Annotated in this window: 54 protein-coding genes (1 of these 54 only partly in view); 30 read left to right on the forward strand and 24 right to left on the reverse strand. The window is 71.9% G+C overall.

Translation table 11 applies throughout. The annotated features are described in order from the left end of the window. Positions 1-146: 146 nt before the first annotated feature. Positions 147-995 carry a MerR family transcriptional regulator gene (locus ACTHMF_RS13970; protein WP_314148384.1) on the reverse strand — a complete coding sequence of 283 codons (849 nt, stop codon included), beginning with the start codon at positions 993-995 and terminating at the stop codon, positions 147-149. Positions 996-1061: 66 nt separating this feature from the next. On the opposite strand from ACTHMF_RS13970, the gene ACTHMF_RS13975 reads away from it, so the two are divergent. Together ACTHMF_RS13975 and ACTHMF_RS13980 are read left to right on the forward strand one after the other, a co-directional pair. Next, entirely contained in the window at positions 1062-1427 is a 366-nt protein-coding gene (locus ACTHMF_RS13975; RefSeq protein ID WP_440318407.1) for a VOC family protein, read from the forward strand. Between the two features lie 5 nt (positions 1428-1432). Then, positions 1433-2296: an SDR family oxidoreductase gene (locus ACTHMF_RS13980; RefSeq protein WP_440318523.1), complete on the forward strand. Its 864-nt coding sequence runs from the start codon at positions 1433-1435 to the stop codon at positions 2294-2296. 57 nt (positions 2297-2353) lie between these two features. On the opposite strand, the gene ACTHMF_RS13985 is transcribed toward ACTHMF_RS13980, so the two are convergent. Genes ACTHMF_RS13985 through ACTHMF_RS13995 form a run of 3 tightly spaced genes read right to left on the reverse strand, consistent with a single transcriptional unit; the run spans position 2354 to position 6495 of the window. Further along, the gene (locus ACTHMF_RS13985; protein WP_440318408.1) at positions 2354-4003 is read right to left on the reverse strand and encodes a phospholipase C; all 1650 of its coding nucleotides are present in this window, start codon (positions 4001-4003) and stop codon (positions 2354-2356) included. A gap of 51 nt (positions 4004-4054) precedes the next feature. Further along, a complete protein-coding gene (gene efeB, locus ACTHMF_RS13990; RefSeq protein WP_440318410.1) occupies positions 4055-5299 on the reverse strand; it encodes an iron uptake transporter deferrochelatase/peroxidase subunit in 1245 nt (414 codons plus the stop codon). Beyond that, on the reverse strand, positions 5296-6495 hold the full coding sequence (locus tag ACTHMF_RS13995) for an imelysin family protein (RefSeq protein ID WP_440318412.1): 1200 nt from the start codon (positions 6493-6495) through the stop codon (positions 5296-5298). The genes efeB and ACTHMF_RS13995 overlap by 4 nt, the downstream gene beginning before the upstream one ends. Before the next feature lie 146 nt (positions 6496-6641). Here ACTHMF_RS13995 and ACTHMF_RS14000 point away from each other — a divergent pair, with 146 nt between their 5' ends. Next, the gene (locus ACTHMF_RS14000) at positions 6642-6947 is read left to right on the forward strand and encodes a hypothetical protein (protein ID WP_314148752.1); all 306 of its coding nucleotides are present in this window, start codon (positions 6642-6644) and stop codon (positions 6945-6947) included. A 96-nt stretch (positions 6948-7043) separates the two neighbouring features. Next, a complete protein-coding gene (locus ACTHMF_RS14005; RefSeq protein ID WP_314148753.1) occupies positions 7044-7451 on the forward strand; it encodes a DUF7144 family membrane protein in 408 nt (135 codons plus the stop codon). A 100-nt stretch (positions 7452-7551) separates the two neighbouring features. Here the strand turns inward: ACTHMF_RS14005 and ACTHMF_RS14010 are convergent, their stop codons facing one another. Further along, a complete protein-coding gene (locus ACTHMF_RS14010; RefSeq protein ID WP_440318415.1) occupies positions 7552-8565 on the reverse strand; it encodes a LacI family DNA-binding transcriptional regulator in 1014 nt (337 codons plus the stop codon). Positions 8566-8735: 170 nt separating this feature from the next. Between ACTHMF_RS14010 and ACTHMF_RS14015 the strand changes: the two genes are divergently transcribed. The 5 genes from ACTHMF_RS14015 to ACTHMF_RS14035 all read left to right on the forward strand — a co-directional run bounded on the left by ACTHMF_RS14015 (position 8736) and on the right by ACTHMF_RS14035 (position 15092). Beyond that, positions 8736-10031, forward strand: coding sequence for an ABC transporter substrate-binding protein (locus ACTHMF_RS14015; protein ID WP_314148755.1), 1296 nt, complete (start codon positions 8736-8738; stop codon positions 10029-10031). A gap of 74 nt (positions 10032-10105) precedes the next feature. Further along, the gene (locus ACTHMF_RS14020) at positions 10106-11029 is read left to right on the forward strand and encodes a carbohydrate ABC transporter permease (RefSeq protein ID WP_314148756.1); all 924 of its coding nucleotides are present in this window, start codon (positions 10106-10108) and stop codon (positions 11027-11029) included. Next, positions 11026-11928 carry a carbohydrate ABC transporter permease gene (locus ACTHMF_RS14025; protein WP_440318417.1) on the forward strand — a complete coding sequence of 301 codons (903 nt, stop codon included), beginning with the start codon at positions 11026-11028 and terminating at the stop codon, positions 11926-11928. The genes ACTHMF_RS14020 and ACTHMF_RS14025 overlap by 4 nt, the downstream gene beginning before the upstream one ends. A 2-nt stretch (positions 11929-11930) precedes the next feature. Beyond that, complete coding sequence (locus tag ACTHMF_RS14030) at positions 11931-13847, forward strand: glycoside hydrolase family 127 protein (protein WP_440318418.1); 1917 nt, start codon at positions 11931-11933, stop codon at positions 13845-13847. 69 nt (positions 13848-13916) lie between these two features. After that, on the forward strand, positions 13917-15092 hold the full coding sequence (locus tag ACTHMF_RS14035) for an alcohol dehydrogenase catalytic domain-containing protein (protein WP_314148758.1): 1176 nt from the start codon (positions 13917-13919) through the stop codon (positions 15090-15092). A 95-nt stretch (positions 15093-15187) separates the two neighbouring features. Here ACTHMF_RS14035 and ACTHMF_RS14040 read toward each other — a convergent pair whose 3' ends face one another. Next, positions 15188-15859 (reverse strand): esterase/lipase family protein, encoded by a 672-nt coding sequence (locus ACTHMF_RS14040; RefSeq protein WP_440318525.1) that lies wholly within the window; start codon positions 15857-15859, stop codon positions 15188-15190. A 66-nt stretch (positions 15860-15925) separates the two neighbouring features. Here ACTHMF_RS14040 and ACTHMF_RS14045 point away from each other — a divergent pair, with 66 nt between their 5' ends. Together ACTHMF_RS14045 and ACTHMF_RS14050 are read left to right on the forward strand one after the other, a co-directional pair. Further along, positions 15926-16099, forward strand: coding sequence for a hypothetical protein (locus ACTHMF_RS14045; RefSeq protein ID WP_440318420.1), 174 nt, complete (start codon positions 15926-15928; stop codon positions 16097-16099). Positions 16100-16129: 30 nt separating this feature from the next. After that, the gene (locus ACTHMF_RS14050) at positions 16130-17143 is read left to right on the forward strand and encodes a LacI family DNA-binding transcriptional regulator (protein WP_440318422.1); all 1014 of its coding nucleotides are present in this window, start codon (positions 16130-16132) and stop codon (positions 17141-17143) included. Between the two features lie 12 nt (positions 17144-17155). Here ACTHMF_RS14050 and ACTHMF_RS14055 read toward each other — a convergent pair whose 3' ends face one another. Genes ACTHMF_RS14055 through ACTHMF_RS14065 form a run of 3 tightly spaced genes read right to left on the reverse strand, consistent with a single transcriptional unit; the run spans position 17156 to position 19337 of the window. Next, positions 17156-17785, reverse strand: a complete 630-nt coding sequence (locus ACTHMF_RS14055) for a response regulator (RefSeq protein ID WP_440318423.1) — start codon at positions 17783-17785, stop codon at positions 17156-17158. Continuing rightward, on the reverse strand, positions 17782-18897 hold the full coding sequence (locus ACTHMF_RS14060; RefSeq protein ID WP_440318425.1) for a sensor histidine kinase: 1116 nt from the start codon (positions 18895-18897) through the stop codon (positions 17782-17784). Before ACTHMF_RS14060 ends, ACTHMF_RS14055 begins: the two co-directional genes overlap by 4 nt. 11 nt (positions 18898-18908) lie before the next feature. After that, positions 18909-19337, reverse strand: a complete 429-nt coding sequence (locus ACTHMF_RS14065) for a hypothetical protein (protein ID WP_440318427.1) — start codon at positions 19335-19337, stop codon at positions 18909-18911. Between the two features lie 193 nt (positions 19338-19530). Here ACTHMF_RS14065 and ACTHMF_RS14070 point away from each other — a divergent pair, with 193 nt between their 5' ends. The 3 genes from ACTHMF_RS14070 to ACTHMF_RS14080 are packed head-to-tail and all read left to right on the forward strand — an operon-like array spanning position 19531 to position 21836. Beyond that, positions 19531-19869: an META domain-containing protein gene (locus ACTHMF_RS14070; RefSeq protein WP_440318429.1), complete on the forward strand. Its 339-nt coding sequence runs from the start codon at positions 19531-19533 to the stop codon at positions 19867-19869. Between the two features lie 42 nt (positions 19870-19911). Continuing rightward, positions 19912-21273 carry a glutamate decarboxylase gene (locus tag ACTHMF_RS14075; protein WP_440318430.1) on the forward strand — a complete coding sequence of 454 codons (1362 nt, stop codon included), beginning with the start codon at positions 19912-19914 and terminating at the stop codon, positions 21271-21273. Beyond that, positions 21270-21836: a hypothetical protein gene (locus ACTHMF_RS14080; RefSeq protein ID WP_440318431.1), complete on the forward strand. Its 567-nt coding sequence runs from the start codon at positions 21270-21272 to the stop codon at positions 21834-21836. The genes ACTHMF_RS14075 and ACTHMF_RS14080 overlap by 4 nt, the downstream gene beginning before the upstream one ends. Here the strand turns inward: ACTHMF_RS14080 and ACTHMF_RS14085 are convergent. Further along, the gene (locus ACTHMF_RS14085; RefSeq protein ID WP_440318433.1) at positions 21809-22714 is read right to left on the reverse strand and encodes an SDR family oxidoreductase; all 906 of its coding nucleotides are present in this window, start codon (positions 22712-22714) and stop codon (positions 21809-21811) included. The genes ACTHMF_RS14080 and ACTHMF_RS14085 overlap by 28 nt on opposite strands. A 50-nt stretch (positions 22715-22764) precedes the next feature. Here ACTHMF_RS14085 and ACTHMF_RS14090 point away from each other — a divergent pair, with 50 nt between their 5' ends. Beyond that, on the forward strand, positions 22765-23367 hold the full coding sequence (locus ACTHMF_RS14090) for a TetR family transcriptional regulator (RefSeq protein ID WP_440318435.1): 603 nt from the start codon (positions 22765-22767) through the stop codon (positions 23365-23367). Here ACTHMF_RS14090 and ACTHMF_RS14095 read toward each other — a convergent pair. Continuing rightward, positions 23364-25889, reverse strand: a complete 2526-nt coding sequence (locus ACTHMF_RS14095; RefSeq protein WP_440318437.1) for an MMPL family transporter — start codon at positions 25887-25889, stop codon at positions 23364-23366. The genes ACTHMF_RS14090 and ACTHMF_RS14095 overlap by 4 nt on opposite strands. An 80-nt stretch (positions 25890-25969) precedes the next feature. On the opposite strand from ACTHMF_RS14095, the gene ACTHMF_RS14100 reads away from it, so the two are divergent. Next, positions 25970-26548 (forward strand): TetR/AcrR family transcriptional regulator, encoded by a 579-nt coding sequence (locus ACTHMF_RS14100; RefSeq protein ID WP_314149535.1) that lies wholly within the window; start codon positions 25970-25972, stop codon positions 26546-26548. Positions 26549-26558: 10 nt separating this feature from the next. On the opposite strand, the gene ACTHMF_RS14105 is transcribed toward ACTHMF_RS14100, so the two are convergent. After that, positions 26559-27509 (reverse strand): aldo/keto reductase, encoded by a 951-nt coding sequence (locus tag ACTHMF_RS14105; RefSeq protein WP_440318527.1) that lies wholly within the window; start codon positions 27507-27509, stop codon positions 26559-26561. Between the two features lie 98 nt (positions 27510-27607). On the opposite strand from ACTHMF_RS14105, the gene ACTHMF_RS14110 reads away from it, so the two are divergent. Next, complete coding sequence (locus ACTHMF_RS14110; RefSeq protein WP_314149536.1) at positions 27608-28543, forward strand: hypothetical protein; 936 nt, start codon at positions 27608-27610, stop codon at positions 28541-28543. A 22-nt stretch (positions 28544-28565) separates the two neighbouring features. On the opposite strand, the gene rimK is transcribed toward ACTHMF_RS14110, so the two are convergent. After that, on the reverse strand, positions 28566-29756 hold the full coding sequence (gene rimK, locus ACTHMF_RS14115) for a 30S ribosomal protein S6--L-glutamate ligase (RefSeq protein WP_314149537.1): 1191 nt from the start codon (positions 29754-29756) through the stop codon (positions 28566-28568). 97 nt (positions 29757-29853) lie between these two features. Between rimK and ACTHMF_RS14120 the strand changes: the two genes are divergently transcribed. Then, positions 29854-30342, forward strand: a complete 489-nt coding sequence (locus ACTHMF_RS14120; RefSeq protein WP_440318438.1) for an ATP-dependent zinc protease family protein — start codon at positions 29854-29856, stop codon at positions 30340-30342. Between the two features lie 235 nt (positions 30343-30577). On the opposite strand, the gene ACTHMF_RS14125 is transcribed toward ACTHMF_RS14120, so the two are convergent. From ACTHMF_RS14125 to ACTHMF_RS14145, 5 genes are all read right to left on the reverse strand, one after another. Then, a complete protein-coding gene (locus ACTHMF_RS14125) occupies positions 30578-32101 on the reverse strand; it encodes an ATP-dependent DNA ligase (protein ID WP_440318440.1) in 1524 nt (507 codons plus the stop codon). A 104-nt stretch (positions 32102-32205) separates the two neighbouring features. After that, a complete protein-coding gene (locus ACTHMF_RS14130; RefSeq protein ID WP_314149388.1) occupies positions 32206-32814 on the reverse strand; it encodes an HdeD family acid-resistance protein in 609 nt (202 codons plus the stop codon). Positions 32815-32890: 76 nt separating this feature from the next. Beyond that, positions 32891-33688, reverse strand: coding sequence for an ATP-binding cassette domain-containing protein (locus tag ACTHMF_RS14135; protein WP_314149389.1), 798 nt, complete (start codon positions 33686-33688; stop codon positions 32891-32893). Continuing rightward, positions 33685-34728 carry an ABC transporter permease gene (locus tag ACTHMF_RS14140; RefSeq protein ID WP_314149391.1) on the reverse strand — a complete coding sequence of 348 codons (1044 nt, stop codon included), beginning with the start codon at positions 34726-34728 and terminating at the stop codon, positions 33685-33687. The genes ACTHMF_RS14135 and ACTHMF_RS14140 overlap by 4 nt, the downstream gene beginning before the upstream one ends. Then, complete coding sequence (locus ACTHMF_RS14145; RefSeq protein WP_440318529.1) at positions 34728-35654, reverse strand: substrate-binding domain-containing protein; 927 nt, start codon at positions 35652-35654, stop codon at positions 34728-34730. The genes ACTHMF_RS14140 and ACTHMF_RS14145 overlap by 1 nt, the downstream gene beginning before the upstream one ends. Before the next feature lie 185 nt (positions 35655-35839). Here ACTHMF_RS14145 and ACTHMF_RS14150 point away from each other — a divergent pair, with 185 nt between their 5' ends. Both ACTHMF_RS14150 and ACTHMF_RS14155 read left to right on the forward strand, forming a co-directional pair. After that, positions 35840-37021, forward strand: a complete 1182-nt coding sequence (locus ACTHMF_RS14150) for a Gfo/Idh/MocA family protein (RefSeq protein ID WP_440318442.1) — start codon at positions 35840-35842, stop codon at positions 37019-37021. 2 nt (positions 37022-37023) lie between these two features. Continuing rightward, positions 37024-37947, forward strand: coding sequence for a Ppx/GppA phosphatase family protein (locus ACTHMF_RS14155; protein ID WP_440318443.1), 924 nt, complete (start codon positions 37024-37026; stop codon positions 37945-37947). A gap of 116 nt (positions 37948-38063) precedes the next feature. Here ACTHMF_RS14155 and ACTHMF_RS14160 read toward each other — a convergent pair whose 3' ends face one another. Further along, a complete protein-coding gene (locus ACTHMF_RS14160; protein ID WP_440318445.1) occupies positions 38064-38960 on the reverse strand; it encodes an SDR family oxidoreductase in 897 nt (298 codons plus the stop codon). Between the two features lie 91 nt (positions 38961-39051). Further along, a complete protein-coding gene (locus ACTHMF_RS14165) occupies positions 39052-39399 on the reverse strand; it encodes a hypothetical protein (protein WP_440318446.1) in 348 nt (115 codons plus the stop codon). Between the two features lie 77 nt (positions 39400-39476). Here ACTHMF_RS14165 and ACTHMF_RS14170 point away from each other — a divergent pair, with 77 nt between their 5' ends. From ACTHMF_RS14170 to ACTHMF_RS14180, 3 genes are all read left to right on the forward strand, one after another. Beyond that, positions 39477-39824, forward strand: coding sequence for a PASTA domain-containing protein (locus ACTHMF_RS14170; protein WP_440318448.1), 348 nt, complete (start codon positions 39477-39479; stop codon positions 39822-39824). A gap of 166 nt (positions 39825-39990) precedes the next feature. After that, positions 39991-41352: an MFS transporter gene (locus ACTHMF_RS14175; RefSeq protein WP_314148689.1), complete on the forward strand. Its 1362-nt coding sequence runs from the start codon at positions 39991-39993 to the stop codon at positions 41350-41352. 40 nt (positions 41353-41392) lie between these two features. Next, the gene (locus ACTHMF_RS14180) at positions 41393-43384 is read left to right on the forward strand and encodes a DUF6807 family protein (protein WP_440318449.1); all 1992 of its coding nucleotides are present in this window, start codon (positions 41393-41395) and stop codon (positions 43382-43384) included. A 9-nt stretch (positions 43385-43393) separates the two neighbouring features. Here the strand turns inward: ACTHMF_RS14180 and ACTHMF_RS14185 are convergent, their stop codons facing one another. Beyond that, on the reverse strand, positions 43394-44413 hold the full coding sequence (locus tag ACTHMF_RS14185; RefSeq protein WP_440318451.1) for a LacI family DNA-binding transcriptional regulator: 1020 nt from the start codon (positions 44411-44413) through the stop codon (positions 43394-43396). Between the two features lie 127 nt (positions 44414-44540). Here ACTHMF_RS14185 and ACTHMF_RS14190 point away from each other — a divergent pair, with 127 nt between their 5' ends. From ACTHMF_RS14190 to rhaS, 4 genes are read left to right on the forward strand one after another with little or no spacing between them, the layout of a single operon-like run. Continuing rightward, a complete protein-coding gene (locus tag ACTHMF_RS14190; RefSeq protein WP_440318453.1) occupies positions 44541-46070 on the forward strand; it encodes a sugar ABC transporter ATP-binding protein in 1530 nt (509 codons plus the stop codon). Beyond that, positions 46067-47116, forward strand: coding sequence for an ABC transporter permease (locus tag ACTHMF_RS14195; RefSeq protein ID WP_314148693.1), 1050 nt, complete (start codon positions 46067-46069; stop codon positions 47114-47116). The genes ACTHMF_RS14190 and ACTHMF_RS14195 overlap by 4 nt, the downstream gene beginning before the upstream one ends. After that, positions 47113-48162 carry an ABC transporter permease gene (locus ACTHMF_RS14200; RefSeq protein WP_314148694.1) on the forward strand — a complete coding sequence of 350 codons (1050 nt, stop codon included), beginning with the start codon at positions 47113-47115 and terminating at the stop codon, positions 48160-48162. The genes ACTHMF_RS14195 and ACTHMF_RS14200 overlap by 4 nt, the downstream gene beginning before the upstream one ends. A gap of 45 nt (positions 48163-48207) precedes the next feature. Continuing rightward, positions 48208-49254, forward strand: a complete 1047-nt coding sequence (gene rhaS, locus ACTHMF_RS14205) for a rhamnose ABC transporter substrate-binding protein (RefSeq protein WP_314148695.1) — start codon at positions 48208-48210, stop codon at positions 49252-49254. Between the two features lie 144 nt (positions 49255-49398). Here rhaS and ACTHMF_RS14210 read toward each other — a convergent pair whose 3' ends face one another. From ACTHMF_RS14210 to ACTHMF_RS14220, 3 genes are all read right to left on the reverse strand, one after another. Next, entirely contained in the window at positions 49399-50388 is a 990-nt protein-coding gene (locus ACTHMF_RS14210; RefSeq protein ID WP_440318455.1) for a LacI family DNA-binding transcriptional regulator, read from the reverse strand. A gap of 78 nt (positions 50389-50466) precedes the next feature. Beyond that, on the reverse strand, positions 50467-51825 hold the full coding sequence (locus ACTHMF_RS14215) for an APC family permease (protein ID WP_440318456.1): 1359 nt from the start codon (positions 51823-51825) through the stop codon (positions 50467-50469). Between the two features lie 200 nt (positions 51826-52025). Further along, on the reverse strand, positions 52026-52790 hold the full coding sequence (locus ACTHMF_RS14220) for an SDR family oxidoreductase (RefSeq protein WP_440318458.1): 765 nt from the start codon (positions 52788-52790) through the stop codon (positions 52026-52028). 256 nt (positions 52791-53046) lie between these two features. On the opposite strand from ACTHMF_RS14220, the gene ACTHMF_RS14225 reads away from it, so the two are divergent. The 3 genes in view from ACTHMF_RS14225 to ACTHMF_RS14235 are tightly spaced (at most 58 nt apart) and all read left to right on the forward strand, a layout consistent with a single transcriptional unit that may run on beyond the window. Next, on the forward strand, positions 53047-54480 hold the full coding sequence (locus ACTHMF_RS14225) for a DHA2 family efflux MFS transporter permease subunit (protein WP_440318460.1): 1434 nt from the start codon (positions 53047-53049) through the stop codon (positions 54478-54480). Between the two features lie 58 nt (positions 54481-54538). Next, on the forward strand, positions 54539-55528 hold the full coding sequence (locus ACTHMF_RS14230; protein ID WP_440318461.1) for an alpha/beta hydrolase: 990 nt from the start codon (positions 54539-54541) through the stop codon (positions 55526-55528). Then, positions 55528-55815, forward strand: the 5' end (the start) of a protein-coding gene (locus ACTHMF_RS14235; RefSeq protein WP_440318463.1) for an alpha/beta fold hydrolase. The gene runs 450 nt beyond the window's last position; 288 of the gene's 738 nt are visible here — the first part of the coding sequence; its start codon is at positions 55528-55530; the stop codon falls past the right edge of the window. The genes ACTHMF_RS14230 and ACTHMF_RS14235 overlap by 1 nt, the downstream gene beginning before the upstream one ends.

The following is a 55815-nucleotide window of genomic DNA, read 5'->3' on the forward strand; positions in this document are numbered from 1 at the left end:
GGCTCTGCGGCCTGCCCGTCGCCGCCCTCTGGGAACTCTGACCCCACCCCACCCCCCCCCGCCCCACCCCCCCAGCCGAGTACGCAGATAATGGGCGTACTCGGCCGTTTCGGGCGGACTTTCTGCGTACTCGGCGGGGGCGCGGGTCAGGCGCGCTCGACGGGGGCCTGGAGCTCGGTGACCCAGTCGGGGGCGGGGGTGTGGCCCGTCGCCTCGAGGTAGACCTCGCGGGAGGGGCCGGCGACGCGGTAGCCGTCGGCGACCAGCTGCTCGGTGAGCGCCATCCACGAGTCGCCGATCCCGCTCATGTCGCCGCGGTGCAGCAGCGTCGCGGCGAGCGGGACCGCGGGCAGCTCCACCACCTCGTAACCGGCGCCGGGCCGGGGCGGGTTCTCGGCGGGGTAGGAGATGTGCACCTCCAGGCGCTCGTCCTCCCTGGCCTCGTACCAGAACACGGACGGCTCCAGGATGGGCCGGCCCGCGGCGGCGAGAGCGCTGTCCAGGCCCTCGATCAGCGGGCCGATCATCGGGCCGACGTACTCGGGCCCCGGACCGGGGGCGGTGCCGCTGACGGCGTAGACGGTGACCGCATCCAGCGGCCGGTACTCGACGGGTGTCGACATGATCTCTGTTCCTTCCAGGATTCGGAGACGCCGCTCGAGCCGGTCGAGCCGGGCGCTGTCCTCGGCGATCCCCGCGCGCAGCTCCGTCCGGCGTTGCCGCAGAACCGCCGCGAGGGCGGGCCGCTGGTCGTCGGATGCGAGGACGGCGGCGATGGCGTCGAGGCCGACCCCCAGCTGCCGCAGCTCCACCACGCGCAGCAGGTCGGCCAGCTGCGCGTCCGAGTAGAAGCGGTAGCCGCTGCGCTCGTCCACGCGGGCGGGCGGCAGCAGCCCGATCGCGTCATAGTGCCGCAGCATCCTGACGCTGATCCGGCCGATCGCGGCGAACTCTCCGATGGTGTACATGGTGGAGACCACGCTCCAGCCTGACACGGTGTGAGGGTCAAGAGCCGGATCGCGAGCCTTGTCCGCCGTCGCGGCGCGCGATTGGATGGCCGCATGAACATCCACCGGCAGATCGTCGTGTTCGACACCCCCGACCTCGACGGGGAGGCGGGCTTCTGGGCCCGCCTGCTCGGCGGCGAGGTCACCGACACCGAGGACGCGGGCTGGCGCACCGTGCGCGTCGGCGGCGAGCCGCGGCTCGGCTTCCAGCTCGCGCCCAACCACGAACGGCCGGACTGGCCGGACGGAGCGCAGCAGCAGCTGCACCTGGACCTCTACGTCGACGACATCCGCGAGGCGCACGAGCACGCGATCGCCAGCGGCGCGCGTCTGCTGCGGCCGGCGGACGACCTGGACGCCGACGGCGGCTTCCAGGTCTACGAGGACCCGTCCGGCCACCCGTTCTGCCTCTGCTGGTGAGCGCGATGCAGGAGCTCCCCGCCCTCGCCGTCACCGGCGTGACCGGAACGGTCGGCCGGCTGACCGCCGACGCGCTCGCCGACGCCGGCGCGCCGTTCCGGATGCTCGCGCGCTCGCCGGAGCGCGCACCGCACTTCCCCGACAGCGCCGTCGTCGCGTGCTCCTACGGCGACGCCGCCTCCGCGCGAGCGGCGCTGGAGGGCGTGCAGACGCTGTTCATGGTGTCCGCCGCCGAGAACGCCGAGCGGCTGCGTGAGCACGAGACGTTCCTGGAGGCGGCGGCGGAGGCCGGCGTCCGGCACATCGTCTACACGTCGTTCTTCGGCGCCGCCCCGGATGCGACGTTCACGCTCGCGCGCGACCACTACGCGACCGAGCAGCGCATCCGGCAGCTCGGCATCGGTCACTCCTTCCTGCGTGACAACCTCTACCTGGACTTCGTCGAGTTCATGGTGGGCGAGGACGGCGTGATCCGCGGTCCGGCGGGGGACGGGCGGGCAGCGATGGTGGCGAGGGCGGACGTCGCCCGCGTCGCCGCGGAGGTGCTACAGCATCCCGCCGAGCACGCCGGCGCGACGTACGACCTGACCGGCCCGGAGGAGCTGACCATGGCCGAGGTCGCGGAGAAGCTCGCCGGGCATTTCGGTCGTGCGATCTCGTTCCACGACGAGACCATCGAGGAGGCGTACGAATCCCGGAAGAAGTGGGACGCGCCGGACTGGCAGTACGACGCGTGGGTCTCCACGTACACGGCCATCGCCGCCGGCGAGCTGGCCGGGGTGAGCGGGGCGGTCGAGCGGGTGACCGGCCGCCGTCCCCTCTCACTCGACGAGTACCTGGACACCCGCCGGATGCCGGTCGACTCGTGACGAATGTCGTGAATATCCGCCGGATAGCCGACATTCGTCACGAGTCGACGCGGAGGATCAGTGCGAGCGCGTCGGGATCACCTTCGACACGGCGCCGGTCGCCGGGTCGAGCAGCACCTCGCGCTGCTGCGGGTGCGACCAGTCGAACAGGCCGCCGATCGAGCCGGCGCGGGTATCGAAGGACGCGTCCCCGATCCGGCCGGTGTGCCAGTTCTGCTCGATGAAGCGCAGCACGCTGGCCTGCTCGATCGGGGAGTGGTCGATGCTGTTCTTCGCTGCCCACGGCGAGACCACCAGGAACGGCAGGCGCTGGCTCGGGCCGCAGCGGTCGGCGTAGCCGCCCGCGACCTTCTTCACGCTCGTGCACACGGTCGAGTCGACCGCCGCGTCGCTGGAGCCGTTGGTCACCTTCGGCGCGACGTGGTCGTACCAGCCGTCGGAGTCGTCGTAGGTCACGACGATCGCGGTGGAGGACCAGCTGTCCGACTTCTGGATCGCGTTGATCTCGTTCACGAGGAACTTCTGCTCGTCCAGCGGGTCGGAGTAGCCCGCGTGGCCGTCCTGCGCCTCCGGCGCCTTCAGGAACGAGACGGCGGGCAGGTTGTCCGCCTTCAGGGCCGCGTCGAACGCGGTCAGGTCGTACTGGTGGTTGGCCCGGTCCGTGTGCCCGATCGCCTTCACCGAGGTCGGCGCGAGGTGGTGCGGGTTGGACGTGGACGCGTAGTACGAGAACGGGTTGTGGTGCGGCGAGTAGTCCTTCGGGGTCGCGCCGCCGATGTTCGCGGTGGTCGCGTCGCACTTCGCGTAGCCGCCGCTGGTGCCGTCCCACGCGGTGGTCGGGGTGAAGCCGCCCTGGAACCAGCCCCAGGTGACGCCGCGGGAGTTGAGCAGGTCGCCCACGTTCTTGCCGCTCATCCCGACGACGGCGGACGAGGAGGTGTGGTCGTTGTCCGAGCAGTCGTCGTAGGCAGGGTCGGGGTCGCCGATCACGGTGCCGACGTGCTGCGCGTTCGGCGACTGGATGGCCGTCGAGGACGCGAGAACGGCGCCGGTCTTCGGGTCGTACGCGGTGCCTCCGTGCGTCTGCCCGGAGATCAGGTTCAGCGCGCCCGGGGTGGACGGGCCGAACGTGGTGTCCCACATGTTGTCGCTCATGGCGTAGTTCTGGGCGTAGTTCCAGAGCCCGGTCACCGTGTTGCCGTCGTAGTAGTCCATGACGAGGCCCGGCTCGCCGAACGCGCCGGTGCAGGTGTCGGTCTCGGTCTTCTGGACGAACTGGTCCATCGTGCCGCCGTTCACGGCGGCCTGCTCCGCGGCGTAGCCGTGGTTCTGGTCGCACGTGAGGGCCTGCGCCGGGGTGAGTCGCGCCGGTGCGTACAGGTTGGGGTTCTTCGTGAGCGCCCCGCTGGTGACCAGCGTGTTCGCCTTCGGGGTGTTCTTCGCCGCGGTGAACGGCGTGCCGTCGGTGTTGGCGGCGGCGGGGTAGGTGCCGAAGTAGTGGTCGAACGAGATGTTCTCGTCGAAGATCACGACCAGGTGCTTGATCGGGGTCCGGGTGTGGGCGGAGGTGGCTGGCGTCCCGTGACCGGGAGACGCGATCGCGGGCGCGCCCGCGAGGATGCCGGCGCCGGCGAGCGCTGCTGCGCCGGCCAGGGCCAGGCCGGCGAGCCCGGCCGGGTTGCGGCGCAGACGGGGGAGTCTGGACACGATTCCTGCTTCCTTCTCGTTGGTGGGTGTTACCGGTGTCCTCCGGCCGGCTCAGGCGAACATGCCGCGGCCGAGCCAGTCGGAGGAGTCGCGGGCTCCGGGGAGCGCGAAGTAGTAGCCGCCGCCGAACGGCTGGATGTAGTCGACCAGCGGTTCGCCCGCCAGCCGCTTCTGCACGGTGACGAACTGACGGTCGAGGTCCTGGTTGAACGCGACGAAGACGAGTCCCATCTCGAGCGTCCCGTTCGTGTCCACGCCGCCGTCGTAGTTGTACGCGCGGCGCAGCATCCGCTGGTCGTCCGTCGCCGTCGTGCGCGGGTTGGCCAGCCGGATGTGCGCGTCCAGCTGGATGACGTCGCCGGTCGGGTCGTTCTCGTAGTGCGGGTCGTCGTGCTCGGCGGATGCGGTGAGCGGGGCGCCGGTGTCGCGGCGCCTGCCGATCATGTTCTCCTGCTCGTGCAGGTTCACGCGGTCCCAGAACTCCACGAGCATCCGGATGACGCGCACGACGTGGTAGCTGCCGCCGGTGACCCACGCCGGCTCCGCGCCGCCGCCCTTCGCCCAGACCAGCCGGGACATCAGCACGGCGTCGCCGGTGTCGGGGTTGCTCGTGCCGTCCTTGAAGCCCATCAGGTTGCGCGGCGTCCCGCTCGGGCGCGGCGGCGAGACGAAGCCGTCCTGCCGCCAGCGCACGCCCATCCCGCCGCGGGTCGCCCGAGCGATCTCGCGGACCGCGTGGGTCACGGCGTCGCGGTCGTCCGCGCAGACCTGCAGCAGCAGGTCGCCGTCGCACACCTCGCGCCGCAGCGCGTCGTCCGGGAAGGCGTCCATCGCCCGCAGGCGTGCAGGCTTCGCGTCGGCGAGGCCGTAGCGGCCGTCGAACAGAGACGCGCCGACCGACAGCGTCACGCTGAGACCGTCGGGCTCGACCGTCGGGCCGAGAACGCCGGAGTCGCGCGGCGGCGCGGTGAGTCCGGGGTCGGGCGGCGTGCCCCCGGTGCTGAGGAAGCGGGCGCGCTCGGTGATCGTCCGGAACAGGTCGGCGAGCTCGGCGCGGTTCGCCGCGGTGGCGTCCAGCGCGACGAAGGCGGCCGCGCGCTGCGGCGGGGTCAGGATGCCCTGCTGGTGCTCGCCGTGGAAACCGAGCGCGCGGGCGGACGCGGACGACGCGGCGGGCCGGTCGGCCGCCGCCGCCGAGCCGTGCGCGCCGAGCGTGCGGGCGGCGGCCAGCGTCCCGGCGACCCCCGCGGCGGCTCCCGCGCCGGCCTGCAGCAGGTCGCGTCGTGCGATCGTCATGCGTCCCTCCTCGGATCGCAGATGGCGGCGACCGGGGCGAGCAGCTCCGCGGTCCGGCTGACGGCGGCGTCGACGCGCTCGCGCTGCGCCGCACCGAGGGCGGTCAGCGCCGGCCACGCGCCGTTCGTGCGCAGGCTCCGTACGAGCGCCTGCGTGGTCTGGAGGGCGCGCTCGGTCTCGGCGAGTCCGGAATAGCGCGACGCGAGGATGCCGTGCAGCGGTGCGAGCGCCTGGGCCGCTCCGGTCAGGTCGGCGTCGACGGTCGCGAGCTCCGTTCCGGAGCCGGCGTCGGCCGCTCCGGTGAGCACATCCCGCAGCGCGTCCTCGACGATCTCGTGCGCGCGGAGACCGATGTCGCCCGGGTCGATCCTCGCGCCCGGGAACGCCGTGATCAGCGAGTCGACGTCCGAGAGGAGGGTCCGCGCCGCGACCGCCGCGCGGACGGTGTCGCCCGCCGCGCCGCTCGCCGCGCCGCCCGGCCAGAGCGCCGCTTCGACGGCGTGGAACCCGGTCGGCCCCGATCGCGGCAGCCCGTCGATCGCGTCGCCGAGGTCGCCGAACGCGCCGTAGGCGGCGCCGAGCGTCTCATAGGTGGTGTGGGCGGTCAGCCAGTCGCGTCGCGCGGCCGATAAGTCGCCCTCCTCTGCGTCGGCCGCGACGGTCGCGACCTGCTGGCGCAGCGCGGGCAGCCGGGACGCGACCCAGGTGCCGTAGGCCTTCGCCGCCGGGATCAGGTCCGTCCGCGTCACCGGGACGATGCCTGGCGTCAGCGCGGACCCCGGCGGCGCAGGACCCACCCGCACCGCCGGCCCGTGCACCGGGTCCGCGTCCGCCGGCAGGCAGACGAACCGGTACCGTCCGGTGCCGAGCGTCACCCGCGCCCCGGCGTGCGCCCCGGCGCCGATGCTCTCCAGGTCCAGGTAGACCTTCTTGCTGTCGACCGCCTGCAGATACACCTCGATGCCGGCGACGGTCGTGTTGGTGACCCGGAAGGACTGGTCGCCGCCCGCGGCGCTGCCTGCCTCGCCCCAGCCGCGTCCGCAGTCGTCCAGGCCGGCGCTCACCGCGACCGTCTGCGGCGCACCGGATGCTGCGTTGACCGCGGCCGGACGGGCGACGACGGTGAGCACGACGGCGACCACGATCAGCGCGGAAAGTACCCCGAAGAGCGCGGTGAGCCGGGCGCGCTTCGACATGGTTGCGATCCTAGGAGCCGTCCGTCCGGCCGGATCCCGGCTTCATCCGCTGTTCACCGAGCGGTCACGACCTGTACCCCGAACGGGGGTGGGACGATCGCGTATTGGGCATTTTCGTGAGAGCGCTCGCATGTGAGTATCGCGGCATGAAGGACTCGAATGCCACTGGGGTCGCCGAGCCCGCGTCGGCGCACGGTCCCGGCCGTGCGCCTGCAGGAATCCCGCTGACCATCCGCCTGGGCGAGCGCGAGTACGCCAACCTCGTCCGCATCGCCCGCCACCGCGAGACCACCGCGGCCGCCCTCGTCGAGCAGCTGGTGCTGCACGCCCTCCACCGCGCCGACGTCCCCCCGCCCGCCGAGTCGCACCCCGCTCGTAAGCACACCACCTACGAGCAGGCGACGAGCGGATTCCGCGTCGACGAACTGGTGCACGCCTCCTCGGAGGTCTGACCGGACTGCACCGTAGCCACACCCGCCGCGCTGTGCCTACCGTGAGCGCGAGCACGGTGGCGAGCCCGCCGCCGTCCTGACGAAACGGGGTGCGTCATGAGCGACACGCGTGTCACGGGCTGGGTCGGCTGGGCCTGGTTCGCGTCCATCCTGCTGTTCATCGGAGCGGCGATCGACCTCTTCTACGGTTTCATGGCGATCTTCGGGCCGGACACCGCGTACTTCGTCGGCAAGGAGGCTCTGGTGAGCTTCAACCTGCAGGCGTGGGGCTGGTGGTCGGTGATCATCGGCGTCCTGCTGCTGCTCGCCGGCGTCTTCCTGATCCGGGGCGCGCTGTGGGCCAGGATCTTCGCGGTCGTGATCGCCGCGCTGAACGCGGTCACCCAGCTGATGTCGCTGCCGGCGCAGCCGTGGTGGTCGATCGTGATGGTGACGGTCGACATCCTGGTGATCTACGCGGTGACCGTGCACGGCAGGGAACTGCGCTCGCTCTCCCACAGCTAGCCGCGCTCTCTCCTCCCGCCCCCCTCCGCCGCCGAGTACGCAGAAAGTGGGGCAGAAACGGTCGAGTACGCAGAGAATCTGCGTACTCGACCGTGTGGGTCTAGAGGTGCGGGATGGTGGAGCCCCGGATGACGAGGCGGACGGGGAGGCGCTCGGTCCCGGGGGCGAGGGCGGCGCCGTCGATGGCGTCGAAGAGGCGGCGGGCGGCAAGGCGGCCGAGCTCCTCCAGGTTGTTGTCGATGCTGGTCAGCTCCGGCCGGGAGTTGGTCGCGAGCACCTGCCAGTTGTCGTAGCCGATCACCGCCACGTCCTCCGGGACGGAACGGCCGAGGTCGCGCAGCGCGTCGATGACGCCGCGCGCGATCTGGTCCGAGCCGGCGACGATGCCGTCGATGTCTGGGTGGCGCCGCAGCAGCATGGAGGCCGCGTCGCGTCCCCAACCCTCCGTCCACGACGAGAACAGCGGCTCGCCGACGGCCTGCAGGCCCGCGTCGGCGATCGCGTCGCGGAAGCCGGCGGCCCGGTCCTGGGCCGCCGCGTAGGCCGGGTCGCCGGTGATGTGGGCGATGCGGGTGCGCCCGCAGGCGATGAGGTGCTCGACGGCCATCCGTCCGCCTGCGACATTGTCCGGGGTGAGCGAGTGGTCGGCCGGGTCGTCGGAGGGGGCGTAGGCGTAGACCACGGGGACGGGCAGCTCGTGCCCGAGCGAAGGGCGAGGGTCGGTCTGCCTGCCGACGACGATGATGCCGTCGACCCGGCGGCCCAGCAGCGCGTTCAGGTGGTACTGCTCGCGGATCGCGTCGCCGCGCGCGTCGCACAGGAACACGTTCACCTGGCCGGCGCCGAACGCATCCTCCGCACCCATCAGGATGGGGATGACGAACCGGCCCTCCAGGTCGCTGGTGAGCAGGCCGACCGTCCCCGTCCGCCCCGCGGTGAGGCTCTGCGCGAGGGCGTTCGGGGTGAAGCCGACCTCTTCCGCGGCGGCGATCACGCGCGCCCGCGTCCGCTCCGCGACGTCCGCGCGGCCGTTGAGGGCCTTGGAGGCGGTGGCGATCGAGACGCCGGCGGCGCGCGCGACGTCGCTCAGCGTCGCCGTCCGGAACTCCGTCATCGCCCGCTCCCAAACTTTTCGGTGGTTTTCGTAAAACTACATCATCCAAGTGCTTGACAGTCAACGTGGGACAGCGATTTACTTGCACACACAGTCCGAAACCCATTTCGGAAGTTTCACCAGCCGATGACGCACCACCTCCCCTCGACGATGAGCACCCAGGAGATGCAATGACGAAACCCCACCCCCGCACGCGACGCATCGTCGCTGCGGCCCTCGCGGGAGCGCTGGCCATCGCGCTCGCCGCATGTTCTTCAGGCACCGGCAACGGTTCCTCCGGAAGCCAGACCATCAGCAAGGACGGGACCGACGACGGCAGCACGCTGACGCTCTGGACCCGCGCGCCGCTCGAGAAGCAGGCGAAGCTGCTGGTCGAGGCCTACAACAAGAGCCACAAGAACCAGGTCGAGCTGACCGTCGTCCCGAACGACGACTACGTGGCGAAGGTCGGTGCGGCCGCCGGATCGAACGGCCTGCCCGACCTCTTCGCCGCCGACATCGTCTACGTGCCGAACTGGGTCAAGCAGGGCCTGTTCCAGGACATCTCGAAGCAGATCGACGGGCTCTCCTACAAGGACGCCATCAACAAGGGCCACCTGAAGGCGGGAACGATCGACGGCAAGGAGCACGTGCTCCCGTTCGTCCTCGACCTCTCGATGATGTTCTGGAACAAGCAGCTGTTCACCGAGGCGGGTCTCGACCCGGAGAAGGCGCCGGCGAACCTCGCGGAGTACGCGGCGGACGCCAAGAAGATCCAGGCGCTGAACAAGCCGGACACCTACGGCACCGCCACCGGCCTGAACTGCGGCGGCTGCCTCGTCTTCACGTGGTTCCCGAGCGTGTGGGCGGACGGCAAGCAGGTGATGAACGAGGAGGGCACGAAGTCCCTGCTCGACTCCGACACCGCCAAGGACGTCTACAGCACCTGGCAGGACCTCTGGAAGTCGGGCGCCGTGCTCCCGTCGTCCAAGGACGAGACCGGCCCCACCTGGACCGCCGGCTTCACCGAGGGCAAGGTCGGCCTGATGTTCTACCCGGCGACCCTGCTCTCCTCCACGAAGTTCGACGTCGGCGTCGCCGGCATCCCCGGCCCCCAGGGCGGCGGCTCGACCTTCGTCGGCGGCGACGGCATCGGCATCTCGAAGGACTCCAAGAAGGCCGCCCAGGCCTGGAACTTCCTGCAGTGGATGATGTCGGAGGACGCGCAGGTCGGTGTCCTGGCCAAGGACAACGACGTCGTCTCCCGCTCCGACCTCGCCAACAACGAGTACGCGGCGAAGGACCCCCGCCTGGTCACCATCAACGAGGTGGCCGGCAAGGGCGACACCCCGATCTCGCTGAACTTCCAGGAGGCCTTCAACGCGCCGAACAGCCCGTGGCTGACGCTCGTGCGGAATGCGGTTCTCGGCGACGGGAAGTCCGTCGACAAGGACAACTCCGAGATCACCTCGGTGCTCTCGCAGTAGCGCACCGGCCGGGGCGGGACGCTGCTCCCGCCCCGGCTCCCTCCACCGACAGACGGCCAGACGAAAGGCATCCCATGACCGCCAGCGCCACGGTGGCCGACCGGCCATCGCGCACCGCCCGTCCCCGCCGCAGGCGCAGCTCCGGCCGCTGGCTGGGCTGGCTCTACGCCTCGCCGACGGCACTGTTCGTGCTCTTCCTGTTCCTGGTGCCGCTGCTGCTCGTCCTGCAGATGTCGGGATCGGACTGGCCGCTGCTCGGCGGCAACCAGGGCGTGAACTTCCCCGAGAACTACGCCAAGGCGGTGACGAACCGCTTCTTCACCGACTCCGTCGTCTTCACCGTCACCTACACCGTGATCACCACGGTCATCCTGCTCGCGCTCGCCCTCGGCCTCGCGCTGCTGGTCCAGGAGTCGACGCGCTGGAAGGGCTTCCTGCGCACCGCGATCCTGGTGCCGAGCGCGCTCGGTCTCGCGTCGGCCTCGCTGCTGTTCTACGTGCTCTACTCCCCGATCGCCGGTCCGTTCGCCGACCTCATGAAGGCGTGGGGGTTCACGTTCCTCGGTACGCCGGCGGGCGCGCTCTGGTCGACGGTCTTCCTGATCGTGTGGCGGTACGCGGGCTTCTACATGCTGCTGATGCTGGTGGGCCTCCAGGGCATCCCCGACGAGGTCTACGAGGCCGCGCGGATCGACGGCGCCGGACGCTGGCAGACGTTCCGCGGCGTGACGCTGCCGCTGCTGCGGCCGACGCTCGCGCTCACCACCGTGCTCTGCGTCACCGGCTCGCTGCTCGCCTTCGAGCAGTTCTACATCCTGACCAAGGGCGGCCCGGACAACAGCACGATCACGGTCGTGCAGCTGATCTACAGCGTCGCCTTCCAGGGGCCGAACAACCTCGGTGTCGCCGCGGCGCTCTCGGTGATCGTGCTGATCGCGCTCGTCGTCGTCAACGTCGCCCAGATCCGGGCCTTCGGCCAGAAGGAGGACGCGCTGTGAGCGCAGGCACCCTGACCCGCGACCCCCGGACGGCGGATCGCCCGCACGCCCGCCACGACGCCCGCCGCCGGCACAGCCGCCTGTTCGGCGTCGCCACCCGCATGCCGTACTGGGTGCTGACCGGCGGACTGGCGCTGATCTTCCTGTACCCGCTGATCTGGACGGCGGTGTCCTCCATCGCCCCGCGGCCCGGCACCAGCCAGACCGACGGCTGGGGCCTCGGCAACTACGCGTCGCTGGCGAACTACCAGGCGGGCATCTGGGTCTACATCGGCAACTCGCTGTTCGTGTCGCTACTGACCGTGCTGCTGACCCTCGTCGTCTCGCTGTTCGGCGGCTACGCATTCGCCCGCTTCCGCTTCCCCGGCCGCAACGTGCTGTTCATGGCGACGCTCGCCATCCTGATGGTCCCGTACGCGACGCTGCTCATCCCGCTCTACGTGCTGCTCAACCTGGTCGGCCTGTCGAACTCGCTGGTCGGTGTCGCCCTCGTGCTCACCATGTTCCAGCTGCCGTTCGCGACGTTCATGATGCGCATCTCGTTCGAGGCGGTGCCGCGCGAGATGGACGAGGCGGCGATGGTGGACGGCTGCTCCACCTTCGGGTCGCTGTGGCGCGTGCTGCTGCCCGCAGTGAAGCCGGGCCTCATCACGGTCGGCCTGTTCGCCTTCCTGGCGGCCTGGAACGACTTCATCGCCCCGCTCATCCTCATCAACGACTCCAACCGGATGACCCTTCCGCTGGCCATCTCGAACCTCCGCGGCCAGGTGCAGGGCGTCGTCGACTACGGCGCCACCGAGGCCGGGGTCGTCGTGCTCGCCCTGCCGTGCATCCTGCTGTTCCTCCTCCTGCAACGACACTACGTGCGCGGCTTCCTGTCCGGCGCCTTCAAGGGATGACCATGTCACTGATCAAGACCACCGCCCCCGTCGCACCCGCCGTGCCGTCCACAGGACGGCTGCGCCCCCTCGGCCTCGGCGAGGTGCGTATCACCGGCGGGTACTGGGCCGGCCGGCAGCGCGTCAACGCGACGGCGACGCTCGCCCATATCGCGCACTGGCTGGAGCGGGAGGGCTGGCTGCCGAACTTCGACCTCGCCGCTGCCGGCCGGCTGCCGGACGGGCGGCGCGGCCGCGAGTTCTCCGACTCGGAGGTCTACAAGTACCTGGAGGCCGTCGCCTGGCAGCTCGGCAGGGACGACGATCCCGCGCTCGAGGAGACCTTCCGGAACACGGTCGCCCGGGTGGCGGCCGCCCAGGAGCCGGACGGGTACCTGGACACCGCCTTCGGGCGTCCCGGGCAGGCGCCGCGCTGGTCGGACCTGGAGTGGGGCCACGAGCTGTACTGCGCCGGACACCTGTTCCAGGCGGCCGTCGCCCGCGCCAGGACCAGGCCGGGCGCCGACGACGGCCTGCTCGCCGTCGCCACCCGGCTCGCGGACCTGATCTGCGACGTGTTCGGCGAGGACGGCATCCGGTCCGTCTGCGGGCACCCCGAAGTGGAGACGGCCCTCGTCGAGCTCGGCAGGGTGACCGGCGAGCCGCGCTACATCGAGCAGGCGCGCCTGTTCGTCGAGCGCCGCGGGACCGGCGTGCTGCGCGACATCGAGTGGGGCCGCTCGTACTACCAGGACGACGTCCCGGTGCGGGAGGCGGACGTGCTGCGCGGGCACGCGGTGCGCGCGAACTACCTCTCCTCGGGAGCGGCGGACGTCGCGGCGGAGACCGGTGACGGGCCGCTGCTCGCCGCCCTCTCCCGGCAGTGGGCGAACACGGCCGCACGGCGCACGTACATCACCGGCGGCCAGGGGTCGCACCACCAGGACGAGGCCTTCGGCGACGACTTCGAGCTGCCGCCGGACCGCGCGTACTCGGAGACCTGCGCGTCCATCGCGTCCATCCAGTTCAGCTGGCGGATGCTGCTGGCGGAGGGGGACGCGGCCTACAGCGACCTGATCGAGCGCACCCTCTACAACGTGGTCGCGACCTCGCCGTCGGCGGAGGGGACCGCGTTCTACTACGCGAACACGCTGCACAGGCGCACGCCGGGCGAGCCGGCCGACCCGGACACGGTGTCGCCGCGCGCGGAGGCGTCGCTGCGGGCACCGTGGTTCGAGGTCTCCTGCTGCCCGCCCAACGTCGCCCGCACCCTGGCGAGCCTGGACGCCTACGTCGCGACGGCGGGGGAGGACACCCTGCAGCTGCAGCAGTACGCGCCGGCGACGATCGTCACCGTGCTCGGCGGCGGGGAGCGCGTGGAGCTGACCGTCGAGACGGAGTACCCGGCGGACGGCCGGATCGCCGTGCGGGTCGACCGCGACGCGGACGCGCCGTGGACCATGCAGCTGCGGGTCCCCGCGTGGGCCGACGGCGCCGTGCTCACCGATCCGGACGGCGCCCCGACGACGGTGCGGCCGGGCTATGCCGCCGTGACCCGCGCGTTCCGGGCCGGAGACGTCGTGACCATCGACCTCCCCGTCGCCCCGCGCTTCGTGCGAGCGGACCCGCGCATCGACGCGGTGCGCGGCAGCGTCGCCGTCGAGCGCGGTCCCGTCGTCTACGCGCTGGAGTCCGTCGACTTGCCGGAGGGCTGGGACGACGTTGCGACGGCGCTGGCCGACACCGGCCGGCCGCCCAGGGACGAGGCGGGCCGGGTGGTGGTCGACCTCGCGCGCCGCACGCCGCCGGAGGCCGCCTGGCCGTACGCGGGGCAGCAGCCGGAGGCCGCGGACGCGCCCGTCGCCGTGCCGCTCGTGCCGTACCACGACTGGGCGGAGCGCGGCCCGTCCACGATGCGGATCTGGATCCCCGCGAGCTGACCGCTTACCCGCTCCGCGCCCGGTGTGAACCCCTGTCGTTCTCGCCGGGCGCGGCGTACAAACCCTGCCATGAGAGCACTCACCTGGCAGGCGACCAAACAGCTCGCCGTGATCGACGCACCGGAACCGCGCATCGAGGAGCCGACGGACGTGGTGATCCGCATCACCTCGACCGCCATCTGCGGCTCCGACCTGCACCTGTACGACGTCCTCGGACCGTTCCTCGCGAAGGACGACATCCTCGGGCACGAGCCGATGGGCATCGTCGAGGAGGTCGGGTCCGAGGTGACGAGGCTCGCCGTCGGCGACAGGGTGGTGATCCCGTTCGTCATCGCGTGCGGGCACTGCCACTACTGCCGGCTCGGGCTGACGACGCAGTGCGAGACGACCCAGAACTACGACACCGGGACCGGCGCGAGCCTGTACGGCTACACCGAGCTCTACGGCTCGGTCCCCGGCGGGCAGGCGGAGCGGCTGCGCGTCCCGCTCGCCGACTTCAACGCGCTCAAAGTGGGAGCGGAGCTGCCGGACGAGCGCTACCTGTTCCTCAGCGACATCCTGCCCACCGCGTGGCAGGCGGTGCAGTACGCGCAGCTGCCGGAGCGCGGTGTGCTCGGCGTGATCGGGCTGGGCCCGGTCGGCCAGTTCGCGGCCCGGATCGGCGTCCACCTCGGGCACCGCGTCGTCGCCGTCGACCCGGTCCCGGAGCGCCGCGCGATGGCCGAACGGCACGGCGTCGACACGTTCGACCTGGACGACGAGGCGGCGGTCTGGCTGCGCGAGGCGACCGACGGCCGGGGGCCGGACGCGGTGATCGACGCGGTCGGGATGGAGGCGCACGGCAACCCGGGGACGGCGCTGACGCAGTCCATGGTCGGGCTGCTCCCCGACCCGGTCGCGAAGAAGCTGATGACGACGGTCGGCGTGGACAGGCTGGCCGCGATGATGCTCGCGATCGACGCGGTCCGGCGCGGCGGCACCGTGTCCCTCGCCGGCGTGTACAGCGGCGTCGCCGACCCGGTGCCGTTCATGACCATGTTCGACAAGCAGCTCGCCCTGCGGATGGGCCAGTGCAACGTGCACGCCTGGCGCGACGCCATCCTGCCGCTCGTCGAGGACCCGGCGGACCCGCTCGGCACGGAGGACATCGTCACCCACCACGCGTCGCTGGAGCAGGCCCCGGAGATGTACGACCTGTTCCGCGACAAGAAGGACGGCTGCGTCAAGGTCGTCCTGCACCCCTGACGCGGCCGCGCGGATCATGACTGCGGCATCGTGGAACGTCTGCCGCTGCGCGCGCAGGGGCACACGTTCCGTGGAGGCGCAGTCTCTCGAAAGCCTCAGTCCGCGAGCTCCACGATCAGGCGGAGCACGAGCGGGCTGCCCAGGATGCGGAAGTGCCCGCCGACCGGCACCGGGATGTTCCTGGCACCGTCCAGCCGCGAACCGCCGGGGATGTGCGGGTCCCACCAGCCCCACACCGACACGATCCGGCCGACGCCGGCGTCCGTTCCTGACACGCTGCGCAGCTCGGCGGCGCCCGGCCGCAGCGCGCGGACGGCGGCGAGCGGCACGTACCGGGCGAGCGTCGACCCCGAGAACGGCGCGGCGACGGTGACCGCCCGGCGGATGCGCTGCTCGACCCCCGGTGTCGCCAGCAGCAGGCGCGCGACCAGTCCGCCCTTGCTGTGGGCGACGATGGTCACCTCGCGCAGGTCGAACCGCTCCAGGTGCGCTCGCACCCGGTCGGCGGCCTCCGTCAGCGACATCCGGTTGTCCCCGAGCGCGGAGATCACGTGCACCGGGTGCCCCGCCGCGTGCAGTCGCCGCGCCAGCGGGCGCAGGAACCGCCAGGTCTCGTAGATGCCGGGCAGCAGCACGACGGGGGAGCCGCCTCCCGTGCCGTCCACGAGCGCCTCCGGCAGGCTCCGGTCGAACAGGGCCGCCAGCTGGTGCCGCAGCACGTACTCGTAGTCGAGCAGGAGCACGCCGACGCGGCGCAGCAGGGTCATCACGCCGCAAGCATCGCCCGGAATCCGGTGGTTGCCAAGCGGCCCACGCGGTGGGATGCTCTCGCCATGAGCGACGTGATCGCCTTCGTCTTCTGCTTCCTGCTCTTCCTGGTGGGCCTGTTCCTCCTGGGCCTGGCCGACACGCTCCCCGCCTGGCAGGGCCTGGTGTTCTTCGTCGGGATCGTGTGCGTCGCGCTTTCGTTCGGCATCCCCGTGCACCTGCTCGGGCATGCCGATTAGCGGGCTCCGGCCCGCGGCTATCATGGCGGGATGACGGAGCACCGGCCGGCGACGCTGAAGGACATCGCCGCCCTGGCCGGGGTGTCGCTGGCCACCGCGTCCAAGGCGCTCAACGGCCGCCAGCACGTGCGCGCCGAGACGCGCGACCGGGTGCGGCGCGCGGCGGAGGAGCTCGCGTTCGTCCCCAACCCGCTCGCCCAGGGCCTCTTCGCGGGCCGGACCGGGACGGTCGGCCTGATCACGAGCGACCTGGACGGCCGCTTCTCCATCCCGATCCTGATGGGCGCGGAGGACGCGTTCGGCGCCGGCAGCATGTCCGTGTTCCTGTGCGATGCGCGCGGCGACAGCATCCGGGAGCAGCACCATCTGCGCGCGCTGCTCTCGCGCCGGGTGGACGGCATCATCGTGCTCGGGGACACCGCGAACCCGCGCTCGTCGATCGGCCGCGACCTGCCGGTCCCTGTCGTGTACGCGTACGCGCCGTCGACCGACCCGGCCGACGTGTCCGTTGTCAGCGACAACGTGACGGCGGGCCGGCTCGCCGCCGAGCACCTGCTCGCGAACGGGCGGTCGCGGATCGCCTACGTCTCGGGAGACGTCGGCTACGACGCGGCGCGCGACCGCGTGGCGGGCGCGACGGAGGCGCTCGCCGCCGCCGGGCTGGAGCTGCTCGGCGGCGAGGCCCTGTACGGCGCGTGGAGCGAGGTGTGGGGGCGCGGCGCTGTGCACGGGCTGCTGAAGCGCTTCCCCGACCTGGACGCGGTGCTGTGCGGCTCCGACCAGATCGCCCGTGGCGTCCTCGACGTCCTGCACGAGACCGGCAGGAGGGTCCCGGACGACATCGCGGTGATCGGCCATGATAACTGGGAGCAGCTGGCGACCCAGGCGCGCCCGCCGCTCAGCACGGTCGACATGAACCTGCAGGAGGTGGGCAGGGTCGCCGCGCGCCTGCTGGTGGATGCGATCGGCGGCGCCGCCGGGGCCGGAACGCACCTGGTGCCGTGCCGGCTCGTCATCCGCGAGTCGACGCTCGCGGCGCTCTGAGCGCGCCGGCGGTCAGAGGTCGAGCAGCCCGCGCCGGAACCCCTCGGCCACCGCGGCGGCGCGGTCGCCGACGCCGAGCTTCGCGTAGATGCTGAGCAGATGCGTCTTCACGGTCGCCTCGCTCAGATGCAGCCGGGCGCCGGCCGCCCGGTTCGTCGCTCCGTCCGCGACCAGGGCGAGCACCTCCAGCTCGCGCGGGGTCAGCAGGCTGTCCTCGGCCGCGCGCACCCGGCCGACCAGGCGCGACGCGACGGACGGCGCGAGCACCGCGTCGCCGACCGCAGCCGCCCGGATCGCGCGCAGCAGGTCGGCGCGCGGGGCGTCCTTCAGCAGGTAGCCCGTCGCTCCGGCCTCGATGGCGGGCAGCACGTCGGCGTCGCCGTCGAACGTGGTCAGCACCACGACCCGGCTCGGGACGCCGAGGCGGGTGAGCTCCCGGATCGCTGCGACGCCGTCCATGCCGCGCATCCGCAGGTCCATCAGCACGACGTCGGGCAGCAGGGTGCGCGCGAGGCCCACCGCCTCCGCGCCGTCGGAGGCCTCGCCGACCACCTCGATGTCGAGGTCGGACGCCATCATGCCGACGATGCCGTCCCGCACCACCGGGTGGTCGTCGACGACCAGCAGGCGGATCGCGCTCATGCCGGCACCTCCGCCCTGATCGCGGTGCCGTGGCCGGGCCGGGACTCGATCACGAGCCCGCCTGCCACCGAGGCGATCCGCTCGCGCATCGCGACGAGGCCGTAGCCGCCGCCGTCGGGATGCGTGTCCCGGTCCTCCAGCCCGGCCGGTTCGAAGCCGCGACCGTCGTCGCGCACCTCCAGCCGCGTCCCCGCCGCGGTCGAGCGCAGGTCGAGCCGCACCCGGTGGGCGCCGGAGTGCCGCTCGACGTTGGCGAGGGCCTCCTGGGCGGTGCGCAGCAGGGCGACCTCGACATCCATCGGCAGTGAGCGGGCCGCGCCGGCGAGCGTGACGTCGGCGGGGATGCCCGTGCGAGCGGACCAGTTCCGCGCCAGCTGCTCGATCGCCTCCGGGAGCCGCGCGGCGTCCAGCGCGGCCGGCCGCAGCGCGCGCACCGACCGTCGGGCCTCGGCGAGCCCGTCCCGCGCGAGGGCGAGCGCCGCGGCGGTGTGCCGCGCCCGCCTCTCCTCGTCCGGTGCCTCCTCGGCGGCCTGCAGCTGGGTGACGATGCCGGCGAAGCCCTGCGCCAGCGTGTCGTGGATCTCCCGCGCCAGCCGGGACCGCTCCGCCTCGGTCGCCCTGCCCTGCACCTGTCGCTCCGCCAGCCGCAGCGACCAGGACAGCCCGCACATCGCCACGACGTTGAGCACGACGATGCCGATCGTCCCGGCGATGCCCACGGCATCGTGGCCGAGCGACGAGCTCTGCGCGACGGCGGCGACCACCGCCGTCGCACCGACCGCCAGCAGCTCCCACGGCCAGGCGAGCAGCGAGTACGCGAAGGTGAACGTGGCGATCGTGAGGAAGCCGAACCAGCTCTCCTGGAGGACGAGCGCCAGGTTCAGCGCGATCAGGCCCGCCATGAACACCGAGAGGACCGCGCCGTTCCTGCGGAGCGGGGGCGGCAGCAGCCGGAAGCAGACGACCACCGCTCCGTACGCGGCGCACAGGGCGAGGGTTGGCACGAGTAGCCGCGCATCGCCCCACCGCACGGCGACGGTGAACGCCACCATGACGCCGAGCACGACGTACGGGGCGAACACCAGGACGGTGCGCCAGCGCGGGTCGATCACGTACACAGACCTTACGCGTCGCGCCGGAACGCGGCACCCGCGCGCGGCAGGTTGGCCAGGATCGCGACGGGCAGCACCAGCGCGCCGCACACCGCCTGCTCGACCCGCACCCAGTCCGGCAGGAAGCCGGGGATGGCGACGATCACGACGACCGCGAGCACGACGATCGGGGCGATGATCCGCAGCCGCACCCACGAGGCGCGCGAGCCGCGGGCGGCGAACACGCCGAGCAGGAGCAGGACGACGGAGCTCGCCAGCACGAACGAGCTGCGGATCCAGACGGCGATGTCCACGCCGACTCCGACGGAGGCGAGCACGGCGAGGAAGGCGATCATCGCGGCGCTCACGGCGAGGAAGCACCAGAGCAGCACGAGGATCGGACGGAAGAGCGCCCGGCGCGAGGTCGCGGCCGCGGGGCGGATGGTGTGTGTCTCGGTCATGGCTCCAGCCTCGCCACGCGCGGCCCGGCCCGGATCGACCGATCGGCTGGCTCCCGGCACCGTTCGGTGGGCGCGTGCTGCCGCACGCCCTCTAGCCGCCGCCCGCGCGTGCGCGGTACCCTCCCCGCGTGACCGAAGGGCACACGAAGGGGGCACCATGCGGCGGAGCGCGGCCGGACTGAGAGCGGCGGGTGTGGTCCTGCTCGCCGGCGCACTGCTCGCCGGCTGCGCCGGAACGCCGAGCGGAGCCGCCCTCGTCGGCACCTGGGGCTCCACGGCCAGCAAGCAGCCGAACCTCACCATCGAGAACGACGGAACGTTCTCCGGAACCGACGGCTGCAACCGGCTGTCCGGCAAGGGCTCGATCGACGGCGACACCATCACGTTCGGGCCGATGGCGAGCACGATGATGGCGTGCGAGGGCGTCGACGAGTGGCTGGGCAAGGCGGCCACCGGAACCGCCAAGGGATCGACCATGACGGTCTACGACGACAGCGGCAGCACGATCGGGACTCTCGAGAAGTCGAACTGAGCCGCGACAGCGGGCTGCCACCCGAGGCAGGAAGGAGCAGCGATGTCATCGCAGCTCGTGAACAGCGCATCCACCGACGCGGGCCTCCCGGCCTACACCGGCCACCTCTCCCGCAAGCGGCCGCCCGACCGCCTGCCGGACGGGCCGACCGACCCGGAGAGCACCTACCGGCTGCTGCACGACGAGCTGCTGCTCGACGGCAGCTCCCGGCTCAACCTGGCCACCTTCGTCACGACCTGGATGGACCCGCAGGCGGCGACGCTCATGGCCGAGGCGTTCGACAAGAACATGATCGACAAGGACGAGTACCCGGCGACCGCCGCCATCGAGCGCCGCTGCGTCGCCATCGTCTGCGACCTGTTCCACGCCGAGCCGGGCGAGCCGACGGGGGCCGCGACGATCGGGTCGAGCGAGGCGGTCATGCTCGCCGGCCTCGCGCTCAAGTGGCGCTGGCGCGCCAAGCGCGGGCTGACCGCCGGCGGGACGCCGAACCTCGTGCTCGGCTCGAACGTCCAGGTGGTGTGGGAGAAGTTCTGCCGCTACTTCGAGGTGGAGCCGCGCTACCTGCCGGTGGCGAAGGGGCGCTACGTCGTCACTCCCGAGCAGGTGCGGGACGCGGTGGACGAGAACACGATCGGCGCCGTCGGCATCCTCGGCACCACCTACACCGGCGAGCTGGAGCCGATCGCGGAGATCTGCGCTGCGCTCGACGACCTGGCCGCCTCCGGCGGGCCGGACGTCCCCGTGCACGTGGATGCCGCGAGCGGCGGCTTCGTCGTCCCGTTCCTGCACCCGGACCTGGAGTGGGACTTCCGGCTGCCGCGCGTCGTCTCCATCAACGTGTCCGGGCACAAGTACGGCCTCACCTATCCGGGGATCGGCTTCGTGGCGTGGCGCTCGCCGGAGCACCTGCCCGACGATCTGGTCTTCAAGGTCAACTACCTCGGCGGCGACATGCCGACCTTCACCCTGAACTTCTCGCGTCCCGGCAACCAGATCATCGGGCAGTACTACAACTTCGTGCGGCTCGGCCGCGCCGGCTACACCGCGATCATGGAGGCGCTGCGTGACACCGCGCTCGAGATCTCGGCGGGGCTGGCGGAGGAACCGGTGATCGAGATCCTCGCGGACGGCTCCGCCATCCCGGTGATCGCCTTCGACCTGAAGGGCGACCCCGGGTTCACGGTGTTCCAGGTCTCCCACGAGCTGCGGGCGCGCGGCTGGCAGGTGCCCGCGTACACGATGCCGCCGGACGCGGAGGACGTCGCCGTGCTGCGCATCGTCGTGCGCGACGGCTTCAACGCCGACCTCGCAAGCGACCTGGTCGCCGATATCCGGGCGGTCTGCACCGAGCTCGCCGCCGCGGAGAAGCCGGATCGCAGGCGCTCGCACTTCGCGCATTGACCAGGGGGCGGCTGGCGGCGCTGTGCTTCGCCGTCGGCTCGGTGTGTTTCGCGGCCGCGGCGCTCCCCGCGGTCGCGGAGGCGATCGGGAGCATCGCGACGAACGTCGTGTTCGTCGTCGGCTCGCTGTTCTTCACGGCCGGCGCCGCGCTCTCGCTCGGCGACCCGACCCGCTGGTCGTCCGGGATCCAGCTGCTCGGGACGGTGTTCTTCAACATCAGCACGGCGCTCGCGCTCGCCGCGGCCGTCCCTGCGGGAGCGGCCGGCGGCAGCGGCTGGCGGCCTGACGTCTACGGCTCCGCCTGCTTCCTGCTCTCCAGCGCGCTGGCGGTGCGGCCGAGCCCGCGCGGCCGCGAGCGGAGCGGAGCCTGGCTGAACCTGGCTGGCTCCATTCTGTTCGCGGCCGCGGCGATCGGGTCGTTCGAGGTGCCGGGCACCGACGCCCTGCTCAGCCCGTTCTGGACGGGACTGGGCACGGTCGGCGGCGCACTGCTGTTCCTCGCGGCGGCCGTGCTCGGCCTGCTCCCCGCTCCGGCTCAGCGCGCGGCGGCGACGGCGAAGTAGGAGCCGGCGGCGAGGTCCTCCAGCAGCGTCGGTCCCGTCGGCTCCCAGCCGTAGCGCTCGCGGGTGAGGGCGCTGGATGCCGGGATGTCCATGCCGAAGAAGCCGCCGATCCAGCCGAAGTGCTCCGCGGCCTCCTCGCGTGCGATGGACGCGGTGGGGACGCCGAGCCCCGCGCCGATCGCCTCGGCGATGGCGCGGGTGGGGATGCCCTCCTCGCCGATCGCGTGCACGATGCCGCCGGCGGGCGCCTGCTCCAGCGCCAGCCGGACCAGGCGGGCGGCGTCGAGGCGGTGGACCGCCGGCCAGCGGTTCTCGCCGTCGCCGATCCAGGCGGCGACGCCGCGCTCGCGCGCGACGCCGACGAGCACGGCCGTGAAGCCGTGGTCGCCCGCTCCGTGCACGGTCGGCGCGAAGCGCAGCGCGACCGGCCGAACACCGCGGTCCGCGTACTCGAAGGCGAGGGCCTCGCCGCCGCCCCGCGGTGCGTCGGGCCCGGTGTAGGGCGACGGGTCCTCCTCCGTGAGAACGCGGCCGGGGGTCGCGGCGACGCCGGAGGCGAACAGGAAGCCGCGGCCGGAGCCGGCGAGCTCGTCGCCGATGGTCTGCACGACCGCCCGCTCGGTGCGCCCGGAGGCGGCGTAGTCGGTGAAGTCGTGCTTGAAGCCGAGGTGGATGACCGCGTCGGCGGCCGCAGCGCCGCTGCGGATGCTCTCCAGGTCGTCGAGCGAGCCGGGGTGCGGCTGGGCGCCGGCGGCGCTGATCCGCTCCGCGGACGCCTCGGAGCGGGCGAGGCCGGTCACCTGGTGACCGGCGGCGACGAGTTCGGGGACGACGGCGGATCCGATCCAGCCGGATGCTCCGGTGACGAAGACGCGCATGAGTGACCTCCCATTTGATGTCAGTGACTGTCATCGCGACTCTAGCACTCATGTCAGCCACTGTCATCACTAGACTGGACGACGTGGGACGCTGGACACCGGACGCACAGGGCCGCCTGAGACAGGCCGCCCTGTCGCTCTACCGCGAGCGCGGCTTCGAGCAGACGACCGTCGCCGACATCGCCGAGCGCGCCGGGGTCACCGAGCGCACCTTCTTCCGGCACTTCGCCGACAAGCGCGAGGTGCTGTTCGCCGGGTCCGAGCAGCTGCAGGAGGCGGTCGTCGCGGCCATCCTCGCCGCGCCCGCCGACGCGTCCCCGTTCGCTGCCGCCGCCGCCGGTGTGGCCGCCGCCGGGCGCGCGATCCAGGAGAACGACGTCGACGACTTCCCGCGGCAGCGCGCCGAGGTGATCGCCGCGACGCCGAGCCTGCAGGAGCGCGAGCTGCTCAAGCTGTCCCGGCTCGCGACCGCCGCGGCGGCGGCGCTGCGGGAGCGCGGTGTGCAGGAGCCGGCCGCGAGCGTGGCGGCCGAGACCGCGCTCGGCGCCTTCCGGGTCGCCTTCGAGCGCTGGGTGGCCGAACGGGACGGCGGGACGCTGGAGGCCCGGATCGCCGAGACCCTCGCCGCCGCCGCCGCCCTGCTGCGCGGCTAGACCTTCGCGACCGCCGCGTCCGCGTCCTCCGCGTCCGCCGTCGCCGGCTCGGCGTGGTGACGGCGCTCGAGGGCGGCGCCCTCCACATCCACGTTCGGCAGGATCCGCTCCAGCCAGCGCGGCAGCCACCAGGCCGACCGCCCGAGCAGGTGCATGAGCGCCGGCATCAGCAGCATCCGGACCACGAACGCGTCCACGAGCACGCCGAACGCGAGGCCGAAGCCGATCGACCGGATCATGGTGGATTCGCTGAAAACGAAGCCGCCGAACACCGAGATCATGATGAGCGCGGCCGCGACGACCACCGTGCGGCCCGCGCGGAAGCCCTTCGCGACCGCGAGCCTGGCCGGCGCTCCGTGCACGTAGGCCTCGCGCATCCCTGACGCCAGGAACAGCTGGTAGTCCATCGCGAGCCCGAACAGGATGCCGACGAGGATCACCGGCAGGAAGCTCAGGATCGGCCCGGTGTGGATGCCGAGCGCGTCGGCGCCCCAGCCCCACTGGAACAGGGCCGTGATCGCGCCGTAGGTCGCGAACAGCGACAGGATGAACCCGCCGGTCGCGATCAGCGGGACCAGCAGCGAGCGGAACACCAGGATCATGATCAGCAGCGACAGCCCCACGACCACCACCAGGTAGAGCGGCAGCACACCGGCCAGGTTGGCGGAGATGTCGAGGTTGATCGCGGTCTGCCCGGAGACGCCGAGGTGGATGTCGCCGTCGATCACGGACAGGTCGCGCAGCGCGCCCACCAGCTCCTCGGTCGACACGCTGTTGGGGCCCTCCTTCGGGATCACCTGGAACGCCATCAGCCGGTTGTCGTCCGAGGTGGCGATCGGGGCCACCGCGACGACGTCCTTCTGTTCGGCCAGGGTCCGGGCGATGGTCAGCTGGGTCGCCGTCACGTCGTCGTCGGCGAGGCCGGCCGGGATGTCGGCCGTCACCAGCAGCGGCCCGGTCGCGCCGTCGCCGAACGCGTCGGCGGTCTGCTGGAACGCGGTATAGGTGGTCGATCCCACCGGTTCGGACGAGCCGTCCGGCAGCCCGACGCGCATCGAGAGCGCCGGGATCGCGACGACGAGCAGCGCGACGGCGCTGACCAGCACCGTGAGCACCGCGCGCCAGGTCGACATCGGCTTGGCTGTGGTGTCGTCGTGGTGCACCGTGCCGACGGCGGCCCTGGCGCGCCTGCTCAGGATGCGCCTTCCGAGCAGCCCGAGCAGCGCGGGCGTGAGCGTGACGGCGATGAGCACCGCCAGCACGACGGCGACGGCGCCGACGGTCCCCATCAGGCCGAGGAACGGCACGCCGGTGACGTTGAGCGCGAGCAGCGCGACGACGACCGTGGTCCCGGCGAACACGACGGCGTTGCCGGAGGTGCCGTTCGCGAGCCCGACCGACTCGACGGGGTCGGCGCCCTCGAGCAGCTGCCTGCGGTGCCGCTTCACGATGAACAGCGAGTAGTCGATCCCGACCGCGAGCCCCAGCATGATCGCGAGCACGGGCGTCACCGACGCCATGTCGACCACGCCGGAGAAGGCGAGCGAGCCGAGCGCCGCGACGCCGACGCCGAAGAGCGCGGTGACCAGCGGCAGCGCGGCCGCGATCACCGAGCCGAGCACGACGACGAGCACGATCGCGGCGAACACGACGCCGACCGCCTCGCCGACGCCCACGATCTGCGGGACGCCCTGTGCGATGTCGGTCGAGAACGAGACGGTGACCCCGTCGACCGGCTTCGACTCGAAGTGCTCGATGACGCCCTGCTTCGCGTCCTCGGACAACTCCAGCCGGGGCTTGGTGAAGGCCACGTTGACGAGGGCCGTCGAGCCGTCGGCGGAGACGACGCGGATGTCGTCGGCCAGCGCCATCAGCTCGGCGCCCTGCTCGAGCTCGGTCTGCTTCGTCGCGAGGGTCGCGCGGCCGTCGTGGATCGTCTTCTGCTGCTGGGCGAGCTGCGCGGTCGACGCGTCCAGCTGCGCCTGCTGCGCGTCCAGCTGGGTGGTCGGCATCCCCGCCGCCTCCAGCTGCCGCTTCGCCGCGTCGAGCTGCGCCTGGCCGGCCGCCACCTGCGCCGTCCCGGCGTCGAGCTGCTGCTGGCCCGCGTCCAGCTTCGCCGTCGCGGCCTCGAGCTGGGTGCGCCCGTCGGTGAGCTGCTTCTGCCGGTCTGCGCGCTCGCTCTCGGTGCGGAACGGATCCACCACCTGGGAGACGTCGGTCAGCCCGTCCGCGCTCGTCACCAGCGCGCTGATCCCGGCCTTCTGGTCCGGGTCGAGCGCGGAGCCGTCCTTCGTCGCGAACACGACCGTGCCGGACGCCCCCGCATAGTCGGGGAGCTTCTTCGTCAGCTCGTCGACGACGGCGCCGGAGGCGGTGCCCGGGACGTCGAAGCTCGTGGCGAGCCCCTTGAACCCGATCAGGAACCCGCCGACCGCGATGCCGAGCACGATGATCCACGCGACGATCACCCGCCAGGCGCGGCGCGCCGAGAAGGTTCCGAGACGGTAGAGGAGTTCGGCCAAGAGCGGGTCCCTTCGTGTGGCGCGTGCGGCGTCAATAATACGCAACGGTCCGTCTCGTTGATCGAGGGTAGGCTGTGAGCATGCCGGGAGGACGACGAGGCGCGGCGCGCAGTGAGGCGGCGCGGGTCGCCATCCTGGACGCCACGGCGTCGCTCTTCGCCGAGCGCGGCTACGACCACCTCAGCATCGAGGGAATCGCCGCCCGCGCGGGCGTCGGAAAGCAGACCGTCTACCGGTGGTGGCCGGGCAAGAGCGCCCTGATCGCGGACTGCCTGCTGGAGGGGATGCTGCTCCCCGAGCGCTTCGTCGTGCCGGACACCGGGGACGTGCGCGCCGATCTGACGGCCTGGCTCAGCCAGGTGGTCTCGGTGATCGAGAGCCCGGCGGGCGAGGGCCTGTTCCGCTCGCTGATCGCGGCGGCGACCGAGAACGAGGACGTCGGCCGCCGGCTGCGCGAGGCGCTGGCGGACCCCAGGCTGTTCACCGTGCGGCTGCGGGAGGCGCGGGAGGCGGGCATCCTGCGCGCCGACCTGCCGATCGAGGACGTCAGCGAGACGCTCATCGGCGCGCTCACCTTCCGCGCGCTCGCGCGCACGCCGAGCGACCCGGGCTTCCCCGGCCGCGTCGTCGACCTCGTGCTCGGCCCCGCGCCCGTCTGACGCGGCGGCGTCAGCCCAGGATGCGGTCGATCGCGGCGAGCTCGTCGGCGCCGAGTTCCGGGCCGCCGATCGCGCCGAGGTTCTGCTCCAGCTGGGCCACGCTGCTCGCGCCGATGATGGCCGAGACGACCACCTCGTTCCGCAGCACCCACTGCAGCGCGAGCTGCGCGAGCGTCTGCCCGCGTCCCGCCGCGACCTCGTTCAGCGTGCGGACCGTGCCGAGCACGTCCTCGGTGATGTCCGACTCGTGCAGGAACACGCTGGTCACCGCGCGCGAGCCCTCCGGCACCCCGTTCAGGTAGCGGTCGGTGAGCATCCCCTGGGCCAGCGGCGAGTACACGATCGCCGCGGCGCCCGCGCGCTCGACGGCGTCGAGGACGCCTTCCTCCGGCGTGCGGTCGAACATCGAGTAGCGCGGCTGGTGCAGCAGCAGCGGCGTCCCGGCGTCCGCGAGCACCGCGGCGGCGGCGTCGGTCTGGTCGGCGTCGTAGTTCGAGATCGCCGGGTAGAGCGCCTTGCCCTGCGCGATCGCGGTCACCAGCGCTCCCATCGACTCCTCGATCGGGGTCTCGGGGTCGGGACGGTGGTGGTAGAACACGTCGACGTAGTCGAGCCCGAGGCGCTTCAGGCTGGCATCGAGCGAGGACAGCAGGTACTTGCGCGAGCCGAAGTCGCCGTATGGACCGGGCCACATCAGGTAACCGGCCTTGGTGGAGACGACGATCTCGTCCCGGTACGCCTTCAGGTCGGTCGCGAGGATGCGGCCGAACATCTCCTCGGCGGCGCCGGGAGGCGGGCCGTAGTTGTTCGCCAGGTCGAAGTGCGTCACGCCCAGGTCGAACGCCCGCAGCACGATGGCGCGCTGGGTCTCGTAGGCGCGGGCGGTGCCGAAGTTCTGCCACAGGCCGAGCGAGAGCGGAGGGAGCACGAGTCCGCTGCGCCCGGCGCGGCGGTACGGCATCGAGTCGTAGCGGGTGGGGTCGGCGACGTAGCTCTGGGTCACGGGGTCAACCCTATCGCCGGGCGCCCACGGCGGTCGCGCTGAGTACCATGACCGGCATGGACGTCGTCGACTGGCTTCTCGACTCCGATCCCGCCATCCGCTGGCAGGTGATGCGCGACGTGCTGGACGCTCCTCCGGCCGAGGTCGCGGCGGAGCGCGCCCGCGTGGCACGCGAGGGCTGGGGCGCCAGGCTGCTCGCCGAGCAGGACCCGGACGGCCGCTGGGACGGCGGCACGTACCGGCCCGGCTGGGCCGACGAGGAGCGCCCGTTCTTCGACGCCTGGACCGCCACCCACTTCTCGCTGCAGCAGCTCGCCGACCTCGGCGCCGACCCGCGGGATCCGGCGGTCGCCGCGGCCATCGACCGCGTGCGCGCGAACGTTCGCTGGGAGCACGCGGGCGAGCCGTTCTTCGACGGCGAGGTGGAGCCGTGCGTCAACGGCATCGCGCTGGGCGTCGCGGCGTACTTCGGGCAGGACGGCGGCCGAATCGCGGCCACGCTGGCCGACGGCAGGCTCGCCGACGGCGCCTGGAACTGCTGGGCCGAGTTCGGCGCGACCGTCTCGTCCTTCCACTCCACGATCTGCGCGGTGGAGGGCCTGGCCGCGTGGCAGGCGACCGGGCGGGCGGATGCAGCGGTCGCGGACGCGCTCGGGAGCGGCGAGGAGTACCTGCTCGAGCGCGGCCTCTACCGTCGCCGCAGCACCGGCGCCGTGCCCGACCCGCGGATCACGATGCTGTCCTACCCGGTCCGCTGGTACCACGACGTGCTGCGCGGGCTGGAGCACTTCCGCCGCGTCGACCGCAGGGACCCGAGGCTCGCCGACGCGATCGGGCTCGTGCGCGGGGCGGCCGGAGCGGACGGCCGCTGGCGGCTCGAGAACGTGCACGAGGGCCCGACGCTGTTCGGGTTCGGCGAGGGCGAGGGGATGCCGAGCCGCTGGGTGACCCTGCGGGCGATGCGCGTGCTGAGGTGGTGGGACGCGGCCTGAGCCGGCCGTGCGTCCCGCCGGCTCACTCGTCGGCGAGCGGCTCCTTCGGCAGCTTGCGCACCTTGGTCCTGCGCTTGCGCCGGTCAGGGATCATCGAGCGCATCTCCTCCAGCTTGCCGAAGCAGAGCAGCCGGTCGCCGGCCTGCAGCAGCACGCCGCTGCGCGGGTTCGGGATGACCGACGTCCCGCGGTGCAGCGTGAGCACCGTGATGTCGCGGTCCCACAGGCCGGACTCCTTGATCGTCTTGCCGACCAGATCCGCGTTGGTGTGCACGAGCAGCTCGGCGACGCCGTAGCCGGTCGAGACGCTGAGCCGCTGCCGCACGTCGATCTCGGGGAACGCGACCTGGTTGTCGATGAAGTCGATGATCGCGCCGGCCACGTCGAGCCCGGTCGCGCGCTCGATGCCCTCCAGGCCGGGCGAGGAGTTCACCTCCATCACCAGCGGGCCGTCCTTGCCCTCGAGCATGTCGACCCCGGCGACTCGCAGGCCCATGATCTGCGCCGAGCGGACCGCCGCCTCCTGGTACTCGGGCGGCAGGTCGACCTTCTCGACCGTGCCGCCGCGGTGCACGTTGGAGCGGAACTCGTCGCCGCTCGCGACCCGGCGCATCGCGGCGACCACCCGGTCGCCGACGACGAGCGCGCGGATGTCCCTGCCGCGGCTCTCCGAGATGAAGCTCTGGATGAGCACGTTCTGCTTCGTGGAGTGCAGCGTCTCCACGATCGACTCGGCGATCTTCGCCTCCGGCGCGAGGATCACGCCGATGCCCTGGGTGCCCTCCAGCAGCTTGATGACGACCGGCGCCCCGCCGACCCGCTCGATCGCCATCCGCACGTCGGCCCTGCTGTTGACGAAGGTGGTCGCCGGCATCGAGATGTTGTGCCGGGAGAGGATCTGGTTGGCGCGGAGCTTGTCCCGCGAGTTCGTGATGCCGTTCGCGGTGTTCGGCGTGTAGACGTCCATCTGCTCGAACTGCCGCACGACGGCCGTGCCGTAGTAGGTGATCGAGTTGCCGATGCGGGGGAGCACGGCGTCGTAGTCGGAGAGCAGCCGCCCGCGGTACTGCAGGTCCGGCTCGTCTCCGGAGAGGTCGATCGCGAACCGCAGGGTGTTCAGCACCTTCACGGTGTGCCCGCGCTCCTTCGCCGCCGCCCTCAGGCGTTGGGTGGAGTACGCGTGCGGGGCACGCGAGAGGATGGCGAGTTTCATCGATGCTCCTGCGGGGAACGGGATCGGCGGCGACCCTCCATCTAAACACCCTGGCGGCCGTTCGGTGCACCCCGGCCCGCCCTGCCAAGATAGGGGCATGCCAGCTGACTCGCCCTCGATCGCCGTCGCGCCCGGCACGCTGGTCGCGGGCTGGCGGGAGTGGGCGGGACTCCCGGGCGTCGGCATCCCGTGGATCAAGGTGAAGCTGGACACCGGGGCCCGCAGCTCGGCGCTGCACGCCTTCGACCTGGAGGAGCGGCCGGACGGCCGGGTGCGCTTCACGGTGCACCCGTGGCAGGACTCGGACGCCGACGCGGTGACCATCGAGGTGCCCATCCACGACCGGCGCGTCGTACGCAGCTCGTCCGGCCACACGGAGGAGCGGATCGTGGTGCTGCTGGAGCTGTCCCTCGCCGGGCGCACGGTCACGGCCGAGACCACGCTCAGCAACCGGGACCAGATGGGCTTCCGGATGCTCGTGGGCAGGGAGGCGCTGCGCCAGGGCTTCGTGGTCGACCCCGGCCGGTCGTTCCTGGCCGGGCGCGCACCGCGCGAGGTGCGCCGCCGCAACCGCGGGCGCGTCTAGCGCCGCGCGTCCGCGCCGCGCGTCCGCGCCGCGGGCTCACATTTGGCGCAAATGGTGCGATTGGCCGCGCGACAACCGACTTTTGGCGCAAATGTGCGCAGGCTCGGCGTGTGCGCCCGCTCAGCGCAGCCGGCGCTCCTCTTCCTCCTCCAGACGCTCCTTCTCGGCGTCCTTGGCCTCCTGCTCCTTCTGGATCTCTTCTTCGCGCGGTGTCTTGTTCGTCATGGCGCGCAGCCTACTCCCGGAGCATGGCGCGGAGGGTCTGGATGGTGTCGGCCTCCACCGGGGGCTTGTCGTCGCGGTAGCGCTTGACGCGCGCGAACCGCAGCGCGATGCCGCCGGGGTATCGCGACGAGCGCTGAACGCCGTCGATCGCGATCTCCACGACCGTGGTCGGGGCGACCCACACCGTGCCGGGGGTGCGGCGCACCTCGATCTCCTGGAAGTGCTCGGTCTGCCAGCGCAGCAGCGCGTCGGTGAGGCCCTTGAACGTCTTGCCCACCATCACGAAGCCGCCCGGCTCGCCGAACTCGCCCTCCGGGTCCCTGGCGCCGAGGTGGATGTTCGACAGCAGCCCTTGCCGGCGGCCGGACCCCCACTCGACCGCGAGCACGACCAGGTCGTAGGTGTGCACCGGCTTCACCTTCACCCAGCTGGAGCCGCGCCGGCCCGCCGCGTACGGCGAGTCGACCGCCTTCACGACCACGCCCTCCTGCCCGGCGGCCAGCGCCTCCCGCGAGACGCGCTCGGCGGTCTCCGGGTCGTCCGTGACCTCGCCGGGGATGCGGTGCTCGCCCGCCACGCGCTCCAGCTCGGCCATCCGCACCTCGAGCGGCTCGTCGAGCAGGTCGCGGCCGTCCACGTGCAGCACGTCGAAGAACCACGGGTGGAGCACGGCCTCCCGCTGCGCCTCCGCGCCGAACCGCGACATCGTCTCCTGGAACGGGCGCGGCGCGCCGTCCTCGTCGAGGGAGAGCGTCTCGCCGTCGAGGATGAGGTCGCGCGCCGGCATCCGGCGCACCACCTCGACCACCTCCGGGACGCGGTGCGTGATGTCGGCGAGGTTGCGGGTGAACACGCGCACCTCGTCGCCCACGCGGTGCACCTGGATGCGCGCGCCGTCCAGCTTGTACTCCACCGACGCGCGTCCGGTCGTCTCGAGCGCCGCGGACGCGGTCGGCGCGGACGCGGCCAGCATCGGCAGCACCGGGCGGCCGACGACCAGGCCCACCGCCTCCAGCTCGTCGGCGGTGCCGGTCAGCGCGATCACCGCCGTCTCGCCGAGGTCCCCGGAGAGCATCGCGGCGCGGCGGACCGCAGGGCCCGGCCGGTCGGCGGCGCGGGCGATCGCGTCCAGCAGCACGCCTTCGAGCGCGCCGGTGCGCATCTCGCCGAGCAGCACGCGCACGAGGAAGTCCTGCTCGGCCGGGGTCGCGCGCTCCGCGAACCCGTGCAGCAGGGCGGAGCGCTCCTCCACCGAGCCCGGTCCGCTCGCCGCGGCAAGCCGGTCGAGCAGCAGGTCCAGGTCGGTGACCGTGAGGGTCGGCTCGTCGGCCGCCCCTCCCATCGCCGCCGAGACGCCCCGCCAGCCGATGCCGACGCGGCCCTGCCGCGGGCGCCCGACGAGCATCCCGACCGCGGGCGCGATCTCGTCGGCGGGCAGCGCGCGCAGCAGGTCGCTGAGGGCGTCCACCTTGGCCAGGCGCGAGCGCGTCGCGGCCACCGCCTCCAGCGTGGTCACGAGCTCCCCGACTAACACGCCCCCCACTCTCCCACCACCCGCCGACAGCACCAGCCGAGTACGCAGATCATCTGCGTACTCGGCTATTTCGGGCCGAGTTCCTGCGTACTCGGCGGGTGTGGTCAGGAGGTCGGGGTGGCGACTCCGCGGCCGAAGGTGATGGCGCGGATGATCTGGACGATGCCGAGCACGATCAGGCTGATGCCGGCCAGCAGGAACAGCACCACGATCCCCCAGAGCGGCGAGAACAGCAGCACGATGCCGGCGACGATGCTCAGGATGCCGAAGAAGATGCCCCAGCCGCGCGACGGCGCGTCCCCGATCTGGGCGAGCGCGACCGCGCCCTCCACGATCCAGGCGATGCCGACCAGGATGCCCAGGAAGACCGCGAGGAAGGCGGTCGTCCCCGCGAGGTTGGCGAAGGCGACGATCGCGCCGATCACGAGCAGGATGCCGAAGATGATGTCGAGCGCGCGGGCGCCGCCGCCGATCCCCTTGGCGAAGATGCCGATGCCGAGGTAGGCGATCCCGGAGATGAGCAGCGAGATGGCGAGCAGGATCGTCAGCCCGGCCGCGGCGGTGCGCGGCCAGAACACGATGATGATCCCGATGATGAGCGCGACCGCCCCGCTGATGCCGAGGGCGACACGCACCCCGTTGATGGCCGAGGCGGTCATGTCCTTGCCGTTGAGCGAGAACGAGGCGAACGCGGTTGGCTGTGATGACGACATCGCGAATCCCTTCGACGTGGATGGGTGGACGCTATCGCCGCGCGGGAGGCGCTGTCTAGATGGATGAGGGAACGGCTCATTCCTCCGGGTGCAGAGCCGGCCGGCGCTCCAGCTCCCCGGCCAGGGACTCGAGTTCGGAACCGCCCGCCATCATGGCGGTGAGTTCGGCCAATGTGACCTCCGCTTTCGGGAAATCGCCCAGGCTTCGTCCGCGGTTCAGGAGCAGGAACCGATCTCCGACGGGATACGCATGGTGCGGGTTGTGGGTGATGAAGACCACGCCGAGCCCGCGGTCGCGGGCACGGGCGATGTAGCGCAGCACGATCGCGGACTGCTTCACCCCGAGGGCAGCGGTCGGCTCGTCGAGGACGAGGACCTTCGCGCCGAAGTAGACGGCCCGGGCGATGGCGACGCACTGGCGCTCGCCGCCGGAGAGGGTGCCGATGGGTTGGTCGACATCGCGCAGATCGATGCCCATTCGGAAGAGCTCGTCGCGCGCTGTGCGCCGCATCCGCGCGACATCCAGCCGGCGGAAGGGACCGCGGCCGCGGGTCAGCTCGCTGCCGAGGAAGAAGTTCCGCCACACCGACATCAGAGGCACGACGGCGAGATCCTGGTAGACCGTCGCGATTCCCGCATCGAGGGCCGCACGCGGCGAGTCGAAGACGGTCTGCCTCCCCTCCACGTAGAACCGGCCGGCGGTCGGCGCGTGCACGCCGGCGAGCATCTTGATGAGCGTCGACTTGCCCGCACCGTTGTCGCCGAGCACGCAGGTCACCGATCCGGCGGCGATCTGCGTCGACACGTCCCTGAGGACCGCGACGGACCCGTAGCTCTTGCCGACACGTCTGATCTCGATGAGTGGCACGGTCACGACTGGTCACCTGCCGTCCTGCGGACATAGTGATTGAGCACGACGGCGAACAGCAGCATCGCGCCGAGCACGGCGCGCAGCCAGTTGGTGTCCCACTGCGCGAAGGTGATGCCCTGGAACACCATCCCGTAGATGAGCGCACCGAGGGCGGCCCCGATCGCGGATCCGTAGCCCCCGGTCATCAGGCAGCCGCCGACCACCGCGCAGATGATGTAGATGAACTCCTGACCGACGCCGGTGTTCGCCTGCACGGTCGAGGTCCGGAACAGCGAGATCATCCCCACGAGCCACGCGGCAGCGGAGGTGGTCATGAACAGCGCGACCTTGGTGCGCACGACGGGGACGCCGACCTGTCGTGCCGACGCCGCCTGACCGCCGACCGCGAAGATCCGGTTCCCCATCCGGGTGCGCAGCAGCACCCAGGTGGCGGCGGCCGTCACGGCGAGCCACCACAGCACAGACACGTAGAACGTGCCGCCGCCGATGCGCGCGGACGAGCCGAACACCGCGCGGATGCTGTCGTAACCGGGCACGGCGGTCATTCCCTGGATGGCGACCTGGCCGGTGATGAGCTTCGTGACGGCCAGGTCGAGGCCCGCGAGGATGAAGAACGTGCCGAGCGTGATGATGAAGCTCGGCAGGCCGGTCTTCATGACCACGAGCCCGTTCGCCGCGCCGACGGCCAGTGCGAGGCCGAGCGCCAACAGGGCGGCGATCCAGATGTCGATGCCCCACCGGGTGGTGCAGATGCCGACCACCAGCGCGGTGAACCCGGTCATCACGCCCGCGGACAGGTCGAACTCGCCGCCGATCATCAGCAGGGCGACGGCGACGGCCATGATCCCGAATGTCGACGCGGACTCGGTCCAGACGCCGGCGCCCGGCAGGCTCAGGAAATCGGAGGTCGCGACGCTGAAGAACAGCATCACCGCCAGCGCCGCGACGAGCGCGCCCACCTCGGGTCGGCCGAGCAGGGCGCGGGCGGAGCTGCGCCGCGTCCGCGCCCGGCCCGGGGACGGCGCGAGGCTGGGGGCGGTCATCAGCGCGTGCCGTTCTCGGCGAACTTCTCCACGGCCTCCGCGTTCTCCTTCGTCACGAAGGCCGGCCCGGAGTAGATGGGCTCCCCGCCGCCGATCTGGTTGCCGTTCACCGAGTCGAGGTAGAGCGCGCTCACGCCGAGGAAGCCCTGGACGTATGGCTGCTGGTCGACCGCGAAGCCGACAGCGCCCTTCTTGATCTGCGCGATGACGTCGCTCGACAGGTCGAAGGTCACCACGTCGGCGCTGCTCCCGGACTCCTCCACAGCGCCGACGGCGTCGATGGCGTACTGGCCGCCGAGGGTCAGGACGCCGTCGATCCCGGAGTCCGACTGGAGCTTGGCGCGCAGCGTGTTCTTGACCTCGGCGTCGTTGGTGCCGTCCACCTGCACGTTCTCCAGCGCGCCCCCGAACGCGGCCTTCGCGGAGGAGCAGCGTTCCTCCAGCCCCACATTGCCTGCCTCATGCACGACGCAGATGACCCGCTTCTTGCCCTCGTCGGCGCGCCTGTCGCCGACGGCGGCTCCGGCCACCGCCTCGCTCTGGCCGATGTGGGTGATGGCGCCGAACTCCTTGGAGCGCTCCATGCCGGAGTTGATGGTCACCACGGGGATGCCTTCCGCGACCGCCCGCTCGATGCTGCTCTTGAGCCCGTCGGGGTTGGCCATCGAGACGACGATGCCGTCGACGTCCTGAGCGATCGCGTTGTCGATCAGCTGGGACTGCTTCGCGGGGTCCGGGTCGCCGTTGTACACGATGGTCGACCCGTAATCGTCACCGGCCCTCTCCGCCCCGGACTTGACCCGATCCCAGAAGGCGTCGCCGGGGGCGGCGTGGGTGATGACCGCGTACGTGTACCGTCCGCCGTCCGCCCCATCGTTCGCGCTGCCGGGCTCGGCGTCGTTGCTGCAGCCGACCAGCGATCGCAGCGGCGAGAGTGCCGCCCGCCGCGAGGAGTCGCTTCTTCATGGACCTGTCCCTTCGTCAGCGGCCCGCCTCGTGCAAGCCGTCACACTGCATTCCATTGTGCTGAGTGAAAAATATCTTGTCAACACATACCAACATATGGAATGGTGACGGAGATCGGGTGCCTGCCCGGAGGGAGAGGGGTGACATGGAAGCGGAGCGCATCGGGGTCGGGCTGGTCTCGGTGGGGTGGATGGGAAGGCTGCACGCGCGCGCCTACCGAGCCGCCGCCCAGCACTTCCCCGACCTTCCGAAGCAGGCCGAGCTGGTCGCGGCGGCCGACGTCGAGGAGGGCGGCCGGGCCCACGCGGTCGACGTGCTCGGCTTCCGCGAGGCCGTCTCCGACTACCGGCGGGTGCTCAGTCACCCGGGCGTCGACGTCGTGTCGATCTGCGCTCCGAACGCGCTGCACCACGAGATGGCGATGGGCGCGGTGGCGGCGGGGAAGCCGTTCTGGATCGAGAAACCCGCCGGCAGGTCCGTGCTCGAGACCCGCGCGATCGCGGTCGCGGCGGCCGAGGCCGGTCTGGTCACCGCTGTCGGGTTCAACTACCGGCACGCGCCTGCGGTCGGTCGCGCGCGGGAGCTCGTCCGCAGCGGTGCGCTCGGGACGATCACCAACGTCCGCGTCTCCTTGCTCGCGGACTACGCGGCCGACCCGGACGCGGCGCTCACGTGGCGGTTCACCCGCGCAGGCGCGGGCTCCGGGGTTCTGGGGGACCTGCTCTGCCATGGCATCGACCTGGCCCAGTGGATCGCCGGTCGTGTCTCGGATGTCGCGGGGACCACCGCGGCGTACATCCCGCAGCGGCCCCTCCCGGCGAGCGCGTCCGCCGGAGGGACGGAACAGGCCGCGGTGCTCGGGAGCGTGGAGAACGAGGACTACGCCGCCGCCGTCGTCCGGTTCGACTCCGGCGCGCGAGGGACGGTCGAGGCCAGTCGCATCGCGGTGGGCCCTCGTGCCGAGTACGTGCTCGAGGTGTACGGAACGACCGGGTCTCTGCGCTGGAACTTCGAGCGGTTGAACGAGTTGCAGTACGCCGACTCGCGGGACGGTTACCGGACGATCCTCGCCGGACCGGGCTTTCCGGACTTCTCGGCCTTCCAGCCCGGCGCGGGAACCGGCATGGGGTTCGACGACCTGAAGACCATCGAGGCCGCGCTCTTCCTGCGCTCCGTCGCCGAGGGACGCCAGCTCGCGCCTTCCGTGGCCGATGCGTGGTCGGCTGCCGAAGTGGTCGAGGCGATCCAGCGGTCGGATGCCGCGGGCGCGTGGCTGCCCGTCCCTGCGGCCGGTGTGGGGGAGGGTCTCCGACCCATTAGTCTCTGAGCGTGCGGCTTGGAGTTCTGGACGTCGGATCCAACACGATCCACCTGCTGGTGGTCGACGCGCATCCCGGGGCCAGGCCGATTCCGGCCGCGACGCACAAGTCGGTTCTGCGGTTGATGCGCTACATCACCCCGGACGGGGCGATCAGCGACGAGGGCTGCACCGCCATCCTCGACGCCATCACCGCCGCGATGGCGGTCGCCGAGGCCGAGGGGATCGAGGAGCTGCTCCCGTTCGCGACCTCCGCCATCCGGGAGGCGTCGAACGGTCCCGCGCTCCTGGAGCGGATCCGCCGCGTCACGGGCGTCGAGCTGCAGGTGCTCTCCGGCGCCGACGAGGCCAGGCTCACGTTCCTCGCGGTGCGTCGCTGGCTGGGCTGGTCCTCCGGGCGAGTGCTGCTGTTCGACATCGGTGGCGGCTCGCTGGAGATCGCGGCGGGCGTCGACGAGTACCCGGACACCGCGGTCTCCGTTCCGCTCGGCGCCGGCCGCAGCACCATCGGCTTCCTGCACGACGACCCGCCGCGCGACGACCAGGTGGACGCGCTCCGCGAGCACGCCAGGTCGGTGCTGCAGGGCGCCGTCGCCGGTTTCGAGCGCAGCGGCGACGAGCACGTGATCGGCACCTCCAAGACGATCCGCTCGCTCGCCCGGCTCGCCGGGTCGACGTCCACCCGGCCGGGCGGAGCCGAGCGCGCGACGCTCACGCGCTCCGGTCTCGCGGACTGGGTGCCGCGGCTCGGCCGCATGCCGGCGGACGCGAGGACGGCTCTGCCGGGGATCACGGCCGACCGCACCTTCCAGATCGTCGCGGGCGGTGTCGTGCTGCGCGAGACGATGCGCGCGTTCGGCGTCGACGAGCTGGAGGTCTGCCCGTGGGCCCTCCGCGAGGGCGTCATTCTGCGTTACCTCGACCACCTGGACTGAGCCGCGTCCCGTCCCTGGGAGTCGTGCCCGCGCCCTCGACTTCGTGCGCGAACGGGGCCACATTTGCGCCTAATGCGACCCGAGGGAGGATCCGCATCGGCTCCCCGCGCGTGCGGTCAGGGCGTCGGCATCCCGCCCGTGACGGCGAGCGTCTCGCCGACGACGTAGCTGGACTCGGGGGACGCCAGGAAGACGTACGCCGGCGCGAGCTCGGCGGGCTGCCCGGGCCGACCGAGCGGCGTCTGCGAGCCGAAGTCGGGCAGCTTCTCCGGCGGCTGCCCGGCGCTCGGCTGCAGCGGCGTCCAGATCGGGCCGGGGGCGACGGCGTTCACCCGGACGCCCCGGGGCGCGAGCTGCTGCGCGAGGGCCTTCGAGAACGCGTTGATCGCCGCCTTCGTCGTCGCGTAGTCCACCAGCTGCTCGCCGGGCAGGTAGGCCTGCACGGAGGTGGTGTTGATGATCGTCGCGCCCGCCGGCAGGTGCGGAAGCGCCGCCTTGGTCAGCCAGAACATGGCGTAGACGTTGGTCTTCATCGTCTGGTCGAACTGGTCGTCCGGCAGCTCGGCGAGGTCGGTGCAGAAGATCTGCTTGCCCGCGTTGTTGACGAGGATGTCGATGCCGCCGAGCTCGTCGACCGTGCGCCGCACGACCTCGTCGCAGAACGCGCGCTCGGTCAGGTCGCCGGGCAGGGTGAGCGCCGTGCGGCCGGCGGCGCGGATCTGCTCGGCGATCGCCTGCGCATCCACCTCCTCCTCCGGGCGGTAGACGATGGCGACGTCCGCGCCCTCCCGCGCGTACGCGATCGCGACCGCGGCGCCGATCCCGGAGTCGCCGCCGGTGACCAGCGCCCTGCGGCCGGCGAGCCTGCCGTGGCCGAGGTAGCTGTCCTCACCGTGGTCGGCCGGCGGGTCCAGCTCGCTGTCGCGGCCGGGCTCCGGCACCTGCTCCTCCGGCGGGTGGATGTGCGGGTAGCGGTCGACGGGGTTGTCGAAGGTGTACTGGTTCTCTGGCATGCCTCCATCCGTAGCCCGCGGAAGGCGAGGCGCCAAGGGGCTGCGGATCGCGCGGTGCGGGGGTACCGTCCGTGCGCTGGGCGGGAGGCGGTCAGTCGCCGTCGATCGTCTCGAGCAGCTTCTTCGTCTCGCGCGCGATGTCGTCGTGGTCGTTCTGGGCGGCGCGGCTCTCCAGTGAGATCACGGCACAGCGGTGCACGCGCCGGAAATCGCCGTACGGGAAGCTGTAGCGTCCCTTCGTCTCCTCGCTCGCGTCCGGGTCCTCGCCGAGGTGCCAGAGCGCGTACTCGTCCCAGCCGTGCTTCTCGATGAAGTCGTTCTCGTCCGCCGCGCTCGGAGCGTGCTCGCTCCAGTCGTCGCGTTCGTCGCGCACGAACCGGCTGCTCTCGACGAGCGAGCGGGCGTGCGCCAGGGCCTTTCGGTTCAGCTTCACGGTCATGCCCTGGATGCAATCCCCGTCTTCGCACATGTGCAAGGGGTTGAGCCGCGCGCGGACGGGGACGCTGGATGCACGGCATGGATGGACGTGTGCGGGCGCGGTTGCTGCGCGCGGCGGCGGCCGCGGCGATGGCCGTCGCGCTCCCGGCCGCCGGCGCCGGCACGCTCGGCGCGCTCAGCGGCTGCGCGGCCGTCGCCCAGGGCGCGGCCGAACCGGCGCCGGCGCTGCTGGACGTGGTCGGCAAGCCCGCCGACCAGGCCGGCCGCATCCTGCGCGCCGCCGGCTATCGCGTCGCGTTCGTCGGCGAACACGGGGACCCGGTGAGCGCGTCCCCGGCGCGCCTGGTCGTCCGCCAGGATCCGGCGGGCGGCACCGGGCTTGGGCGCGGCCGCCTCGTCACGCTCGGCCTCGGCGCGGCGGGCTGAGCCGGCGCGGCGGATCGTGGCGCACGACAGCCGTGGCGAATCCGGGTGAGGGAAGCGCCCCTGTTGACGTTGAATCGATTCACGACTAGCATCGACCGCAAGCGTTCCGGAAAGCGCTTACCAGCCATACAGTCGATGACGACAGGAGACGATGATGTCCGAAGACGTGAGCACAGCGGAGGCCAGGCGGATGCCGCGGCGGGCCGCCATGAGCGGATGGGTCGGCAGCGCGCTCGAGTACTACGACTTCTCCATCTACGCCTCGGCGGCCGCCCTGGTCTTCCCCCAGGTGTTCTTCCCCAGCGAGAGTCCGGCGGTGGCGCTGATCGCCTCGCTCGCCACCTACGGCGTCGGCTACGTCGCCCGGCCGCTCGGCGCGTTCGTGCTCGGCAACTTCGGCGACAAGTACGGCCGCAAGCGCATCCTCGTGCTCGCGATGATGGTGATGGGCATCTCGACGCTGCTCGTCGGTCTGCTGCCGACGTACGCGCAGGTCGGCGTGCTCGCGCCGATCCTGCTCGTGGTGCTGCGGCTCATCCAGGGCTTCGCGGTCGCCGGGGAGCTCGGCGGGGCGAGCGCGATGATCGTCGAGCACGCGCCGGAGGGCAGGCGCGGCTTCCTCACCAGCTTCAGCCTGCAGGGCACGCAGGCCGGCAGCATCCTCGCCTCGGCGAGCTTCATCCCGCTCTCGACGTTCCTCTCGCCCGAAGCCTTCCAGGCGTGGGGATGGCGCATCCCGTTCCTGCTGAGCGTCGTCGTGATCGTCGCCGGCCTGATCATCCGCAGCCGGGTGGAGGAGACCCCCGCGTTCCAGCGCGAGGCGAAGCAGGACCGGGTGCCGCGGGTGCCGGTCGCCCAGCTGTTCCGCGAGAACGGCGGCACCGTCTTCCGCGCGGTGTGCATGGGCCTCGCCAACGTGATCGGCGTGACCGTCGTGGTCTTCGGCACCGCGTACGCCACGCAGCCGGCGTACGGCGTGAAGATGAGCCCGTCGGTCTACCTGTGGATCCCGGTGATCGCGAACATCGTCGCGATCATCCTCATCCCGTTCTTCGGCCGGCTCTCCGACCGGATCGGCCGCCGTCCGCTGATGATCTTCGGGCCGCTCAGCGCGGGGATCCTCTCCTTCGCCTACCTGTTCGTCGTCAGCTCCGGCAACGTGCCGCTGACGATCCTGCTGGCGGTGCTGATCTTCGGCATCCTCTACCAGATGTGGAATGCGACCTTCGCGAGCTACTTCCAGGAGCTGTTCCCCACCAGGACCAGGGTCACCGGCTTCGCGGTCTCGCAGAACATCGCGCTCTTCCTCACCGGCTTCCTGCCCAGCATCTTCACCGCCATCGCCCCTCCCGGGAGCGCGTCGGTGCCGCTCGTGATCGGCGCGCTCACGCTCGTCTTCTCGCTGATCTCGGCGTTCGCCGCCTGGCGCTCGCGCGAGACGGCCAAGCTGGGACTCGACGAGCTGGAGCAGACGCCGGCGAAGCCGCAGCGCACCGAGCGCGGCGCAGCGCGCACGACGCACGCCTGAGCCGGCGGCGGAGAACGGGCGACGGCGGAGGAGGCGGCGGGTGAGCGGCGGGGCGGCACGGGTGGCGCTGGTGGGAGCGCACGGTTTCGGCGAGATCCACCGCCGCAACCTCGCCCGCCTCGCCGGTCTCGGCCGGGCCGAGTTCGTCGCGGTGGCAGACCCCGTCCCGTTCGCGCCCGGCGAGCTCCCCGGCTCCGTCGCTGTCCATCCCGACCTGGAGGCGCTGCTCGCTGCCGAGCGCGACCTCGACGTCGTGATCGTCTCCACCCCGCTGCACACCCACCTGGAGCTCGCCGAGCGGGTGCTCGCCTCCGGCGCCGACCTGTACCTGGAGAAGCCCCCTGTCACCTCGCTCGCCCAGTTCGAGCGGCTGCGGTCGGCAGCAGTGGACGCCGGGCGGCTCGTGCAGGTCGGCTTCCAGAGTCTCGGTTCGCACGCCATCCCGTGGCTGCGCTCTGCGCTCGCCGCGGGGGACGTCGGCGACGTCCGCGCCGTGACCGCGTCCGGCGTGTGGTCGCGCACGCACGGCTACTTCACGCGGTCCCGCTGGGCCGGCCGGCGCACGCTGGACGGGGTGGATGTGGTGGACGGCGTCGCCACCAACGCGTTCGCGCACGCGGTGATCACGGCGATGACGGTGGCGGGCGTGCGCGGCGGTGACGACCCGCGGCGCGTGGAGGTGGACCTGCACCGCGCCAATCCGGTGGAGAGCGACGACACCACCGTGGTGCGGCTGCGCCGCGCGGACGCGGACCCGGACGTCACCTGCGCGCTCACGCTGTGCGGTCCCGACAACGCCGCGGAGCCGTTCGTCACGGTGCACGGCTCGGAGGCGACGGCGACCTTCTACTACGTCATCGACGAGGTGCACGTGGCGGGGCCGGAGGGCGTGAGCATCGAGCGGTTCGGCCGCACCGACCTGCTCGAGAACCTGCTGAAGGCGCGGGCGGGGAGGGCGGAGCTGCTCTGCGCGCTCGAGGACACCGCCCCGTACATGCGGGTGCTGGAGGCCGTGCGGACCAGCCCCGACCCGCATCCCATCCCGCCCCGGTTCTGGGAGCGGCACGGCACGGGCGCGGACGAGCGGGTCGTCCTCCCCGGCATCGCGGACGCCATCCGGCGTGCGTGCGCCGCGGAGTCGTCGTTCACCGAGCTCGGCCTGCCGTGGGCGGTCGCCGGGCGTGACGAGGATGCCGCGGCCTTCGCGCTCGACGGCGGCCCGGCGCCGGCGGTGCCGCACGACGGTGAGGAGCTGGCCGCCGCCCTCGCACCGCGGCCGTACCTGCACCCCGTGCGCACCCGCTCCGGGGCGGTGCTGACCGATCGCTCGCCGCTCGACCACCCGTGGCACCTCGGCGTCGGGGTGGCGCTGCCCGCCGTGACCGGGCCGGGCGGCCGGTCCAACCTGTGGGGCGGCCCGGACTACGTCCCGGACGCGGGCTATCGATGGGGGCGGACGCACGGAAGCGCGATCGTCTCCGAGCGCTCGCGGCGGCCGGACGCCGAGCGCACGCGGCTTGCCTGGCGGGATGCGCGCGGCGACATCGTCCTCCACGAAAACCGCACGTGGTCGTGGCGGACGGTGGACGAGCAGACCTGGCGCCTCCGGCTGCGCATCGAGCTGAGCGCCGCGGCCGGTCCGGTCCGGCTCGACAGCCCGGGATCGCTGGGCAGGCCGGGAGCGGGCTACGGTGGCTTCTTCTGGCGGTTCGCGCCGTGCACCGGCATCGAGGTGCGGACGCCGGAGGCCGAGGGCGAGGCCGCGACGAACGGCGCCCGCGCGCCGTGGCTGCTGTGGACGGCCGCCTTCGACGGGGCCCGCCGCAGCGTGCTGTTCTGCGCCCCTCCCGAGGCCGACGATCCCTGGTTCGTCCGCACCGCCGAGTACCCCGGCGTCGGCTCCGCGCTGGCCTGGGACGCCCCGCTGCTGCTCGAGCCAGGCGAGCCCGTCGTCCGCACGCTCGCCGCGGTCGTGAGCGACCGCGCCCTCAGCGCCGCCGACGCGCACCGCCTGGCCGCCGGCCGGCCCTGAACTCCGCCGCTACCGGGGCGCCGGGTCCGTGGACCGGCGCACGACGAGCTCGGGCTGGAACACGGTCTGGCGCGGGATCAGCTCCTCGTCCGCCGTCTCCTCGAGCAGGATGCGCAGGGCCGTTCGCCCGATCATGGTGCTCGGCTGCCGGATCGAGGAGAGCGGGACGGCGGCGGCGCCCGCGAACGAGATGTCGTCGAAGCCGATGATCGCGATCTCCTCCGGCACCCGCACGCGGCCCTCCTGGATGAGCGATTGCAGCAGGCCCAGCGCGATCAGGTCGTTCGCGGCGAACAGCGCGTCCGGCCACTCGTTCCGCGGCCGGGACAGGATGCGCGCCCCCGCGGTGACGCCCTCGGCGACCGTCATCGCGGTCGTCGCGACCACCTCCAGCTCGCAGTCCGGTCCGGAGTTCTCCGCGGCCACCCTGGCGCCGGCGAGCCGGTCGTTCACCTGCCGGATCCCGAACGGGCCGCCCACGAACGCGATGCGCCGCCTGCCCGTCCCGATCAGGTGCTCGACCGCCATCCTGCCGCCGGCGACGCTGTCCACCGACACCGAGCTGTACCGGCTGCTGCCGCCGAACCGGTCGACGAGCACCGCGCGGATGCCCCGACGGCGCAGCCGCTCCAGCCGCGGCTGGATGTCGCCGAACGGCGCGATCAGCACGCCCCGCACCTGCTGCTCCTCGAACAGGTCGAGGTACAGCTTCTCCCTGGCGTCGTCCTCGTCGGTGTTGCCGTAGAGGATCGCGATGTTGTGCTTGGACGCCTCGTCCTCGGCGCCGCGCACGACGTCGTTGAAGAACGGGTTCTGGCCGTTCAGCACCACGAACCCGACCGCGGAGCTGACCCCTTTGCGCAGCCGCCTGGCGGCGTCGTTGCGCACGTAGCCGAGCTGGTCGACGGCCCGGCTGACGCGCACCACGAGCTCGGCGGAGACCTCGTCCGGCCGGTTCAGCACGTTCGACACGGTGCCGACGGAGACGCCGGCGGCTTGCGCGACGTCCCGAATGCTGACCGGTTGCATCGTTGCTCCCTCGACCGCTGTCCGTGTTCATGAGCCTCGCTTGACCGAGGCGCTCGACCTCAATATAGTGTGCCTGAATCGTACATGAATCGATTCATTTGATGTTCACCTCGACGAGGAGGAAAGCGTGACACTCACGGACCGGCCGACAGCGGCGCCGCCGGTGCTCGAACTGTCGAAGGTCGTCAAGTCGTTCGGGGCGGTGATCGCGCTCCGCTCCGGCAGCCTCCGGCTCGAGCAGGGATCCATCCACGCGCTCGTCGGCGAGAACGGTGCGGGCAAGTCCACCCTCGTCAAGATCGTCGCCGGGCTGTACCGGCGCGACGCCGGCGACATCCGGCTGCGCGGCGAGGAGGTCGACTTCGGCTCGACGGCACAGGCCAAGGCGGCGGGCGTCGCGGTGATCTACCAGGAGCCGACGCTGTTCCCCGACCTCTCGGTCACCGAGAACGTGTTCATGGGCCGCCAGCCCACCGACCGTCTCGGCCGGATCGACCGCAGGCGGATGCGCACGGAGGTGCTCGACCTGTTCCGCCGGCTGGGCGTGCAGATCGACCCGGACCGGCTCGCCGAGGGCCTCTCGATCGCCGACCAGCAGATCATCGAGATCGCCAAGGCCGTCGCGCTGGATGCGCGCGTGCTGATCATGGACGAGCCCACCGCCGCCCTTTCCGGCGTCGAGGTGGAGCGGCTGTTCGCCGTGGCCAGGAGCCTGCGCGACGAGGGCCGCGGCATCGTCTTCATCTCGCACCGCTTCGACGAGGTGTTCTCGCTGTGCGACACCATCACCGTGATGCGCGACGGCTCGTTCGTCTCCTCCGACCCCGCCGACGAGGTGACGGAGGACGAGATCGTGCGGCGCATGGTCGGCAGGGACGTCACCGAACTGTTCCCGAAGCAGGAGACCGTGGTCGGCGAGCCCCTGCTCGTGGTCGAGAACCTGTCCTCCGCCGGTGTCTTCAGCGACGTGAGCTTCACGGTCCGCTCCGGCGAGATCGTCGCCCTCGCCGGCCTCGTCGGCGCCGGCCGCAGCGAGATCGCCCGCGCGGTATTCGGCGTCGACGGCTACGACGGCGGAACGGTCCGCGTCGCCGGCCGCGTCGTCCCCAGGCGCCGCCCGACCGCCGCGATGGCCGCGGGCCTCGCGCTCGTGCCGGAGGACCGGCGCAAGCAGGGCCTCGTGCTCGACGAGTCGGTGTCCCGCAACGCGACGCTCGCCATCCGCGGCCGGCTCTCGAAGCTCGGCTTCATCCGGAACGCCGCCGAGAACGAGGCGGCGCGCGTGTGGGCGAGCCGCCTCCAGCTGAAGACCAGCGCGCTCGACACCCTGGCCGGGACGCTCTCCGGCGGCAACCAGCAGAAGGTCGTCCTCGGCAAGTGGCTGGCCACCGAGCCGCGCGTGCTCATCATCGACGAGCCGACCCGCGGCATCGACGTCGGCACCAAGGCGGAGGTGCACCGGCTGCTCTCCGAGCTCGCCGGCCGGGGGATGGGCATCCTGATGATCTCGTCCGAGTTGCCGGAGGTGCTCGGGATGGCCGACCGCGTCCTCGTCGTCCGCGAGGGCAGGATCACCGCCGAGCTCGACCGCGAGCACGCCGACGCCGAGAACGTGATGTTCGCCGCAACGCACGCCGCCGAGGAGGCCGCACGATGACCACCCCGACCACGACGCCACCGGCGCCGGCCCCGGCCGCGCCGAGCAGGGCGACCCGCCTGTTCCGCAGCTTCACCCGCGCGAGGGAGACCGGCATCCTGGTCGCCCTGATCGTGGTGATCGCGGTGACCACCGCGATCAACCCGGCCTTCCTGTTCAGCCAGGACGGCTGGCGCGACCTGCTGCTCACCCCGGCCATCCTCGCCCTGGTGGCGATCGGCCAGGCCATCGTCATCATCACCCGCAACGTCGACCTGTCGGTCGGCTCGGTCGTCGGCCTCACCGCCTACCTGACCGGCCGGCTGTTCATCGACATCCCCGGCATCCCGATCATCCTCGTCTTCGTGATCGGCGCGGCGGCGGGAGCGGTGCTCGGCCTGGTCAACGGCGCCCTCGTCGCGTTCGGCAAGGTGCCCGCGCTCGTGATCACCCTCGGCACGCTCTACGCCTACCGTGGCATCAACGTGCTCTGGACGGGCAGCAACCGGATCAACGCGAGCGACCTGCCATCCGGTTTCCTGGACCTCGGGACAGGGTCGTTCCTGACCATCCCGTTCCTGACCATCCTCGCCATCGTGGTGCTGCTGGTCGCCGGCTGGTACCTGCGGAACCGCCGCGGCGGGCGCGAGCTGTACGCGATCGGCTCCGACCCGGCCGCCGCCGAGCTGTACGGCCTCAAGGTGACCAGGCGCATCCTGATCGCGTTCGTGCTCTCCGGTGCGCTCGCGGGTCTCGCGGGAGTCCTGTTCGTCTCCCGCTACGGGACGGTCAGCTCGCAGACCGGGACCGGCCTGGAGCTGCAGGCGGTCGGCGCCGCCGTCATCGGCGGTGTCGCGATCTTCGGCGGCAGCGGCTCCGTGTACGGCGCCGCCCTCGGCGCGATGCTGCTGCTCACCATCAACCGCGCGCTGCCGATCCTCGGCATCCAGGACTTCTGGCAGCAGGCGGTGGTCGGCGTCCTCATCATCGGCGCCATCGTCCTCGACCGCATCCTCGCCCTGCGGCTCTCGCGCCGTCTCGTCGCCGAAAGGGAGGTCAGCGCATGACCGGCACCGACGCCCCCACCACGAGCGCGACCGCGGCGGCGCGCACCTACCCGGACTACGGACGGCCGCTCTGGCAGCGCTGGCTGCTCACGCGGGAGAGCGCCGTGATCGCCGCCCTGGTGGTCGTGGCGGTCGTCGCCGCGGCCGTCGTCCCCAACTTCGGGACGCCGATCACGCTCGGCTTCCTGCTGCTGGACGTGACCCCCATCCTGCTGATCGCCCTGCCGATGACCCTGGTGATCGTCTCCGGCGAGATCGACCTCTCCGTCGCGAGCACGCTCGGCCTCAGCAGCGTCCTGCTCGGCGTCCTGACCAAGGCGGGCTGGCCGATCGAAGCGGCGATGGTCGTCTGCCTGGTGGTCGGGATCGTCGCGGGAGCGGTCAACGGCTTCCTCGTGACCGTGGTCGGCCTGCCGTCCCTCGCGGTGACGATCGGCACGCTCGCGCTGTTCCGCGGGATCGCGGTCGGCCTGCTCGGGACGACGGCCATCACCGAGTTCCCGTTCTTCTGGCAGAACCTGGCGCAGCAGCGCTTCGGCACCTCCGGCATCCCGGTCGTCATGGTCCTGGTCGTCGTGCTCATCGTCGTGTTCGCGCTTCTGTTGCACGCGACGCCGTACGGCCGCGGCCTGTTCGCGCTCGGGCTCAGCTCCGAGACCGCGCAGTTCTCCGGCGTGCACGTGGCGCGGACGAAGTTCGTCGCGTTCATGCTCACCGGCCTCGTCGCCGCGCTCGCCGGGATCTACTGGACGCTGCGCTACGGCAGCGCGCGTGGCGACAACGCGGTGGGCCTGGAGCTGTCGGTCATCGCGGCCGTGCTGCTCGGCGGCGTCTCGATCTTCGGGGGCAAGGGCGCGATGCACGGCGTCATCGCCGGCGTGCTGCTGATCGGCGTGCTGCAGAGCGCGCTGCGCCTCGCCAACGTCAGCTCGGACGCGATCAACATCATCACCGGTGTGCTGCTGATCGTCTCCGTGCTCTCTCCCCGTGTCCTGGCCTGGATCCGGGCCACCCGTGCCACCCGCCGACGGAATCTCACCCCGTAGGCGTCCCGGCGCACCGCACTGCAATCACCATCGAAAGGAACAAGGATGTTGCCCTCCACCACACGCCGCACCAGCACGCGGCTGCTCACCCTGGGCGCCGGCGTCGTCGCCGTCGCGCTCGCCCTCACCGCCTGCTCGAGCGGCTCCGGCGGAGGCTCGGCCTCCGGCGGCGGTGACAAGAACTACAAGATCACCTTCCTGCCCAAGAACCTCGGCAACCCGTACTTCGACACCTCCGACAAGGGCGGCGAGACGGCCGTGAAGTCGTTCGGCGGCACCTACAACCAGGTCGGCCCGTCGACAGCGACCGCGGACGCGCAGGTCAGCTACATCAACACGCTCACCCAGCAGCAGGTCGGCGCGATCGTCCTCTCGGCGAACGACCCGACCGCGCTTGGCTCCGCGCTCACCCAGGCGAAGCAGTCCGGCGTGAAGATCGTGACCTTCGACTCCGACACCGACGCGAAGTACCGGGACGTGTTCGTCAACCAGGCGACCACCGAGGGCATCGCCAAGGTGCAGGTCGACATCATCACCAAGGAGATCGGCGACAGCGGCGAGGTCGCCATCCTCTCCGCCTCCGCGAACGCGACGAACCAGAACGCGTGGATCGAGCTGATGAAGAAGGACCTGGCGGCCGACCACCCGAACGTGAAGCTGGTGGACACGGTGTACGGCAACGACGACGACCAGACCTCGTTCGACAAGACCGCAGCGCTGCTGCAGACGCACCCGAACCTGAAGGGCATCATCTCGCCGACCACGGTCGGCGTCGCGGCCGCCGCGCGCTACCTGTCCACGTCGGACGCGAAGGGCAAGGTGAAGCTGACCGGCCTCGGCACGCCCAACCAGATGCGCGAGTACGTGAAGGACGGCACGGTCGACGAGTTCGCGCTGTGGAATCCGGAGGACCTCGGCTACCTCGCCGCGTTCACCGCGAAGGCCCTGATCGACGGGAAGATCACCGGCAAGAAGGGCGACTCGTTCGAGGCGGGCAAGCTCGGGAAGTTCACCGTGGGCGACAACGCGACGGTGCTGCTCGGCGACCCGTTCGTCTTCAACAAGGACAACATCGACAAGTTCAACTTCTAGCCGTCGACGCGAAGGGGGCCGGGCGCGCAGTGCGCCCGGCCCCTGTCGCGTCCGGCGCCCCGGCCCGCCGCGAGAGGACGCGACACGCCGCCCGACCGGGGACTGAACGGCGCGTCGCGACCGTTCGACGCGACTGACCGCCGGTCAGGAGGGGGCGGTGGACGCGCGGACGACGAGGTCGAGGCCGACGCGTTCCGTCCAGCGCGGCGGCTCGCCGTCGGCGATCCAGCCGAGGAGCAGCTCGGCGCAGCGGCGGCCGACGGCGCTCGGGTGATGGTCGAGCGCGGTGATGCCCGGGCTCACGTACCGGAACGGGGTGCTGTCGACCGCCGCGGCGACCAGGAGGTCGCGCCCGATGCGCAGGTCGCGGGAGCGCGCCGCATCCACGACGCCGAGGGCGGCGCCGTCCGGAACGCCGACGATCGCGTCCGGTGGGTCGGCCGAGTCCAGCAGGTCGCCGGCGATCGCGCCGACCGTCTCGGCGGACGCCGTGAACGTCGACCCGCGCAGGCGCGGCTGGACGCGGTGGTCGGCGCACCAGGCGAGGTAGGCTCTCTCGACGCCGAGCCCCCACGCGGAGTCGGATCCGCCGCTGATCATGGCGGGAGCTTTCGCGCCGCGCGCGAGCAGATGGTCGAACAGCAGATCCACCGCCGACCGGTGGTCGGGTTCGACGACGACGGCGGCGTCGTCCGGCAGGCCGAGCATCCGCTCGCTCGCGACGATGCGCGTACCGCTCGCCACGAGTTGCGCGACGGTGGGGTCGTCGGCGAGCGCGTCGACGATCAGCAGGCCGTCCACGTCGTCGGGGCTCGGTGCTTCGCCCGGGGGCAGGATGCTGAGCGCATAGCCCGCGTCCCGCGCGCCCTCCGCCGCCCCGAATACGAATGCCATGTAGTACTCGAGCAGCCCGATGTCCCGCGGGAGGTGCACTCCGACGATGCCGGTGCGGCCGCGGCGCAGGTGGCGAGCGGCGGTGTTGCCGCGGTAACCCAGCTGTGTCGCCACGGACCGGATGTGCGCGCGCGTCGTCTCGGAGATCCGCCCGGAGCCGCCGAGCGCGGCGGACGCGGTCGTGCGCGAGACGCCGGCTTCCAGTGCGACGTCGAGGAGCGTGACGGGCTGTCGGGTCATCGGGTACCGGGTAGGGCCAGGGCGGGCATGGTCAGAGACTACCGGGGGCCGGGCATCGCCCCCGGTAGCGCTCCGGTCCTAGTGCAGGCCTTCGAACTGCGGGGTCGGCGCCCGGAAGCCGCGCGTGACGAAGGCGAGCCAGATCACCCCGAGCACGCAGCAGCCGATGCCGACGACGAGAGCGAGCGGCGAGAGGCTGGTCCAGAGCCACACCGTGATCAGGAAGCCGGCGCCCGGGACGAGCAGGTTGCCGAACACCTCGCTGCCGCTGCGCTCGCGCTGGTCGATGAAGTAGTGCTTGATGACCGACAGGTTGACCAGCGAGAACGCCGCGAGCGCACCGAAGCTGATCAGCGAGGACACCGTCGTCAGGTCCAGCACGAGAGCGAGCAGCGCGACGACCGAAGTGACGACGATGCCGGCGACGGGGCTCTTCCAGCGCGGGCTCAGCCAGCCGAAGATTCGGCGCGGGAGCACCCCGTCGCGGCCCATCGCGTAGATGATCCGGGAAACGGCCGCCTGCGAGGTCAGTGCAGAGCCGAGCGCTCCGGCGACGTAGGCGGCGGTGAAGAAGGCCGTCAGGAATGCGCCGCCCGCGTGCTGCATGACCTCGACCGATGCCGAGTCCACGTCGCTGAACGTGGAGTGCGGGTACACGAGGTACGAGAGGTAGGCGAGCCCGATGAAGAGCACGCCGGCGATGATCGTGGTCTGCATGATCGCGCGCGGCACCACTCGGCGGGAGTCCTTGGCCTCCTCGGAGAAGGTGCTGACGGCGTCGAAGCCGAGGAACGACAGACAGAGGATGGCCGCGCCGGACAGTACGGGGAAGAGCCCCGGCGCGCTGCCGTCTCCGACGATCGGGTCGAGCGGGTCCGCGGCTCCCGGCGAGCCGAGGGCGATGCAGGCAATGACCACGAAGACCACGATGAAGAGGGCTTGCACGCCGATGATCAGGTAATTCGTGCGGGCGACGGTGACGATGCCGAACAGATTGAGCGCGGTGACGAGCGCGATGCTGGCAAGGGCGAACACCCATCCCGGCACCGCGGGGAAGGCCGCGTTGAGGTAGATGCCGATCACCAGGTAGTTGATCATCGGGAGCAACAGGTAGTCGAGCATCAGCGTCCATCCGGTGAGGAACCCGACCGGTCCCCCGAATGCCTGCCTGCTGTAGGCGTACGCCGAGCCCGCAACGGGGAACGCGCGCGCCATCCTGCCGTACGAGCGTGCCGTGGACAGCATCGCCGCCAGGGTGACGGCGTAGGCGACGGGGAGGCGGCCTCCCGTGATCTCCGTGACGATGCCGTAGGTCGTGAAGATGGTGAGCGGCACCATGTAGACGAGCCCGAGCAGCACGAGCGACGGCGTGCCGAGTGCTCGGCGCAGGCTGATCGCGTCGGTCGGGGGTGCGGTGGACGTGGATGGGGTGTTCATTGGGGGGTTCCTCTCGGCGTCATCGGCGAGTGCGCGCACGAAATGCGGAATCGATCCCGCACACGCCCGTCCAGGATAGGCCTCCTCAGGATCGGCCGCAACCGCGGGCCCCATCCCGCTCGCGACCGAGGGGACGGGCCTCGCCGAACGCCCGAGAGCTGAGCGGCGCGCCGCGTCCCCTCGATGACCAGGACCGCTCCTCAGCGCACGGCGGGCGGCGGGTTGTCCGGCAGCCAGTCCGCGAACCGGGTCTCGACGATCGTCGCGTCCGGGCCGGGGAGCAGCATGTCGTCGGTGAGGCGCTGCCCGAAGTAGAGCGCTTCCGGGTCGGCGACGACCCTGCGCGGGTCGCCGCGGAAGGCCAGGCCGGTGCGGATCAGGTCGTCGAGGCCGAACTGCTCGGGGCCGGCGACCTCCACCGTCCGGTTCAGCGGCTCGTGCGCGGTGACCCGCGCGACCTGGGTGGCCACGTCCTCCGCCGCCATCGGCCGGATCTGCGCGTGCGAGAGGTGCACCTCGTCGCCCACCGTCGCCGAGGCCGCGATGCTGGTCACGAACTCGAAGAACTGGGTGGCGTGGACGAGCGAGAACGGGATGCCGCTCTCGGCGATCAGCTTCTCCTGCGCGACCTTCGCGCGCATGTAGCCGCTGTCGGTCATCCGGTCGGAGCCGACGACCGACAGCGCGACGTAGTGGCCGACGCCCGCCTTCTTCGCGGCGGCGATGATGTTGCCGGTCGCGGTGGTGAAGAAGCGCATCACGTCGTCGTCGGCGAACGACGGCGAGTTGGAGACGTCGAGCACCGTCGACGCGCCGGCGAGCGCCGCATCCAGCCCCTCGCCCGTGATGGTGTCGACTCCCGAGTTCGGGGAGGCGGCGACGGCGTCGTGGCCGTGTGCGATCAGCTTCTGCACGACCTTCGAGCCGATCAGGCCCGTTCCTCCGATGACGACGATTCTGGACATGCTGTCCTCTCTTCCTGTTGGCGTTCTTCTCGGTGCGCGTGCGGCGGCGGGTGGGACCAGCCGCGGTCTGCTTGGCGCTGCCCCGGGGGAGGGCCGCCTGAAACCCGGTGCTCCCGCTCTTACCTCGCGGCTCGGCCGGACGCGTCGGAAGCTCAGACCGCCGACGCCGCCGGTTTGTGACGACCGGTCACAGGCGCGCGGGGTGACCGGTCAGAGCAGGCGTCCGGGGGACCGCCCGGCACCGATCGGAGGAATCATGACCACCTGGAGCACTGCGCTGCAGCGCACCGTTCTCGCCGTCGCCGTACTGGCGACCTTCATCGCGTTCCTGGACGGCAGCGTCGTAGCCGTCGCGCTGCCCGCCATCGGCCGTGAGCTCGGCGGCGGCCTGGCCGCGCAGCAGTGGATCGTCGACGCCTACCTGCTGACGCTCGGCTCGGTCATCCTGCTCGCCGGGTCGCTGTCCGACCTGTTCGGCCGCAGGCGGGTCCTGTTCTGGGGGCTGCTCGGCTTCGGGATCGCCTCCGTCGCGTGCGCCGTCGCGCCGACCGCGGAGGTCCTCATCCTCGCCCGCGGCCTGCAGGGCGTTGCCGGGGCGCTGCTCGTCCCGAGCTCGCTCGCGCTCATCCTGAGCGCGTTCCAGGGTCCGGCCCAGGCGCGCGCGATCGGCGTCTGGACGGCGATCACCAGCCTCGCCAGCATCGCGGGCCCGATCGTCGGCGGCGTGCTGGTGGACACGCTGTCCTGGCGATGGGTCTTCGCTATCAACCTGCTGCCGATCGCGGTCGCGCTGGTGCTCGTGCGCGCGCTCCCGGCCGACGCGCAGCGGCAGTCGGGCACCCGCGTCGACTGGGTCGGCGCGCTGCTCGGCATCGCCGGACTCGGGCTCCCGGTCTTCGCGCTCATCGAGAGCGGCCGGTTCGGCTGGGGCTCGCCCGTCATCCTGACCGCGCTCGGGCTCGGCGTGGTCGGCTTCGTCGCGTTCGTTCTCTGGGAGCGGAGGGCGGCGGCGCCGATGCTGCCGCTCGCGATCTTCCGCGCGCGCGACTTCACGGTGGGCAACGTCGCGACGGCGTTCATCTACGGGGGCGTCTCCGTCGGCACCTTCGCGCTCGCGCTGTTCCTGCAGCAGGGCGCCGGCTACAGCGCGACGGCCGCCGGCTTCGCGATGGTCCCCTCCAGCGTCCTGCTGATCGCGCTCGCCGCGGTGTTCGGCCGGCTGAGCGGGAAGGTCGGACCGCGGCTGCTGATGACCGTCGGCCCGGCCGTCACCGGCGTCGGCTTTCTGCTCATGCTGAGGATCGGCGCGCACGCCGACTACCTCACCGAGGTGCTGCCCGCGGTGTGCGCGTTCGGGCTCGGGATGGCGATCACCGTCGCCCCGCTGACGGCCACCGTGCTCGGGGCGGTGGCGGCGGGGCGCGCCGGGATCGCGTCCGCGGTGAACAACGCCGTGTCGCGCGTCGCGGGCCTGATCGCCGTGGCGCTCGCCGGAACCATGGGCGGCGCGACCATCCAGCTGGAGGGGTTCCACGGCCTGGTCCTCGCCGCCGCGATCGCCCTGTTCGCGGGTGCGGCCGTCTCCGGCGCCGGCATCCGCGACCCGCGGCCGGTCCGCGTCGCCCCCGCCGGCGCCGGGTCGGGCCACGCCCCCCTCGCTGTCACAACCGCCGACCAGGGCCGGTCGTAGCTGGGCAGGAGGGTCGCGACCGCGGCCTCCCGACACCATCGAGAAGGGACACCAGAACATGAGCAGGCCCATCCTGGAGAAGGAGGCGCAGGGCATCGTCGACGCGACGTCCGCCCCGCCGTTCCTCTACGAACTCGGCCCGGAGGGCGCGCGGAAGGTCCTCGACGACCTGCAGGCCGCCCCCATCGAGAAGCCGCCCGTCGACGAGACCTGGATCACCGTCCCGGCGGCGGTCGGCGACGTCCGCGTGCGGATCGTGAAGCCCCGTGGCGCCGCGGACGGCCTCCCGGTCGTCCTCTACATCCACGGCGGCGGCTGGGTCATCGGCGACGCGGGCACGCACGACCGCCTGGTGCGCGAGCTGGCGGTCGGTGCCCGCGCCGCGCTCGCCTTCGTCGAGTACGACCGGTCGCCGGAGGCGCGCTACCCCGTCGCCATCGAGCAGGCGTACGCCGCCGCGCAGTGGATCACCGCGCACGGCTCCGAGCTCGGCGTCGACGCGGCCCGCATGGCCATCGCCGGCGACTCGGTCGGCGGCAACATGACCGCCGCCGTCGCGATCCTCGCGCAGCAGCGCGGCGACGTGCGCTTCGTCCACCAGTCGCTCTACTACCCGGTCACCGACGCCGCGCAGGACACCGACTCCTACCGCGAGTTCGCGGAGGGCGCGTACCTGACGGCGAAGGCGATGGCGTGGTTCTGGGACGCCTACCTCCCCGACACCGCGAAGCGCTCCGAGATCACGGCGTCCCCGCTGCGCGCGACGCTCGACCAGCTCGCCGGGCTGCCGGAGGCGTTCGTGATCGTCGACGAGAACGACGTGCTGCGCGACGAGGGCGAGGCCTACGCCCGCAAGCTCACCGAGGCCGGGGTGCGGACCACCTCCGTCCGCTACAACGGCACGATCCACGACTTCATGATGCTGAACCCGCTGCGGCCGTCCGCCGCGGTCACCGCCGCCGTGGAGCAGGCGGTCCATGTCCTGCGCAAGGCGCTGGGCACCGACGAGAACACCGCGAGCACCGAGAACACCGAGGAGACGAAGTAATGACCGATCAGAAGCCCGTCGTCGTGCTGGTGCACGGCGCGTTCGCCGAGTCCGCCAGCTGGAACGGCGTCATCGAGCACCTGCAGCGGAACGGCGTGGAGTGCGTCGCCGCCGCGAACCCGCTGCGCAGCCTCGCCGGCGACGCCGCGTACGTGCGCGACGTCATCGCGGGCGTCGGCCGCCCGGTCGTGCTCGTCGGACACTCCTACGGCGGCCTCGTGATCTCCGAGGCGGCCGCCGGCGTCGACGCGGTGAGCGCGCTGGTCTACGTCAACGCGTTCGTTCCC

This window comes from Leifsonia sp. (assembly GCF_051955155.1).
Classification (GTDB): Bacteria; Actinomycetota; Actinomycetes; order Actinomycetales; family Microbacteriaceae; genus Leifsonia.

Bases quoted from the DNA above. Each gene is read 5' to 3' on its own strand.
- ACTHMF_RS14075 (WP_440318430.1), top strand. From the start codon at position 19,912: ATGTCATCGCAGCTCGTGAACAGCGCATCCACCGACGCGGGCCTCCCG.
- ACTHMF_RS14065 (WP_440318427.1), bottom strand. From the start codon at position 19,337: ATGACCGAGACACACACCATCCGCCCCGCGGCCGCGACCTCGCGCCGG.
- ACTHMF_RS13975 (WP_440318407.1), top strand. From the start codon at position 1,062: ATGAACATCCACCGGCAGATCGTCGTGTTCGACACCCCCGACCTCGAC.
- ACTHMF_RS14195 (WP_314148693.1), top strand. From the start codon at position 46,067: ATGACCACCCCGACCACGACGCCACCGGCGCCGGCCCCGGCCGCGCCG.
- ACTHMF_RS14055 (WP_440318423.1), bottom strand. From the start codon at position 17,785: ATGAGCGCGATCCGCCTGCTGGTCGTCGACGACCACCCGGTGGTGCGG.
- ACTHMF_RS14035 (WP_314148758.1), top strand. From the start codon at position 13,917: ATGAGAGCACTCACCTGGCAGGCGACCAAACAGCTCGCCGTGATCGAC.
- ACTHMF_RS14110 (WP_314149536.1), top strand. From the start codon at position 27,608: ATGGACGTCGTCGACTGGCTTCTCGACTCCGATCCCGCCATCCGCTGG.
- ACTHMF_RS14160 (WP_440318445.1), bottom strand. From the start codon at position 38,960: ATGCCAGAGAACCAGTACACCTTCGACAACCCCGTCGACCGCTACCCG.
- ACTHMF_RS14000 (WP_314148752.1), top strand. From the start codon at position 6,642: ATGAAGGACTCGAATGCCACTGGGGTCGCCGAGCCCGCGTCGGCGCAC.
- ACTHMF_RS14010 (WP_440318415.1), bottom strand. From the start codon at position 8,565: ATGACGGAGTTCCGGACGGCGACGCTGAGCGACGTCGCGCGCGCCGCC.
- ACTHMF_RS14015 (WP_314148755.1), top strand. From the start codon at position 8,736: ATGACGAAACCCCACCCCCGCACGCGACGCATCGTCGCTGCGGCCCTC.
- ACTHMF_RS14165 (WP_440318446.1), bottom strand. From the start codon at position 39,399: ATGACCGTGAAGCTGAACCGAAAGGCCCTGGCGCACGCCCGCTCGCTC.
- ACTHMF_RS14150 (WP_440318442.1), top strand. From the start codon at position 35,840: ATGGAAGCGGAGCGCATCGGGGTCGGGCTGGTCTCGGTGGGGTGGATG.
- ACTHMF_RS14225 (WP_440318460.1), top strand. From the start codon at position 53,047: ATGACCACCTGGAGCACTGCGCTGCAGCGCACCGTTCTCGCCGTCGCC.
- ACTHMF_RS14045 (WP_440318420.1), top strand. From the start codon at position 15,926: ATGAGCGACGTGATCGCCTTCGTCTTCTGCTTCCTGCTCTTCCTGGTG.
- ACTHMF_RS14105 (WP_440318527.1), bottom strand. From the start codon at position 27,509: ATGCCGTACCGCCGCGCCGGGCGCAGCGGACTCGTGCTCCCTCCGCTC.
- ACTHMF_RS14230 (WP_440318461.1), top strand. From the start codon at position 54,539: ATGAGCAGGCCCATCCTGGAGAAGGAGGCGCAGGGCATCGTCGACGCG.
- ACTHMF_RS14020 (WP_314148756.1), top strand. From the start codon at position 10,106: ATGACCGCCAGCGCCACGGTGGCCGACCGGCCATCGCGCACCGCCCGT.
- ACTHMF_RS14140 (WP_314149391.1), bottom strand. From the start codon at position 34,728: ATGACCGCCCCCAGCCTCGCGCCGTCCCCGGGCCGGGCGCGGACGCGG.
- ACTHMF_RS14085 (WP_440318433.1), bottom strand. From the start codon at position 22,714: ATGCGCGTCTTCGTCACCGGAGCATCCGGCTGGATCGGATCCGCCGTC.
- ACTHMF_RS14050 (WP_440318422.1), top strand. From the start codon at position 16,130: ATGACGGAGCACCGGCCGGCGACGCTGAAGGACATCGCCGCCCTGGCC.
- ACTHMF_RS13995 (WP_440318412.1), bottom strand. From the start codon at position 6,495: ATGTCGAAGCGCGCCCGGCTCACCGCGCTCTTCGGGGTACTTTCCGCG.
- efeB (WP_440318410.1), bottom strand. From the start codon at position 5,299: ATGACGATCGCACGACGCGACCTGCTGCAGGCCGGCGCGGGAGCCGCC.
- ACTHMF_RS14130 (WP_314149388.1), bottom strand. From the start codon at position 32,814: ATGTCGTCATCACAGCCAACCGCGTTCGCCTCGTTCTCGCTCAACGGC.
- ACTHMF_RS14005 (WP_314148753.1), top strand. From the start codon at position 7,044: ATGAGCGACACGCGTGTCACGGGCTGGGTCGGCTGGGCCTGGTTCGCG.
- rhaS (WP_314148695.1), top strand. From the start codon at position 48,208: ATGTTGCCCTCCACCACACGCCGCACCAGCACGCGGCTGCTCACCCTG.
- ACTHMF_RS14185 (WP_440318451.1), bottom strand. From the start codon at position 44,413: ATGCAACCGGTCAGCATTCGGGACGTCGCGCAAGCCGCCGGCGTCTCC.
- ACTHMF_RS14040 (WP_440318525.1), bottom strand. From the start codon at position 15,859: ATGACCCTGCTGCGCCGCGTCGGCGTGCTCCTGCTCGACTACGAGTAC.
- ACTHMF_RS14200 (WP_314148694.1), top strand. From the start codon at position 47,113: ATGACCGGCACCGACGCCCCCACCACGAGCGCGACCGCGGCGGCGCGC.
- ACTHMF_RS14030 (WP_440318418.1), top strand. From the start codon at position 11,931: ATGTCACTGATCAAGACCACCGCCCCCGTCGCACCCGCCGTGCCGTCC.
- ACTHMF_RS14170 (WP_440318448.1), top strand. From the start codon at position 39,477: ATGGATGGACGTGTGCGGGCGCGGTTGCTGCGCGCGGCGGCGGCCGCG.
- ACTHMF_RS14100 (WP_314149535.1), top strand. From the start codon at position 25,970: ATGCCGGGAGGACGACGAGGCGCGGCGCGCAGTGAGGCGGCGCGGGTC.
- rimK (WP_314149537.1), bottom strand. From the start codon at position 29,756: ATGAAACTCGCCATCCTCTCGCGTGCCCCGCACGCGTACTCCACCCAA.
- ACTHMF_RS14220 (WP_440318458.1), bottom strand. From the start codon at position 52,790: ATGTCCAGAATCGTCGTCATCGGAGGAACGGGCCTGATCGGCTCGAAG.
- ACTHMF_RS14120 (WP_440318438.1), top strand. From the start codon at position 29,854: ATGCCAGCTGACTCGCCCTCGATCGCCGTCGCGCCCGGCACGCTGGTC.
- ACTHMF_RS14090 (WP_440318435.1), top strand. From the start codon at position 22,765: ATGTCAGCCACTGTCATCACTAGACTGGACGACGTGGGACGCTGGACA.
- ACTHMF_RS14210 (WP_440318455.1), bottom strand. From the start codon at position 50,388: ATGACCCGACAGCCCGTCACGCTCCTCGACGTCGCACTGGAAGCCGGC.
- ACTHMF_RS13980 (WP_440318523.1), top strand. From the start codon at position 1,433: ATGCAGGAGCTCCCCGCCCTCGCCGTCACCGGCGTGACCGGAACGGTC.
- ACTHMF_RS14215 (WP_440318456.1), bottom strand. From the start codon at position 51,825: ATGAACACCCCATCCACGTCCACCGCACCCCCGACCGACGCGATCAGC.